Origin of the sequence: Peribacillus sp. NPDC097295, from assembly GCF_044761665.1 — a bacterium.
GTDB lineage: Bacteria > Bacillota > Bacilli > Bacillales > DSM-1321 > Peribacillus.
This window is the reverse complement of the sequence record NZ_JBIWCW010000020.1, coordinates 1-57,671: the sequence shown is the minus strand read 5'-3', so window position 1 is coordinate 57,671 and position 57,671 is coordinate 1. Positions and strand designations below refer to the sequence as shown.

The 57,671-nt window shown below is 38.6% G+C and carries 57 protein-coding genes and 1 riboswitch (1 of these 58 running past the window's edge); of the genes, 11 read left to right on the top strand and 46 right to left on the bottom strand.

The window, feature by feature from the left end; genetic code table 11:
- Both ACIQXN_RS19555 and bcaP read right to left on the bottom strand, forming a co-directional pair.
- On the bottom strand, positions 1 to 531 hold the 5' portion of the coding sequence (locus ACIQXN_RS19555; protein ID WP_402970586.1) for a protoglobin domain-containing protein. It extends 765 nt beyond the left edge of the window; only the first 531 of its 1,296 coding nucleotides appear in the window; it begins with the start codon at positions 529 to 531; the stop codon falls past the left edge of the window.
- Positions 532 to 716: 185 nt separating this feature from the next.
- The gene (gene bcaP / locus ACIQXN_RS19550; RefSeq protein ID WP_402970583.1) at positions 717 to 2,120 is read right to left on the bottom strand and encodes a branched-chain amino acid transporter BcaP; all 1,404 of its coding nucleotides are present in this window, start codon (positions 2,118 to 2,120) and stop codon (positions 717 to 719) included.
- A 468-nt stretch (positions 2,121 to 2,588) separates the two neighbouring features.
- Between bcaP and ACIQXN_RS19545 the strand changes: the two genes are divergently transcribed.
- The gene (locus tag ACIQXN_RS19545; protein ID WP_402970580.1) at positions 2,589 to 3,680 is read left to right on the top strand and encodes a DUF3900 domain-containing protein; all 1,092 of its coding nucleotides are present in this window, start codon (positions 2,589 to 2,591) and stop codon (positions 3,678 to 3,680) included.
- A gap of 239 nt (positions 3,681 to 3,919) precedes the next feature.
- Here ACIQXN_RS19545 and ACIQXN_RS19540 read toward each other — a convergent pair whose 3' ends face one another.
- Positions 3,920 to 5,020 carry a type I restriction endonuclease gene (locus tag ACIQXN_RS19540; RefSeq protein ID WP_402970577.1) on the bottom strand — a complete coding sequence of 367 codons (1,101 nt, stop codon included), beginning with the start codon at positions 5,018 to 5,020 and terminating at the stop codon, positions 3,920 to 3,922.
- A 519-nt stretch (positions 5,021 to 5,539) separates the two neighbouring features.
- Positions 5,540 to 6,196, bottom strand: coding sequence for an SH3 domain-containing protein (locus ACIQXN_RS19535; RefSeq protein WP_402970574.1), 657 nt, complete (start codon positions 6,194 to 6,196; stop codon positions 5,540 to 5,542).
- Between the two features lie 470 nt (positions 6,197 to 6,666).
- Between ACIQXN_RS19535 and ACIQXN_RS19530 the strand changes: the two genes are divergently transcribed.
- Positions 6,667 to 6,909, top strand: coding sequence for a hypothetical protein (locus tag ACIQXN_RS19530; RefSeq protein ID WP_402970572.1), 243 nt, complete (start codon positions 6,667 to 6,669; stop codon positions 6,907 to 6,909).
- Positions 6,910 to 7,372: 463 nt separating this feature from the next.
- On the opposite strand, the gene ACIQXN_RS19525 is transcribed toward ACIQXN_RS19530, so the two are convergent.
- Complete coding sequence (locus tag ACIQXN_RS19525; RefSeq protein ID WP_402970569.1) at positions 7,373 to 7,621, bottom strand: hypothetical protein; 249 nt, start codon at positions 7,619 to 7,621, stop codon at positions 7,373 to 7,375.
- A gap of 233 nt (positions 7,622 to 7,854) precedes the next feature.
- Here ACIQXN_RS19525 and ACIQXN_RS19520 point away from each other — a divergent pair, with 233 nt between their 5' ends.
- Positions 7,855 to 8,268 (top strand): hypothetical protein, encoded by a 414-nt coding sequence (locus ACIQXN_RS19520; RefSeq protein WP_402970566.1) that lies wholly within the window; start codon positions 7,855 to 7,857, stop codon positions 8,266 to 8,268.
- Positions 8,269 to 8,803: 535 nt separating this feature from the next.
- Here the strand turns inward: ACIQXN_RS19520 and ACIQXN_RS19515 are convergent.
- From ACIQXN_RS19515 to ACIQXN_RS19425, 19 genes are all read right to left on the bottom strand, one after another.
- Positions 8,804 to 8,932, bottom strand: coding sequence for a hypothetical protein (locus ACIQXN_RS19515; RefSeq protein ID WP_402970563.1), 129 nt, complete (start codon positions 8,930 to 8,932; stop codon positions 8,804 to 8,806).
- Positions 8,933 to 9,221: 289 nt separating this feature from the next.
- Complete coding sequence (locus tag ACIQXN_RS19510; RefSeq protein WP_402970561.1) at positions 9,222 to 10,067, bottom strand: methyl-accepting chemotaxis protein; 846 nt, start codon at positions 10,065 to 10,067, stop codon at positions 9,222 to 9,224.
- A 314-nt stretch (positions 10,068 to 10,381) separates the two neighbouring features.
- Entirely contained in the window at positions 10,382 to 11,212 is an 831-nt protein-coding gene (nadE, locus tag ACIQXN_RS19505; RefSeq protein ID WP_402970558.1) for an ammonia-dependent NAD(+) synthetase, read from the bottom strand.
- Positions 11,213 to 11,241: 29 nt separating this feature from the next.
- Positions 11,242 to 12,711: a nicotinate phosphoribosyltransferase gene (locus ACIQXN_RS19500; protein WP_402970555.1), complete on the bottom strand. Its 1,470-nt coding sequence runs from the start codon at positions 12,709 to 12,711 to the stop codon at positions 11,242 to 11,244.
- Positions 12,712 to 12,765: 54 nt separating this feature from the next.
- Entirely contained in the window at positions 12,766 to 13,317 is a 552-nt protein-coding gene (locus tag ACIQXN_RS19495; RefSeq protein ID WP_402970552.1) for a cysteine hydrolase family protein, read from the bottom strand.
- 13 nt (positions 13,318 to 13,330) lie between these two features.
- Positions 13,331 to 14,095, bottom strand: a complete 765-nt coding sequence (locus ACIQXN_RS19490) for an NUDIX domain-containing protein (RefSeq protein ID WP_402970548.1) — start codon at positions 14,093 to 14,095, stop codon at positions 13,331 to 13,333.
- Between the two features lie 214 nt (positions 14,096 to 14,309).
- Positions 14,310 to 16,055, bottom strand: coding sequence for a methyl-accepting chemotaxis protein (locus ACIQXN_RS19485; RefSeq protein ID WP_402970545.1), 1,746 nt, complete (start codon positions 16,053 to 16,055; stop codon positions 14,310 to 14,312).
- A gap of 201 nt (positions 16,056 to 16,256) precedes the next feature.
- A complete protein-coding gene (locus ACIQXN_RS19480; RefSeq protein ID WP_402970542.1) occupies positions 16,257 to 17,786 on the bottom strand; it encodes an acyl-CoA carboxylase subunit beta in 1,530 nt (509 codons plus the stop codon).
- Positions 17,787 to 17,809: 23 nt separating this feature from the next.
- Entirely contained in the window at positions 17,810 to 18,592 is a 783-nt protein-coding gene (locus ACIQXN_RS19475) for an enoyl-CoA hydratase (protein ID WP_402970539.1), read from the bottom strand.
- Positions 18,593 to 18,611: 19 nt separating this feature from the next.
- A complete protein-coding gene (locus tag ACIQXN_RS19470; RefSeq protein ID WP_402970536.1) occupies positions 18,612 to 19,511 on the bottom strand; it encodes a hydroxymethylglutaryl-CoA lyase in 900 nt (299 codons plus the stop codon).
- A gap of 17 nt (positions 19,512 to 19,528) precedes the next feature.
- Complete coding sequence (locus ACIQXN_RS19465; protein ID WP_402970531.1) at positions 19,529 to 19,741, bottom strand: acetyl-CoA carboxylase biotin carboxyl carrier protein subunit; 213 nt, start codon at positions 19,739 to 19,741, stop codon at positions 19,529 to 19,531.
- Positions 19,742 to 19,792: 51 nt separating this feature from the next.
- Complete coding sequence (locus ACIQXN_RS19460; protein WP_402970526.1) at positions 19,793 to 21,142, bottom strand: acetyl-CoA carboxylase biotin carboxylase subunit; 1,350 nt, start codon at positions 21,140 to 21,142, stop codon at positions 19,793 to 19,795.
- A 13-nt stretch (positions 21,143 to 21,155) separates the two neighbouring features.
- Entirely contained in the window at positions 21,156 to 22,793 is a 1,638-nt protein-coding gene (locus tag ACIQXN_RS19455; protein ID WP_402970607.1) for an AMP-binding protein, read from the bottom strand.
- A gap of 110 nt (positions 22,794 to 22,903) precedes the next feature.
- Complete coding sequence (locus ACIQXN_RS19450) at positions 22,904 to 24,046, bottom strand: acyl-CoA dehydrogenase (protein ID WP_402970523.1); 1,143 nt, start codon at positions 24,044 to 24,046, stop codon at positions 22,904 to 22,906.
- Positions 24,047 to 24,105: 59 nt separating this feature from the next.
- Positions 24,106 to 24,759, bottom strand: coding sequence for a TetR/AcrR family transcriptional regulator (locus ACIQXN_RS19445; RefSeq protein ID WP_402970604.1), 654 nt, complete (start codon positions 24,757 to 24,759; stop codon positions 24,106 to 24,108).
- 177 nt (positions 24,760 to 24,936) lie between these two features.
- Entirely contained in the window at positions 24,937 to 25,395 is a 459-nt protein-coding gene (locus tag ACIQXN_RS19440) for a staygreen family protein (RefSeq protein ID WP_402970520.1), read from the bottom strand.
- A 70-nt stretch (positions 25,396 to 25,465) separates the two neighbouring features.
- Entirely contained in the window at positions 25,466 to 26,218 is a 753-nt protein-coding gene (locus ACIQXN_RS19435; RefSeq protein WP_402970517.1) for a hypothetical protein, read from the bottom strand.
- A gap of 26 nt (positions 26,219 to 26,244) precedes the next feature.
- The gene (locus ACIQXN_RS19430; protein WP_402970515.1) at positions 26,245 to 27,291 is read right to left on the bottom strand and encodes a cytochrome d ubiquinol oxidase subunit II; all 1,047 of its coding nucleotides are present in this window, start codon (positions 27,289 to 27,291) and stop codon (positions 26,245 to 26,247) included.
- Positions 27,292 to 27,308: 17 nt separating this feature from the next.
- Positions 27,309 to 28,670 (bottom strand): cytochrome ubiquinol oxidase subunit I, encoded by a 1,362-nt coding sequence (locus tag ACIQXN_RS19425; protein ID WP_402970511.1) that lies wholly within the window; start codon positions 28,668 to 28,670, stop codon positions 27,309 to 27,311.
- Between the two features lie 436 nt (positions 28,671 to 29,106).
- Here ACIQXN_RS19425 and ACIQXN_RS19420 point away from each other — a divergent pair, with 436 nt between their 5' ends.
- On the top strand, positions 29,107 to 29,682 hold the full coding sequence (locus ACIQXN_RS19420; protein WP_402970508.1) for a DUF6434 domain-containing protein: 576 nt from the start codon (positions 29,107 to 29,109) through the stop codon (positions 29,680 to 29,682).
- 186 nt (positions 29,683 to 29,868) lie between these two features.
- On the opposite strand, the gene ACIQXN_RS19415 is transcribed toward ACIQXN_RS19420, so the two are convergent.
- The 9 genes from ACIQXN_RS19415 to ACIQXN_RS19375 form a co-directional block, all read right to left on the bottom strand.
- On the bottom strand, positions 29,869 to 30,369 hold the full coding sequence (locus ACIQXN_RS19415; RefSeq protein WP_402970505.1) for a hypothetical protein: 501 nt from the start codon (positions 30,367 to 30,369) through the stop codon (positions 29,869 to 29,871).
- A gap of 73 nt (positions 30,370 to 30,442) precedes the next feature.
- Positions 30,443 to 31,096, bottom strand: a complete 654-nt coding sequence (gene sigH / locus ACIQXN_RS19410; protein WP_402970502.1) for an RNA polymerase sporulation sigma factor SigH — start codon at positions 31,094 to 31,096, stop codon at positions 30,443 to 30,445.
- 413 nt (positions 31,097 to 31,509) lie between these two features.
- A complete protein-coding gene (locus ACIQXN_RS19405) occupies positions 31,510 to 32,946 on the bottom strand; it encodes an alanine/glycine:cation symporter family protein (RefSeq protein ID WP_402970499.1) in 1,437 nt (478 codons plus the stop codon).
- A gap of 259 nt (positions 32,947 to 33,205) precedes the next feature.
- On the bottom strand, positions 33,206 to 34,537 hold the full coding sequence (locus ACIQXN_RS19400) for a Na+/H+ antiporter NhaC family protein (protein WP_402970496.1): 1,332 nt from the start codon (positions 34,535 to 34,537) through the stop codon (positions 33,206 to 33,208).
- A gap of 198 nt (positions 34,538 to 34,735) precedes the next feature.
- A riboswitch (SAM riboswitch) is annotated at positions 34,736 to 34,839 on the bottom strand.
- Positions 34,840 to 34,965: 126 nt separating this feature from the next.
- Positions 34,966 to 35,085, bottom strand: coding sequence for a hypothetical protein (locus tag ACIQXN_RS19395; RefSeq protein WP_402970493.1), 120 nt, complete (start codon positions 35,083 to 35,085; stop codon positions 34,966 to 34,968).
- Positions 35,082 to 35,237 (bottom strand): hypothetical protein, encoded by a 156-nt coding sequence (locus tag ACIQXN_RS19390; protein WP_402970490.1) that lies wholly within the window; start codon positions 35,235 to 35,237, stop codon positions 35,082 to 35,084. Before ACIQXN_RS19390 ends, ACIQXN_RS19395 begins: the two co-directional genes overlap by 4 nt.
- Before the next feature lie 676 nt (positions 35,238 to 35,913).
- Positions 35,914 to 38,358 carry a DNA topoisomerase IV subunit A gene (gene parC, locus ACIQXN_RS19385; protein ID WP_402970488.1) on the bottom strand — a complete coding sequence of 815 codons (2,445 nt, stop codon included), beginning with the start codon at positions 38,356 to 38,358 and terminating at the stop codon, positions 35,914 to 35,916.
- Complete coding sequence (gene parE / locus ACIQXN_RS19380; protein ID WP_402970485.1) at positions 38,348 to 40,333, bottom strand: DNA topoisomerase IV subunit B; 1,986 nt, start codon at positions 40,331 to 40,333, stop codon at positions 38,348 to 38,350. The genes parC and parE overlap by 11 nt, the downstream gene beginning before the upstream one ends.
- Before the next feature lie 402 nt (positions 40,334 to 40,735).
- Positions 40,736 to 41,146 (bottom strand): CoA-binding protein, encoded by a 411-nt coding sequence (locus tag ACIQXN_RS19375; protein WP_402970482.1) that lies wholly within the window; start codon positions 41,144 to 41,146, stop codon positions 40,736 to 40,738.
- A 443-nt stretch (positions 41,147 to 41,589) separates the two neighbouring features.
- On the opposite strand from ACIQXN_RS19375, the gene plsY reads away from it, so the two are divergent.
- Both plsY and ACIQXN_RS19365 read left to right on the top strand, forming a co-directional pair.
- Positions 41,590 to 42,177 (top strand): glycerol-3-phosphate 1-O-acyltransferase PlsY, encoded by a 588-nt coding sequence (gene plsY, locus ACIQXN_RS19370; RefSeq protein WP_402970480.1) that lies wholly within the window; start codon positions 41,590 to 41,592, stop codon positions 42,175 to 42,177.
- A gap of 167 nt (positions 42,178 to 42,344) precedes the next feature.
- Positions 42,345 to 42,488 carry a YycC family protein gene (locus ACIQXN_RS19365; protein WP_402970478.1) on the top strand — a complete coding sequence of 48 codons (144 nt, stop codon included), beginning with the start codon at positions 42,345 to 42,347 and terminating at the stop codon, positions 42,486 to 42,488.
- Positions 42,489 to 42,556: 68 nt separating this feature from the next.
- Here the strand turns inward: ACIQXN_RS19365 and ACIQXN_RS19360 are convergent, their stop codons facing one another.
- Positions 42,557 to 43,042 (bottom strand): NUDIX hydrolase, encoded by a 486-nt coding sequence (locus tag ACIQXN_RS19360; protein ID WP_402970475.1) that lies wholly within the window; start codon positions 43,040 to 43,042, stop codon positions 42,557 to 42,559.
- 84 nt (positions 43,043 to 43,126) lie between these two features.
- Between ACIQXN_RS19360 and ACIQXN_RS19355 the strand changes: the two genes are divergently transcribed.
- Entirely contained in the window at positions 43,127 to 43,423 is a 297-nt protein-coding gene (locus ACIQXN_RS19355; protein ID WP_402970473.1) for a HesB/YadR/YfhF family protein, read from the top strand.
- Between the two features lie 37 nt (positions 43,424 to 43,460).
- On the opposite strand, the gene ACIQXN_RS19350 is transcribed toward ACIQXN_RS19355, so the two are convergent.
- The 6 genes from ACIQXN_RS19350 to acnA form a co-directional block, all read right to left on the bottom strand.
- Positions 43,461 to 43,751, bottom strand: a complete 291-nt coding sequence (locus ACIQXN_RS19350) for a hypothetical protein (protein ID WP_402970470.1) — start codon at positions 43,749 to 43,751, stop codon at positions 43,461 to 43,463.
- Between the two features lie 30 nt (positions 43,752 to 43,781).
- Positions 43,782 to 44,198 carry an acyl-CoA thioesterase gene (locus tag ACIQXN_RS19345; protein WP_402970465.1) on the bottom strand — a complete coding sequence of 139 codons (417 nt, stop codon included), beginning with the start codon at positions 44,196 to 44,198 and terminating at the stop codon, positions 43,782 to 43,784.
- Positions 44,199 to 44,393: 195 nt separating this feature from the next.
- On the bottom strand, positions 44,394 to 44,537 hold the full coding sequence (locus ACIQXN_RS19340; RefSeq protein WP_402970462.1) for an acid-soluble spore protein N: 144 nt from the start codon (positions 44,535 to 44,537) through the stop codon (positions 44,394 to 44,396).
- 148 nt (positions 44,538 to 44,685) lie between these two features.
- Positions 44,686 to 44,820 (bottom strand): FbpB family small basic protein, encoded by a 135-nt coding sequence (locus tag ACIQXN_RS19335; protein WP_402970458.1) that lies wholly within the window; start codon positions 44,818 to 44,820, stop codon positions 44,686 to 44,688.
- 242 nt (positions 44,821 to 45,062) lie between these two features.
- Positions 45,063 to 45,596, bottom strand: coding sequence for a TlpA disulfide reductase family protein (locus ACIQXN_RS19330; protein WP_402970455.1), 534 nt, complete (start codon positions 45,594 to 45,596; stop codon positions 45,063 to 45,065).
- A gap of 216 nt (positions 45,597 to 45,812) precedes the next feature.
- Positions 45,813 to 48,524 (bottom strand): aconitate hydratase AcnA, encoded by a 2,712-nt coding sequence (acnA, locus tag ACIQXN_RS19325; protein WP_402970452.1) that lies wholly within the window; start codon positions 48,522 to 48,524, stop codon positions 45,813 to 45,815.
- A gap of 385 nt (positions 48,525 to 48,909) precedes the next feature.
- Here acnA and sspO point away from each other — a divergent pair, with 385 nt between their 5' ends.
- Entirely contained in the window at positions 48,910 to 49,062 is a 153-nt protein-coding gene (sspO, locus tag ACIQXN_RS19320) for a small acid-soluble spore protein O (protein ID WP_402970449.1), read from the top strand.
- A gap of 114 nt (positions 49,063 to 49,176) precedes the next feature.
- On the opposite strand, the gene ACIQXN_RS19315 is transcribed toward sspO, so the two are convergent.
- Positions 49,177 to 49,440 (bottom strand): DUF2524 family protein, encoded by a 264-nt coding sequence (locus tag ACIQXN_RS19315; RefSeq protein WP_402970446.1) that lies wholly within the window; start codon positions 49,438 to 49,440, stop codon positions 49,177 to 49,179.
- 115 nt (positions 49,441 to 49,555) lie between these two features.
- Here ACIQXN_RS19315 and ACIQXN_RS19310 point away from each other — a divergent pair, with 115 nt between their 5' ends.
- The gene (locus tag ACIQXN_RS19310) at positions 49,556 to 49,699 is read left to right on the top strand and encodes a small acid-soluble spore protein P (protein WP_402970443.1); all 144 of its coding nucleotides are present in this window, start codon (positions 49,556 to 49,558) and stop codon (positions 49,697 to 49,699) included.
- Positions 49,700 to 49,770: 71 nt separating this feature from the next.
- Here ACIQXN_RS19310 and ACIQXN_RS19305 read toward each other — a convergent pair whose 3' ends face one another.
- The 4 genes from ACIQXN_RS19305 to ACIQXN_RS19290 form a co-directional block, all read right to left on the bottom strand.
- Entirely contained in the window at positions 49,771 to 50,511 is a 741-nt protein-coding gene (locus tag ACIQXN_RS19305; RefSeq protein WP_402970441.1) for a hypothetical protein, read from the bottom strand.
- Between the two features lie 274 nt (positions 50,512 to 50,785).
- Entirely contained in the window at positions 50,786 to 52,507 is a 1,722-nt protein-coding gene (locus tag ACIQXN_RS19300) for an ABC transporter ATP-binding protein (RefSeq protein WP_402970438.1), read from the bottom strand.
- Positions 52,508 to 52,516: 9 nt separating this feature from the next.
- Positions 52,517 to 53,308, bottom strand: coding sequence for an ABC transporter ATP-binding protein (locus ACIQXN_RS19295; RefSeq protein WP_402970435.1), 792 nt, complete (start codon positions 53,306 to 53,308; stop codon positions 52,517 to 52,519).
- Between the two features lie 112 nt (positions 53,309 to 53,420).
- Positions 53,421 to 54,422 (bottom strand): ABC transporter substrate-binding protein, encoded by a 1,002-nt coding sequence (locus tag ACIQXN_RS19290; RefSeq protein WP_402970432.1) that lies wholly within the window; start codon positions 54,420 to 54,422, stop codon positions 53,421 to 53,423.
- Between the two features lie 134 nt (positions 54,423 to 54,556).
- Between ACIQXN_RS19290 and ACIQXN_RS19285 the strand changes: the two genes are divergently transcribed.
- The gene (locus ACIQXN_RS19285) at positions 54,557 to 55,597 is read left to right on the top strand and encodes a FecCD family ABC transporter permease (RefSeq protein ID WP_402970429.1); all 1,041 of its coding nucleotides are present in this window, start codon (positions 54,557 to 54,559) and stop codon (positions 55,595 to 55,597) included.
- Complete coding sequence (locus ACIQXN_RS19280) at positions 55,597 to 56,610, top strand: FecCD family ABC transporter permease (RefSeq protein ID WP_402970427.1); 1,014 nt, start codon at positions 55,597 to 55,599, stop codon at positions 56,608 to 56,610. The genes ACIQXN_RS19285 and ACIQXN_RS19280 overlap by 1 nt, the downstream gene beginning before the upstream one ends.
- A gap of 386 nt (positions 56,611 to 56,996) precedes the next feature.
- On the opposite strand, the gene ACIQXN_RS19275 is transcribed toward ACIQXN_RS19280, so the two are convergent.
- Positions 56,997 to 57,671 (bottom strand): exosporium glycoprotein BclB-related protein (locus tag ACIQXN_RS19275; RefSeq protein WP_402970423.1); only part of this gene is annotated, 675 nt, incomplete at its 5' end.

Sequence of the window (57,671 nt, the reverse complement as noted above, 5' to 3'; positions counted from 1 at the left end):
GGCTTCTAATACGATTTGCTGTTCCAAATTCAATATTTTAGTGACTGCTAGAATCGTCTCACGATATAGTTTTATATCCTGGATATTCGTCATTACATTGAGAATGATTGATTGAAGTAAATCCTGAAATGCACTTAAATACCACTTTGGCTGCAAGCCGATTCTTACATGTACATGCGCAATGATATTTCGTTGTTTAATATATTCATCGTCAATAGAACCACTAAACATTTCAAACATATGCCGATGCAACGTCGTTTTTAAGCGATCTACTGAACTGTGTTTATTGATAATCTTCATCAACGAAGGTTCTTTTTCTAAGTTTCTATAAAAATTGTCTACAATCTCGATAATATGTTCTTTCACATCATCCTGTAATGAACGGATAATACAAAGATCCTTTGTTGTTAAATGAATCATCTCTATTTGAGTTAACACACCTGGATATTTTTTGATTTGAATACCGACTTGAGCCATATATTTCATATAATCATTTTCTTTGGTAAGGTTATTTTTCCATAATTTTTTCATTAAAAATTGCCCCCGAATATCTGCTTACAATCAATCATTTAATATCGATCAATATGATATGTTAATTTTAATCTTTTTTGATTAAAATTTCCTCATTTTTATATAATAATTCACAAGACTTTTGAACTATTTATAGAATTTCTCAAAAAAATAAACACTCCAGAGAGTGTTTATTTTGACTATCTCTATTCTTTTTGATGTAGATGGGAATGTTTTCGCGAATAAGCAAAGTACACGATAATTCCGATAGCCATCCAAATCAAGAAACGAATCCATGTATGGCTCCCTAGTTGGAACATCAGGAATACACAGAAGACGATTGCCAATCCTGGAACGACAGGTACCATCGGACAATAAAAAGCACGTTTCATATCCGGTTTGGTTTTTCGTAAAACGATCACTGCAAGAGAAATCATGGTAAATGCCGTTAACGTACCTATATTGACCAACTCGGCTAAATCACCTAGTGGAACAAAAGTACCTAGTAACGCGGCAACGAAACCAAACATCCAAGTTACTGCATATGGAGTTTTATATTTATTGTGCAGTTTCGATAAGGACTTCGGCATTAAGCCATCTCTTGACATCGCAAACATGATACGGGATTGACCAAAAAGCATGACCAAGATGACGGTCGTCATTCCTACGAAAGCTCCAACGTCAATGATCCCTGCAATCCAGTGTTGCCCTGCCACTTGTAAAACCAAGGAAACCGGGTGATCCAAAGCAGTTCCGAAGTGTGAATACGGTACCACACCTGTCATGATTAAACTCACCACCATATATAGGACGACACAGATAATTAATGAACCAATGATTCCACGTGGTAAGTTCCTCCCGGGATTCCGCGTTTCTTCCGCAGCCGAAGCTACCGCGTCGAATCCTATAAAAGCAAAGAACATCAGGGCTGCAGTGGAAAACACGCCACTTATTCCAAAAGGCATAAATGGCTGCCAGTTTTCTGGCTTAACATAAAAGACAGATGCAATAATGAATAACACTACAACAGCCACTTTAATGGTAACCATGATATTATTCACTCGTTTGGTTTCTTTCGTACCTCGGGAAATCAACAACGTGATTGCCATGACGACTAAATATGCCGGCAGATTCATATAAGTCAATACGCCTTCAACAGAGCCAGGTGCTGCAGTAAGCACTACTGGTAAGTCAATCCCGATTCCATTTAAGAACGATTGAAAATAACCGGACCAACCGGCAGATACGGCGCTCACCGCCAAGAGGTATTCAAGGATTAAGTCCCATCCAATAATCCAAGCTGTAAATTCGCCAAGTGTGGCGTACGCATATGTGTAAGTCGAACCGGAAACCGGCACAGATGAGGCAAACTCAGCATATGATAGTGCGGCGAATAAACAGGCTAGGCCTGCTATGACAAATGATAGTGAAAGTGCAGGACCGGCATTGACCGCGCCTGTGCCTGTCAGTACAAAAATACCTGTACCAATAATGGCGCCGATACCGAGCATCGTTAAATCCCAAGCACCTAGTTCCCTCTTCAAACCTTGATTATCGGAACCTGCGTTTTGTAATAGGTCTTCGATAGACTTCTTTCTAAAAATACTCATCTTTTCTCCTCCATAAATTTTTGAAAAAATATTCAGAAAACTAAAAATAGCTTTATTTAATATGGAGAATTTTCGACAAATCTCAACAAATCCTGAATTGTCTGACTTTCAAATTATACGCATTAACCCCCTACCAGTCAATGTATTTATTATAGTAGAAATGTATTTTTCAAATAATTTAGATACCCCACTTTTTAAATTCCGAACAACTCCTTGTTCTTCACTGTCTATTTCTTATTCTATAATGTGGTTTCCACATAGAAGGAAATCCCTGACGGTAGTCATTATTATTTCAAAGTAATTATATATCGATGCTAATATTAGTAATTCGTATTCCGTTTCTCTCTAATGAAATGGTTTTAAGTTAGCAGTCAGCAATGCATTCCTATAAAAATATATAAAGAGATTGACGGATGAGATGGACATCTCTATACTTATTAAGTCTAAAATTAGCAGGAAAAATGCTTAATGGAGAAGGTGACTTTCTTGGATTATGCGATAACTTATCTGTCTTTTTATTTAATACAAGTCGAAGGAAAAGGCGATCAGGCGGATAAACGTTTTAAACACTTTCAAACACTCGATACCGAGGAATATGAAGAAAGTCCTTTAAAGGATTTTCTAGATGGTGAATTGATGAAAATCTCCAAACGAAAAGTGGACCGTCACCCTAAAACAGAACAAATACCGACGAAAATCGGATCTTTTATAGTAGAAGAAGGTCATGCTCTCGACTCAAATCCGAATTATAATGCATTTAATCGAGTCCGGTATGCTAGGTCAAAAGAAGAATTTCAAAAAGAAAATGAACTTTTTGCCCAATCTTATATCGATACAAGTGCCGTTCGAGGTGGAGTTTTCCTTATCGCCTCAGCTAAACTGACTCAATACCTTGATGAACCTTTCATCTTTCTATTAAAATGTGATTTTGAGCCAAAAGTCGCTTCCATATCTGATGAACGAACGTTAATTCGTCACGTGGAAATGGCCATTACCACCAAAAATATGAAATCGATCCAGTACCCCTTCATGCCCGAAGAAGGAATTGTCGAAGATGGAGAACTGAAAATCCATCAGGCTTCACATGCCCGCTACTTCGAGGATTTCCTTAAGTTCGTTGAATATGGCGAATCGATGCCAGAAATCATGAAAAACCAGGTCATCCACATGGTTCATGAGCATGTATCTGCACAATTCGAAGAAAACAGCGACGAACTGCACAAATTCGAACAAGACCTCGAAATCTGGGAATCAAGTGAAAAACGAGAAATCCAGGAACGCTTAGAAACCCACCAGGTCGTCGAAGCAACTGCCCAAATCGTCGAACATACACCAGAAGCCGAACTGCGCATGAAGCTTGGCAGTACCTCCGTTAAAGGACTTCTAGCCGATTTCGGGGAAAGCATTCATTTAGGCAAGATTAATGGAAAGTATGTATTAATGATAGAAGCCGACACGATTCAGTTCGATAAAGGCGTTTCACCGATTGAATTCCATAGGCCGGATGATTTGATGGAGATTGTGGAGCGGATAAATAAGAAGAGTGTTGGAGAGTATTAAGGATATATCCTAAAATTACAATTGAGTGACCAATAATGACTCTCTTAAGTGAGAAAAAAATATTTTCCCCTTACAAATTTCCTTATTGAAAAAAAAGCCAGTGACAATGGAACTCACTGGCTTGGTTAAGAAATATATTATATATTTTAAACATTTGTTTTTTCTCCCTTGTTTTTAACAAATTGATGATATATTCATCATTATAAGGGCGAACAAATTGGTTATTTCATCCACTTTTATTAATAAAATTGTTCAATAACTCTTAAAATTTCATCTTTATATAAAAGAATATCGTTTACACTTTCTATTTTATGTGTAGTTTTTAATTCATCGTTTAATTGGATATATTTATTGCTTGAATTAAAGCCTAATCTACAAATCCATTTACGTATATTATCATCTAACAAAACATTAAAATAACTTTTGTTATCACGATAGTAAATTCTATTTGCATCTATGCTTTCTTTAAGCATTAATTTAATTAAAACATACCCTTCTATTTCTTCTTCGGTTGTTACGATTATTGGTCCATCTACTACTTTTTCAAGTTCATCTATTAACTCTTCTTCTTTTGTCGGAGCTACTTCATCATTTATTTTTTCAGCTAAATTTGTTTCATTACCATCAGTTGAATTTAAAGCCTTTTGAAGCTTATCATTTACCTTTTCATTAACAAATTGATTTAGAGATTTTTTTACTATATCTCGAAAGTTTTCAATTACTTTCTTCGTCTTTATACCTTGATAAACATCACTTAAAACAAATTTAATAAACTCTTCATTTGGTTCATCCCATTGTTGAGTTAAGAAAAGTTTAATTTCATTAGTGTATTTTAATTCAGATGCAGTAGTCAATACATTTTCTATATTGAAAAAATTCTTTCTGAATTTCGCCAATTCCAGAAATTGATTTTCCCTTAATTCTTGTAAATTAAATATAAAAAATGGCTTTTCATCCATTTTATTAGGTTCTTCTAAATCTGTGAAGAACTTGTATTCAATTCCATTTGTCAAAATTGCAAACTTAGCTTTAGTAGTTCCAAAATACCTAAATAATTGTGAATCATGTTTATGAAGTTTCTCATGAACACATTTAGCTTCAATTAAAATTACAGGGTTTCCATTTTCCATTATTGCATAATCAATTTTTTCACCTTTTTTAATTCCAACGTCCGCTACGAACTCCGGCACTAATTCCTCAGGATTAAATATATCATATCCTAATGCTTGTATTAATGGCATAATTAACGAGGTTTTTGTTGCTTCCTCTGTTTGAATGTTATCTTTTATTCTATCTACCCTACTTGATAGCGTTTTGATTTGTTGTATAAAGGTTTCCATATTAATACCCCCAATTCATAAAAAATATTCTATTAAAATTATAACAAACAAAATTATACTAAACTGTAACTTTATTTATATTTTTCCTAATTCTAACAAAAAAAATAATAATAAAGAAACAGTTTTAAAAAATTATGCTTTTCACTGATTGAATGAAGAAGAAAGAAGAACTAAGAATATTAAAAGTATTGATGGAACGATAATTATAAGTACTTTTGTGGTACAAAGTTATAAGTGCTAGATAAATTTCACAATATGCTTATTTACCTCATCCTTCATTTACCGGTAAAGCTAACAATTTGAGAATCAATTTATGATTTCGTAACAAGGTATTATTTGAGTTACGATTAATTCGGTTAAGGCTTGCTTATATACACTAAGTTGTAACTCTATCAAATCCGAGAATATAAAAAACAATTACTTCCTATCGAAGTAATTGCCGATTTTGCATATTTCACTAAAATGAAATGAAGTGATACTAGTCCGTAAAATCCTATAGTAAGATGACTGGTTCAACTATTATTTTTCATATTCTCCGCTATGATTTTCTCCATCACCATAATACATTTCAAGTCCCGTAGAAGTGCAACTACCCGCTTTTGATTTTTCAGTCACACGAATGGTATTTCCTACCGATTTAAAAGTAGCTTTACAGCCCTTATTGTTAAAGGATGCACTAGTACTAGATGTTAATTTTGCAGAACCATAGTAGTTGCTAAATTTCCAAGGCATTTCGTAACCGGCTAAATCACCGTTCGTTGGATCGTAACGATAGCCTGTTCTTGAAAGGAAGTATATATCGTTAGATGTTTTTTTATAAACATACAATTTCGTACTTATACCAGTGCCTGAATAACTACTGTTGTAATAGCTACCGATCCAGCGTTGGTTTGGTTTTACTTCTTTAGCATAATCCATTGATACATAAGCTTTTTTACCTTTATATACTACTTCATAAAAACCCGTACCATAATTTTCGTAACGCATAGCTAATGTTTGACCTTTCTTGAGTTTGCCTAAAATTTTTGATTTTGTTGATGGTTTTTCGCGTACATTTACATTGCTTCCTGTTGATTTAACTTTTAGCGTAAACGTTACTGTATCTTTTGCGTATGATGGTGTTGCTAAACTCAGTAATAATAACAAACCTAGCACGGCCATAATAAGTTTCTTCACGTATTATCCCCCTGATAAACATAATATTTGGTTGCAGGTATATCTTACTATACTACTATCAATTAATGGTAATAATCTTTAAAAAAATGTTAAATTTCATCGAGGTTTCTTATTTAATTTACATTCATCATTCTCATCTAAAAACAAAGTATGATTGCTAAAAGTGAACTAAAGGCTAAAGCTGTATTTGTATGGAAAATAACATGGGCTATGCAGCTGAAGGCGACACATTATGCTTTCTACTCTTTCCACCAGTTCTTGGTGGTTCCTCCTTTCTAATTTTATATTCGACTCTTATTGAGTTCAAAAACTTAGTTTGTCAATTCAACCTGAAGCTTACAAAGGAAAATAAAAGATAACTCATTATCCTCCAAGAATTTTATGTAATACTTTACCATTAATATCTTATATTTGCCATCCAACCATTACCTACATATAATAGAAGTAATACAGTGTAAGGGGGAATATAAATGAGTGAAAGAGATCCAATAAATGTAACGCTGGCTTCTCATTTAAGCATGCGACTCACTCGTTTAGCGGAAGAAAGGAATATCCAATTGGAAAGATTGCTGGATAAATCTGTTGAATTATTGCTTGAATATATGGAGGATCATGAGGTTCTTAATGATCATGTTAAATTAAATAATGTAGAAGCAATCAATAAAAACAGAGAAATCATCCTCCAAAGCAGGCAATTATTAAATAATAAATAATATACACATACGAAAAGCACAAACCATGTTAGGGTATGTGCTTTTTCTTCTTTCATCCATTTAGATTAATTCCTATGTAAAAAATCCATAAATACTTTCATTAACAAGTAAAAAGGCAGCTCAGAGAACTGCCCTAAAAATAATTCACATGAAGTTATAAATAATATTAATAACATCTTTTTTTATTTTTTTTACAGCCACAAGGTCTTTCTGGAACCCATACTGTATAAGGATCATTTTCCTCATAGCATTTTTTTACGCAACAGCATTTTGAACTCATAACTATCCCCTCCTTACTATACTATATGCGTGTACACATAGAAGGTGTGGACAGGTTGCGAAATTGATTTTGACAGTTGTAAACTTAGGTTCCTACAGGAAATGACCTACCTTTTGGTAATACACTTTTAAAAAGCATGATTATTAAACATCGCAAACGCTATAAAAAATAAGGTGCCTCAAATCAGTCAAATTCACCTTTCATATAACGATTAATCAAATTGCCCCGTACAAATTCTCGACTGGCTGGAGTTAGATGGGACCTTACTGGATGTATCAAATCACCAAATGGTTTATCTTGAACAAACTTGATCTCCCCTTCAAATTCTAGATTTGCCTCTGCATCATACCCTACCACTTTCACGAAACAAGTATGATGTCCAGTTTTAATAAAATCGATTACGTTTAAAACATGTTGATTTTCAGGATGCATTCTTTCTTCCCCAAATTTTTTTATTTTTTTTGCAATTAATAAGTAACCGGATAAATTATAATTAAACAATCATTCCAGGCCTTTCTGTAAGTAATGTTACACACTTACAATCTAATAACACAAGATTGGGAGCCCTCTTTAAAATTGATGGAAGGATCCGAATTGAGCGAAATGTATTTTTCTTCTCTATGAAATTACATCCTGCTATAATTTAGAAATCGGAGGTGTACTGTATGAAAGAAATTATCTTGGTCTTGACCGAAATCATCAATAACATTCACGATTTCATCCTGATATTTGTAGGTGACACCCTCAATTCAAATGCAACCGATAAGGATTTACATTTTTGGATAATGGGCATTATCGGCATAATCATATTTATCTTTGTGCTATTTTTATTTAATGTCATTTCACGGTTACGCTTTGGAATTACCATATTGTCTTTCATATATACGTTTACTGTCATGGTTGTTCTTGTATTTGCAATTGAAATACAACAAGCTTTAACCAGTAGAGGGAACATGGAGTTTCAGGACGCCGCCATCGGTCTATGGGGTTTCATCGTCTTTTTCTTGGTTTTTGTAGTATTATCCCTAATGTACATATATATAAAAAAATTCATAAAGCAAACAAACAAAAGATCATAGAGGAAAACCGACATAAAGATACTGCACCTCCAATTGATGTATCTAACAAATCGAGGTGCAGTATTCCCAACTTCAACAGAAAAAAATCCTTGTCCACATTAATTCCCTTCTTATACCGAAAATTTCCTTTCATCTAAAAACTACTTTTATCCTTTATCCTTCCTTTATTTGATTAACGTATAAATCATCACTAACCACCAGAACAACGAGATTAGTAGATATTTAGCGATATTGTTCAAGAGTTTGAAATGTAATTTCATTATATACATACCCCTCAAGCATTAATTATTATCTATCTACTACTCGTATGTAAGATGCTAGCAAATAGCTTGTACAAATTTCATAATTGTACTCAATATTATCAGAGTTATCACAAGCGTATTTGGGGGAATATATAAGATAAAGTGACCAAAACCTTGAAAGAAGAAATTATATGTTCTTATATGACGATTTACAGCAAACAAACTGAAATGAGGCTACAATAATATTTAAGATAGCACCAATTAACCTTTAATAAGCTAATCGAATCTTGTAATTATTTTCTTGATATTTTACGTAATAAATATAAACCATATATAATTGCAGGTATAGCTATTAAACGAAGAACTAAGTCTACTATTCCAAAAACTGCATACAAAGGTGAAATATTTACATCCATACTCATTTGATAATCTCCTTGGTCTAATCTCGATATTATATTTTACCATAGTGGATTCTGGAATTGCCGTTAAAGTTAATAAACGTGCACCATCAATTACTATATTTACAGGAGTTCCACAGTACGTGACATTTCAAATAAGACCTAGAGGTTTTTACCAGTGACACCCCATATTAAACGAAATTAAAAGGCATGAGTCCTGTTGATTACCAGGTTCATGCCCTCGAGGTTGCCTAATGAAATAAAGTGTGTACTTTTTGGGTCACTTCATCAGTGCAGCGTTATTTTTATTTAATCATTTACCTTTTACCATATTTTCAGCCATTTCAGCCAAGTGGTTTGCATGAGAACTAATATCCATCATGGTTGATGAAATCTCATCCGTTACTGCTGATTGGTTCTCTGTTTCTTCATTTATGGACGTAATGGAGGTGCTAAGCGTTTTAATCAGCTCCTCTATATTATTGACGGATTTCTTGATTTCCTCTGTATGGCTTCTGGAATTCCCAGCCAGTTTCCTGATCTCATTTGCAACGACCGAAAACCCTCGCCCAAATTCTCCAGCCCTGGCCGCTTCAATAGAAGCATTTAAACCAAGAATATTGGTAAGGTCAGAAACTTCCCTTACCATCTTAGACACTTTTTCAATTTCACTGACGCTTTGCAAGACGGAATTAGATTGATTGTGTATGTGTTGCATGCTTTCGGATAACACAATGGTCGTGGCTGCCAGCTCTTCGATTGTCGCTGTCACTTGTTCGACAGCTTTCGATAATTTAGAAGCGATCTCAAACAATGCATTATATTGCTCCATACTCGCACCAAGGCCAACCCCACCAATCACCTGTCTCTTCTCATCAAAAAGAGGGATGGCGCTGGCAATGATCGGGATACCGAAAACCCCTTCTGGCACGAAGACTCTTACAGTTCTTCCACTTTTAATCGCTTCCGTTATAGCATCGTTTTCTTGAAGCGGAAAGCCCGGCTCGATGCCAAGGGAAAAAGTCTTACCCGGTACACTTAATAAGAACTTTTCTGTATCACATATACCAATTGTTATATCTTCTGGCATTAACTCGTTAAGTAGTGGCGCGATGGATGCAAAAGCTTCCAACTTCGGATGTGTTGAAGAAAGACTCATTTTTATAGTTGCAACACCTTTCAGTTTTAAGTTGAGTCTATAAAGAATTATATTAACTTATTTAAAAGTTTTTACTCATTATAAAAGAACCCTTGTTTTTTATCGGATAAAAATCATATGTATTGATAAGAAATATATAAGTTATAATATTCTAATATTAATGGCAAATTTTCAACACTTCTTTATTAAATAACCCAAATTCCATATACAGGCAATATACTGAACCAAAAAAAATCGTACAACCCTATTGAAAGAGTTGAACGATTTTTTTTGTGCTTCATTGAATTAGTGGCTATTAAGCCTACAATTCCCTATCATTTCCACCAGGTATCATAAACATTAATGGCTTCATTTCTTTTGTGCTCTGTTTTTGTATACCAACCTTCAATGATATCTGCCGCTTCCGCCCTTATCTCTTTGCCTTCAAGGTAGTCGTCAATTTCATCGTAACTAACCCCTAGAGCCACTTCATCAGGAACCAATGGTTTGTCATCTTCCAAATCTGCAGTTGGAATTTTCGTGTACAGTCGTTCAGGAGCACCCACAAATTTAAGGATTTCTCTTCCTTGTCTTTTATTCAAACGGTAAAGTGGTATGATATCCGCAGCACCATCTCCATGCTTTGTGAAGAATCCAGTGATTGCTTCTGCTGCATGATCTGTTCCAAGAACTACGCCTTTATATAGACCCGCCAGGTCATATTGTACCTTCATTCTCTCCCGTGCCTTGGTATTACCCTTTAGGAAATGTGTCATTTTTTTCCCTGTCGCTTCCTCTACTGCACTTACAGTTGCGTCTACGGCTGCCTTTATATTGACCGTTACAGTCTTACTTGGTTTAATGAATTTCAAAGCTAGCTGCCTATCTTCTTCATCCGCCTGGATACCATATGGTAAGCTGACAGCTATGAAATTATATTCATCCGTTTTCAACTCTTGATTCAATTCATTGACAGCCACTTGAGCGGTATAGCCAACTAGAGTTGAATCCTGACCACCTGAAATTCCAAGAACGAAACTTTTCAGGAATGTATACTTCTTCAAGTAATCCTTTAGAAGATCGACGCTTTTTCTGAATTCCATTTCTGGATCAATCGTTGGTTGAACAAGTAATTTTTGTACGATTTCTTTTTGTAATGGACGCATTGGCATAACCCTCTTTCCAAATAGATTCGTTATTTCGTAAGCTTGCTTTCTACATTGGCTTTTACTTCATCTATATTTCTCATTTTATTATCCCAACAATCCTGACTTAGGTCGACGGGATATTCTTCCGGATTTAGAGCCCTCAAGTATTCTGGCCACAACACCTGAATGTTTGATAACGTATACGCCTTAATCTCATCAATGGATGGCAATTCATACGTTAAGGTACCATTCACAAAAATATCTTCATGCAGGTCCACTGCATCGAAGTCTGTGACAAATTTACTTAGGAAGGTGTGTACAGGATGGAACATTTTTAATTTTTCCTGTTCCTGTGGCTTTTCATATTCCATCGCTAAGTAATCCCCTTCTGCATGGTGGTTGACCTTATTTATGATCCGGTAGATCCTCTTTAAACCAGGTGTAGTCACCTTTTCAGGATTGGAAGAAATTTTGATGGTATCTCTCATATTCCCGTTTTCGTCCTCTATTGAAACCATTTTGTATACTGCACCCAATGCAGGCTGGTCAAAAGCGGTAATCAATTTGGTCCCTATGCCCCAAATATCAATTCGTGCCCCTTGTTGTTTCAGGTTGATAATGGTGTATTCATCCAAATCATTCGATGCTACAATTTTCGCGTCAGGAAAACCGGCTGCATCTAGCATGCGTCGAGCTTCTTTCGAAAGGTAAGCCAGATCACCGCTATCAAGACGGACACCTATGAAATTGATTCTGTCACCCAATTCTTTAGCGACACGGATGGCATTCGGGATGCCTGAACGCAATGTATCATAGGTATCGACCAAGAATACACAGTCTCTATGAGAACTTGCGTATTTATGGAATGCTGTGTATTCGTCCTTATAAGCCTGAATCATCGAATGTGCATGTGTTCCCGAGACCGGAATCCCGAATAGCTTTCCTGCACGGACATTGCTAGTGGAATCGAACCCAGCAATATAGGCTGCACGCGCTCCCCAAATGGCAGCATCCATTTCCTGTGCCCGACGTGATCCGAATTCAAGGGCCGAATCATTGCCAATAACCTGTTTAATCCGTGAAGCTTTCGTAGCAACGAGTGTGTGATAGTTCACAATATTAAGCAGCGCCGTTTCAATGAGTTGAGCCTCACCAAGGGGTGCTTCCACACGTAAAATCGGTTCGTTGGCAAATACTAGTTCGCCCTCTTTCATGCAACGTATCGTTCCTGTAAAACGAATGTTCTGCAAATAACTCAAAAAATCATCTTCGTAATGCAATTCATTTCTCAGATATTCGATATCACTTTCTGAAAAGTTAAAGTTTTGCAGATAATGAACGATCTTTTCAAGACCTGCAAATATTGCATAGCCGCTACTGAAAGGAAGTTTCCTGAAAAAGATTTCAAAGACAGCCTTCCTGTTATGGGCATTATCCTCCCAATATGTTTGAGCCATATTGATTTGATAAAGATCAGTGTGTAGCGCATAGCTATCGTCATTATATTTGTTTCCCATGATAGTTCCTCCCAAAAGAGAAGTGTAGCTCCCTTTTATTCTGTGGCGTAAATATTATAGAATGGTAGCACCTAAGACCCCTTGGAAATGTGTAAGTGCCCAATCGTGGCCCGTTTTATTAAATGAAGCAATTGCTTTTTCATAGACGAAAATATTATAACCTAAATTATAAGCATCCACTGCGGTGTGAAGAATACATATATCACTGCATACTCCGACTAGATATACATCGGTGATATCCCTCTCTCTAAGCTTGATGTGAAGATCCGTACCTGCAAAGGCGGAATATCGTGTCTTATCCATATAATGTACATTTGGCAGATTTTTATGGGTTTCATATTCATCTTTAAGCTTGCCATATAAATCTCTTCCCACTGTACCTCGAATATTATGTGGTGAAAATAAATTAGCTTCTGGATGCAAGTGGTCACCATCATCATGAAGATCAATCGCAAAAACTGTATAATCACCCTGTTTTATGAATTTTTTTGTAATATCGACCAGTGCGACTTCTATCTCCTGACCAGGTTTTCCACATGTTAATGCACCATCATCAGCTACAAAGTCATTCGTATAATCGATATTAATCAACGCTTTTTTACCCATATCACATTCCTCCTCAATAATAAATCGAGTCCATGACTACCTCTGCATTAAATCGGTAAAGCTGTGAGGGACGAAAAGAATTACGCTTCGTTTTCTTTTGTAATCCTTTTTCATCCAAAACCTTTTCCAAGAATGGCAGCTTGGGGGCTTTTGTAAAAAATAATGAATCTGCGCTGATTTTTGCGTCTTCCCGTACCGTAAGGAGGACACGCTGGAGCTCCGAAAGCGTAAATTCGCCTGGCAAGAAATTTTTAGCGATGGTCGTTTGCATCATTTCTTTTTTCAATAGTTCTACCGCTTCATGAATGATTGCATCGTGATCAAAAGCAAGATCCAGTAGAAGTACTTCCTGTATCGTGAATAATTCGACCTCTGCCGCGTCGTCGTTGGCTTTTCTTTGGTGAAGGAATTCCTCCTGAACAATCGCATAAAAGGCATTTGAAATGATCCACCCTCTTGGATCTCGCCCTGGTTGATCATACGTACCGAAATGTTTCACTTGTAGTCCCGATACTCCTGTTTCTTCTTTTAATTCCCTTTGGGCGGCTTCATAGGCCGTTTCATCTGCATTTACGAACCCACCAGGCAATGCCCATTTATCGCCTTCAACATTTGGGCTTCCTTCCCTATCCGTTGCCGCTCGTTTAATCAATAATAGTTTTAAGAACATCTCCGGTGGAGCTTTCTTCTCGGTTTTTTTAGACGTAATCGTAAAGATCGCAATATCTGCTGTGTATCCATCTGGAGTGATATATTTCTTTTTTCCTTGCTGAACCATGGCAGCTCTCACTTTCTTCATTAAATTTAAATGATTGAGTAATTAGTAAATCCTTAATTACTAAGTATAGTACTCTTAACTGCTGTTTTTTGCAACACTTAACGTTTAATTATTTCCATTTTTCAGGATAATTATTTATTAAGTGTAGCTTAAACAGGGATGTTATAAATGACAAAAGGAGCTGTTCCCTTATTGGGACAGCGTTTCATCGCATTTAAACTGTGTATCTTTTACTCATATCCTCTAATTCTCCAGAAGCAATGGCTAAATTGGAAACTAACTGATTCATTTCCCCGGTCATCGCGTTAATCTGTTGAGCAGATGCAGTTACTTCTTCTATACCAGCAGCATTTTGCTCAGATATGGCTGCAACTTCTTCAATGGATTCTTTCATTTTTTCTTCATTATCCGTCAATAAAATTAGTTGGTTTGCCATTGAATGAACCAATCCATTCATAGTGGATAATTCCTGATAAATATCATTGAAGGTTTCACCTGTCTTATGTAGCTTCCCTCTCCCTTCATCCACTTTCTCTAACCCTGATGTAAGGATTTTCACCATGTTTTTGGAGTTGTTATTAACGGTTCCAACTATTGTAGAAATACCGTTTACAGAATCGGAAACTTGTTCAGCAAGTTTCTTTACTTCATCTGCCACCACGGCAAACCCTTTACCCTGTTCTCCTGCTCGAGCTGCTTCAATTGCTGCATTTAAAGCGAGTAAATTCGTTTGATCGGCAATATTACTAATGAGTGTGACAAGTGTGGTCACTTCATTATTTTGTGTTTCCAAAGTTTTCACTTGATTCACTGATTCTAAGACAATATTATGGATTTCCTGCATTTTTTCTATTGATGAGCTCATTAATTGCATACCGGTCTGTGAATCGTTTATCGCTACTTCTGTCGACTTTGTAATCTCTTGGCCTTGTTTATTCGTTGCGGCAATAATCTCGGAGAACTCCCTCATATCCACCGAGAGTGTAGAAGCTAAGTTGGCTTGTGACTCTGCACCACTCGACATTTCATCCATCGTGACAGACACTTGAGTGGTCCCTTCATTTACTTCGCTAGAAGAATTATTCAATTTACTACTTTGATCGTGTAGTGATGACGAGAGACCATGTATTTTTTTTATCATTTCAGACAAAGTTTCTGTCATTTTTTCAAAGGAGGTATAAAGTAATCCAATTTCATCCGTAGAAAGAACTCTATATTCCCGTGTTAAAGTAGAGGCTTCTTCCAGGTCGCCCTTCGAAATAGAATTGGCTATATCTGATATTCGCTTAAGAGGATTAAGCTTCTTACCAAGATAATAATAGACGAACCCAAGAATGAGTAAGGTGAAAATTATCGAAACTGCAATAACCATCGGTAAAAAACTGTATAATACTCCATTTTTAATCGATTGGATCGTTTTGGCCTCTGTGTCAATGCCAAGAATGCCTATGACTTTTCCCTCACTATCTTTAATGGGGGCAAAAGAAGACATATAGTCTCCGTACTTCTCATCTTTAATGATATCTGTGCTCACCGTTTTCCCGGATAATACCGGTAGTAAATCTGTATCGGATATAGATGTCGTTACTTCACCGATGGTGGAAGACTCTTCGGGAGGCAGCCCATCAATCAGTAATTGGACCTGATTATTTTTAATAGCATATGTATATACATAAAGAGCACCCGACTTGATTCGATAATCATTTAATTGTTTTTGAATTTGATAGTATGGGTCATTCTTCTGGGGATCTTCAACAAACTCATGATAAAGGACTGGGTCAAGGTTTGAAGTTATCCTTAACGCATCCTGAACACCCATTTCCTTGAAGGTCTGTTCAATAGATTTAGAAGAATCATAGTATAATGTAGCAAGGTTAAATACCAACAAACATGCTATTAAAGCAAATAACAACCTAATTAGCGATGTTTTGATTGATTTACCCTTTGAAAATTTGAACAAGATGGTTCACCTCAAAATATGATTTAAGAACAGTATGTAAGTAAGTCTTATACCTATTTATCGGCTTTTTAATGATCTTATTTAGAGTATAGTCAGCTAAGATAGAATACGCCTGGCGGTATGCGGAAATAAGAATAAATACCCCCACTCAAGGCTTCTTGAGTGGGGGTATTTATTATAGAGTTTAGCTTCCTTAAAGTATCAGACCGGATAAACCCCATGTTTACGTTCAGTGAATGTTAACTGCTTACTGCTATATGCTTCATATCGCTTACTCAATTCATCACGTAAATCATTTGGCTGGATGATTGCGTCGACAATCATCTCCGAAGCTAAACGATAGATGTCGATATCCTCATTATATTCATCTCGTTTTTGTTGAATAAAAGCAGGACGTTCTTCCGCTTCCAGTGCATTAATCTTATTCGCATAGACTGCGTTTACCGCAGCTTCCGCGCCCATAACGGCAATTAGCGCGGTAGGTAATGCCAGGACACAATCCGGTTCAAAAGCAGGACCGGCCATTGCATACAATCCGGCACCATAAGCTTTACGCACAACAACGGAAATCTTCGGAACTGTGGCTTCGCTCATGGCAGAGATCATTTTTGCTCCATGTCGAATGATGCCTGCCTGTTCAACCTTTGTTCCAATCATGAAACCTGGAATATCCGTAAGAAACAATAGCGGGATATGGAAAGCATCGCATAAGTTAATGAACTTGGCTGCTTTATCAGCCGAATCATGGAATAATACTCCTCCTTTGACTCGTGGCTGGTTGGCGATGATACCCACTGATTGACCATTTAATCGAGCGAGACCGGTAATCAATTCAGGTGCGAATAACTTCTTGATTTCACAAAATGAATCTCGATCTATGATCCTGTCAATTAAATCATACATGTTAAATGCTGCATTTTGATTTTTTGGAATCAAATCTTCAATCGTTTTTTCAAAATCAGCTGGTTGTTCTGATTGGAATGCTTTTGGCTTTTGTTGATAATTCCCTGGAAAATAACTTAAGTACCGACGGGCAAAGGCAATGGATTCTTGTTCTGAATGGACTAGAACATCGCCACATCCTGAAACGGAACAATGCATTTTTGCTCCTCCCATTTCCTCTTCGGTTACTTTTTCGCCGATGACCATTTCGGCCATTCTTGGTGAACCTAAATACATCGAAGCATTTCCTTCAACCATGACGACAATATCGCAAAAGGCTGGAATATACGCTCCACCAGCAGCGGAAGGGCCGAATAGGAGGCAGATCTGTGGAACTTTACCGGATAGTTTTACTTGATTATAAAAAATCCTACCAGCCCCACGGCGTCCTGGAAACATTTCGACTTGATCCGTAATGCGGGCACCCGCTGAATCGACTAAATAAAGAAGTGGAACTTGTAACTTATCGGCTGTTTCTTGAATGCGGATGATTTTTTCAACCGTCCTGGCACCCCATGAACCGGCCTTCACAGTCGAGTCATTGGCCATAACACAGACCGTCTGGCCATTGATTTTCCCAATTCCCGTGACGACTCCATCTGCAGGTAGTCCATCACTTGTACAATTTGCAAAAAAGGCATCCTCAATATCGATTCCTTCATCAAATAGCAACTCTAACCGTGCTCGTACGAAAAGCTTTCCATTTTCCGCATTTTTTTGATGATACTTTTCCAAACCACCCTTACTTATCTTTTCGACCTGTTCGGTGAGTTTATCTGTTGTTACCATTCATGTTCCTCCTTCAATTGAAGTCAATTACCATTGAACACCGGTTTGCGTTTTTCTTTAAATGCCGACAGACCCTCCAGTCGGTCCCGGGTTTGTAAAGTCGTTTGATAGCATTCCTGTTCGATTTGCAGCCCAGTTTTTAAGTCTGTATCCATCCCCTGATTGATTGATTTTTTTGCAGCACGTAAGGCCAAAGGTGCGTTAGCTGCTATTTCCCCAGCCAGTTTCTTCGCCTCTGCAAGCAATAGCTCAGGATTGGTCACTTGGCTGATGATTTGCATGTGTTTAGCTGTTTGCGCGTCAATTCTCCTTGCCGTGTAAATCAATTCTTTGGCAGTCGCTATGCCAACGATCCTAGGGAGGCGCTGACTCCCACCACCACCAGGAATGATACCAAGTGAAGTTTCCGTTAACCCCATCTTTGCCGTGTTCGAGGCAATACGAATATCACAGGCTAGAGCTAACTCGAGACCTCCACCAAAGGCAGAACCATTTATCGCAGCAATCACTGGAACAGGAAGATTTTCAACTGCTGATATCGTATCACCGATAAGCTTTAGCGTTTCCCTGACTTTAATTTCATTCATCCCAGCCCGTTCTTTTAGGTCGGCACCTGCACAAAATGCCTTATTGCCAGCTCCCGTTAAAATGACTGTTCGAAGATTAGACAGCTGCTTCACATCATTAAGCGCTTCATATAGGTTATGAAGTAATTCCCTGGATAAGGCATTGGCTGCGTCCGGCCTATTCAAGGTCATAATGACAATCCCATTTTCCTCATGACTGACCTTTACACTTGAATACATAGCTTCACCCCTCCTTCATTCATTGTGCGTTATAAATTGCCATCTGATGGCTAGGCAAAGGTTTTTCCAAACAGGATTGCATCATGGAAGCTGACTTAATCAATTTTTCGGCGTCTATTCCTGTAACGATTCCCATATTGTGAAGCATGTGAACCAGGTCATCTGTGGCCACATTTCCGCTCGCACCTGGTGCATAAGGGCAGCCCCCGAGTCCTCCTAGTGCCGAATCAAATGTGGTTATACCGTAGTCCAGTGATTTGAGGACATTGGCAAGAGCCATCCCTCTCGTATCATGAAAATGGAGAGCAAGTAGGCTCTTATCATATCGTTTCACTGCTTGCTCAAGGAACTCTTCCACTTGTCTAGGAGAAGCCACTCCAATCGTATCTCCTAATGATAGCTCATTAATTCCATACTCGAATAATTGGTCGCATACCCGGAAAATCTGTTCAATATCAATTGAACCTTCATATGGGCAGCCAAAAACCGTGGAAACATAACCTCTTACCGGTTTCCGGATACCAGTTGCTGTGTCAATAACTTCCTTAAGAACAGGGAATGTGTCCGAGATTGATTTATTTATGTTCTTCAGATTATGGGTTTCGCTTGCTGACATAAAAACTGAAATTTCATCCATACTCGCTTCCAGGGCTGACTCCAATCCCCTTCGGTTTGGAACGAGTGCCGCATATGTGATAGTAGGATTACGTTTGATTCCTTTGCCTACTTCCAACGCATCTCCCAATTGTGGGATCCATTTTGGATTCACGAAAGAAGTCGCTTCTATATAAGTAAGGCCGGTTTCAGAAAGCTGATCGATCCAATCTATTTTCCTTTGCGTCGGGATAATGGCCTTCTCATTTTGAAGTCCATCCCGAGGGCCTACTTCCTTAATGGTTACTTTTTCAGGCCAATTCATCCTATCACTCCGTCTCTTCACTCAATGATGGCCAAAACATCGCCTTCATTAACAAAATCTCCCTCGTTCACTTTAAGTTCCTTGAGTGTTCCAGCCTTTTCTGCGACAATGGGAATTTCCATTTTCATAGATTCTAAAATGATGATGTCCTGTCCATCAGCCACGCTTTGTCCTTCACCCGCTACGATTTTCCATACACTCCCTGCCATGCTTGCTTTTAATTCTTCCATTATAATTCCTCCTCATATCGTTATAACCACGAAGTAATTCCGATCCATCTATCAAACCTTGATTTTTTTAATATACTTATTGATGAAATCTGTTGTTGTATCCCCTTGATAGTACGCCTCATGTTCAATGATTTCCTTAAGTAGCGGTAGGTTCGTTTTAATTCCTTCAACTTTATAGTTTTCCAGTGCCTCTTTTAATCGATCTATTGCTATCTCACGGGTAGCTCCGCTCACTACCAACTTGGCAATCATCGGATCATAAAAGTGGGAAACGACCGATGTTGCCTGTACGGCGAGCTCATGGCGGATCCCTTCGCCTTCCGGGAGGGACAAACCCGTAATTTTACCGGGTGCTGGATAGAAGGTCTTCGGGTCCTCTGCATAAATCCTCACTTCTATGGCGTGCCCCTGCCTTTTTACATTTTCTTGTGTAAAAGAGAGCTTTTCACCGTTAGCGATTTTTATTTGCTGTTCAACAAGATCAAGACCAGTGATTTCCTCAGTGACTGGGTGTTCCACTTGAAGACGTGTATTCATTTCCAAGAAATAAAACTTCTTATTAACATCAACTAAAAATTCCAAGGTGCCTGCATTGTGATAACCGATGCTCTGCACGGCTTTTATTGCTGCTTCCCCCATTTTCCTTCGTGTTTCTTCATCAAGAAAAGAAGATGGCGCCTCTTCAACGACTTTTTGATGGCGTCTTTGGATCGAGCATTCCCGCTCCCATAAATAAACAGCATTTCCAAACTTGTCTGCCAATACTTGAATCTCGATGTGACGTGGTTTCTCAATTAATTTTTCGATGAACATGTCACCATTACCAAAAAATAATTGTGCCCTTTTTTGATTCCCTTCGAAAGCTTTTGAGAGCTCTTCCTCATTCGTAATCGCCTGCATACCGATACCCCCGCCGCCAGCTGACGCTTTCAACATAATTGGATACCCAATCTTTTCGGCTACTGCTGCTGCTTCCATACTATCCGTTAACGGACGGGAGAAACCTGGAACTAAGGGAATTCCTGCTTCCTCCATCTTTTTTCGGGCTTCCACTTTATTACCCATCTGTTGAATGACATCTGGCTTAGGACCGATGAAAATCAAGCCTGCTGCTTCACACGATTGTGCGAAATCAGCATTTTCACTAAGAAATCCATATCCCGGATGTATGGCATCAACCTTTGCCTCTTTCGCAATATCTAAGATTTTCGCGACATTCAAATAGCTTTCCTGAACACGGGATCCTCCTAATAAATAAGCTTCATCTGCATATGAGACAAATGGCGATTCGGAATCAGCCTCAGAATAGATGGCTACAGTACCTATCCCTAATTCTTTACAAGTGCGAATGATACGCGAAGCAATTTCTCCTCGGTTTGCAATAAGAATTTTATTTATCAATCCAATATCCTCCTTATTTCGTTTGTTCCGTCAATAAGTCAAGGGTTTGCTCCCGTAGCTTATATTTTTGGATTTTCCCGGATGCAGTCATTGGATAGGCATCCGTAAAATGAATGTAACGCGGTATTTTTTGATGAGAAATCTTTCCTTTGCAGAATGATCTCAGTTCATCTGCCGTCAGGATTTCTCCTTCTTTCAAAATAATCCATGCCGTTACCTCTTCTCCATATTTCTTATCGGGAATGCCCAAAACCTGAACATCTAATATCGCAGGGTGCTGATAAAGGAACTCTTCAATTTCACGCGGATAGATGTTTTCGCCCCCTCTAATGATCATATCCTTCAGGCGGCCGGTTATTTTGCAATACCCGTTATCATCCATAACCGCTAAATCTCCAGTATGAAGCCAGCCTTCTGAATCAACGGCCTCTTGCGTTGCTTCCGAGTTTTTATAATACCCCTTCATGACATGGTAACCTCTTGAGCAAAGTTCACCCTGTTTGCCCCGTTCCAGTTCCTCTCCGGTAGCAGGATTTATGATTTTCACTTCCACATTCGGCAATGCCCGACCAACCGAAGAAACACGAAGTTCAATGGGGTCATCAGTACGGGTCATCGTGATACCAGGTGAAGATTCCGTTTGCCCATACGTAATCGTGATTTCTGAAATCCCCATCTTGTTCACTACATTTTTCATGACTTCAATTGGACAAGTGGACCCAGCCATGATTCCAGTCCGGAGAGAACGCAAATCATATTCATCAAAGTCGTCAAGGTTCAACTCGGCAATGAACATCGTCGGTACCCCGTGAAGGGCCGTACATTTTTCCGCCTCTACCGTTTGAAGTACGGTACGTGGATTGAATTCAATAACAGGCACCATTGTAGCCCCGACAGTTACAGCAGCCATCGTACCCAGTGAACATCCAAAGCAGTGGAACATCGGGACCGGGATACAGAGCCGATCTTCGCTTGTCAGTTTCATGCAGGACGCTACATTCAATCCGTTATTGACCAAGTTTGAATGTGTGAGCATGACCCCTTTTGGAAATCCCGTTGTTCCTGATGTATATTGCATATTTATTACATCTTCAGGTATCAGTTCATTCATCCGACTATTTAGCAATTCCTCTGATATCCGTATGCTTCCGCCAAGGATATCGGCCCACGAAAAGGTACCGGGATATCGTGTTTCACCTAACATGATGATATTTTTTAATTTCGGTAGTTTCTTAGATTGTAATTTCCCTGGTTCGGCGGTCTTTAATTCAGGGATGATTTCATGAAGCGTTTCTATATAGGAGTGATCTCGATATTGTTCCATCAGAATGATTGTCGTCGCATCCGATTGCCGGAGAAGATACTCAAGTTCACTCGCACGGTAGTTCGTATTGACCGTGACGAGCACACCACCCATTTTGGCTGTTGAAAATTGGGAAATGACCCATTCCGGCTTATTCGTTGCCCAAATTGCGATATGCTCTCCTTTTTCAATACCAAGTGACATAAAGCCACGAGCTGCCAGACGACAAACCTTTTCGAATTCACTGTAGGTATACCGTAAACCCAGATCAGGATATACCACCGCTTCATTATTTCCAGATTTCCTAGCCGTCTCTTCAAGCAATTTGCCGACAGTGATTTCTTGCAAATCAGACATTGAACTCCTCCTATCATGTAAAAGTAAGCTGTATCCTTTTTGTTACAAGTGATACGATTTGCATATCTCTCCAGTAAGAATTACGTGAGTATGATTAAAGGTCAACAACCCAATTGTCTTGCTATTACCATTCTTTGAATCTCGGAAGTACCTTCCCCGATTTCTAGCAACTTAGCATCTCGTAAGTAACGCTCCACCTCGTATTCACGCATATACCCTGATCCTCCATGAATTTGAATAGCCTGATTGCTCGTACGGAAGGAGGTTTCACTAGCAAAGAGCTTGGCGAAGGCCGCTTCTTTCGCAAATGGTTGTTTATTATCTTTTAGCCATGCCGCTTTATAAACCATGTTTCTCGCTAATTCAATTTCCATGGCCATATCAGCAAGTTTGAACTGTATCGCTTGAAAATTAGAAATTGTTTTCCCGAATTGAACCCGTTCTTTTGAAAATGCCAACGCCCTATCGAAAGCCGCCTGTGCTATCCCGACCGCTAATGCCGCAATTGAAATCCTTCCCCCATCTAACGTGAACAAGAATTGCTTGAATCCTTTATCTGGATCACCCAATAAATTCTTCTTGGGTACCCGGACATTATCCAGAATGATTTCGCATGTATTAGAGGCACGCACTCCCATTTTTTCATAATTGCTGTTTATCGTTAGTCCCGGTGTATCCGTTGGGACGATGAAAGCAGAAATGATATTTTTTCCCCTGCTGTCTTTTCCCGATACGGCTGTAACTGTGATCGTTCTGGAGTAGCTGGCGTTTGTTATCCAGGTTTTCTCGCCATTAATCACATATTCATCACCTTCCACTACCGCTGTCGTTCTAGTACCGCCAGCATCCGACCCTGCATTCGGTTCAGTCAATCCGAATGCCGCCAGCGTCTCACCAGTGGTAATCGGTATAAGGTATTTATTCTTTTGTTCCTCGGTACCAAAGTAATAAATCGGGCTCGCACCAAGTGAAACGGCTGCAGCGTAACTTAATCCGGTTCCTCCACAAGCTTTCCCGATTTCCTCGACAGCAATCGCATAGGATATCGTGTCTCCACCTGAACCTCCATATTCCTCAGGGAATGGAATTCCTAGCAACCCTAGTTTCCCCATCTTTTTGAAAACATCCTCCGCAAACATCGACTTCGCATCCAATTCAACTGCAATTGGTTTAATTTCTTTTTCTGCAAACTCCCTTACCATTTCCTTGATCATTTGCTGTTCTTTCGTGAGTGAAAAATCCATTTATTCATTCCCCTTTCGCAATAAGACCGACTAGTTGGTCTGTTAGAGATGTAAGCGTTTTATTTATTATCCATCATAATTTGGTGCTTCAGCAAAAAAGGCTGAATCCTAGCATCACTCTTCATTTTTTCCGTTAATAAACCCTGTAAAATCAAATCGACATAAATGTGGCCGATTTCCTCGATTGTTTTTCCGCCGTCCCGCTTATACCATTTATAGGTCCAGTTCACCAAGCCTAAAATAGACATACCAGTTATTTCAACTGGCAATTCGCTGCGGAATTCTCCCTTTTCAATTCCTTCTTGAATCACTGAAAAAACGATTTCTTTATACTTGTGACGTTTATTTTTAATTGCTTCTACATAAGGCGGTTTAAGGTATATGCTTTCTTGATAGAAAACTGAAATATGTGGTTTGTAGAGATCAAATACTTTAACAAATGACAGTATGATCTTTTGCATTTTTTCTGAAGGGTGGATGCTTTCTGAGGTGGCTTCCTGTGCTTTCGTTAACACATAGGATATAAAATAATCATGTATGACAAACAATAGCTCATCTTTAGAGGAAAAATGGTGATAAAAACCACCCTTGCTTGTTCCGCTTTCTTTTACAATTTCGTTCACAGAGACTCCGTGATAACCATGTTGTTCAAAAAGGTTCAGTGATGTTTCTATGATTTTTTCTTTTAACTCCGTAAGGCCATCACTCCTTATGTATTCGCTTACATTCAATCCTGATTAAAAACGAAAATGTTTAAAACTGGATTATATTTAGATTTTACCAAATATTATAAGTTTGTCAATTTCAAATGATGAAGCGTACGAATATTTCGTAATTTTTCATGATATTTCCCCACTTAGCACGTTTAGGGCGCATAAGTGAGGGATCATTCAATTGAGCAAATAGTATCGAGGTGTATCATAGAAAATACGCTGGTTAAATTCGGGAAAAGCGGAATGAAACTGAACATAAATCGGGCAATCAACGAGCCATGGAAAAAAACAGTAAAATTCTTTATCTCCGTTAACAATGGCGGTAATTGCCAAATTCAGGTTTTGTTGAAAAATTATATACCGTGCTTTTGCCTGAGCATATTCATTTTCGACTCCATCTACATAAACGTTGGCCGTTAAAAGATATTGACCAAGTGATGCATCCCAGTTAGCCATCACTTCATCTCTCAATTTCACATTCAAGGCTGAGCAATCATATTCCGTCCCGATTGTAAGGTATAGGGCACCCGTTTCATCAGAGTGGGTAAGTGTATATTTCCTTCCGTCTATAGGAAGACATGGGGTGGTGGGTGGCATAAATTTTACCGTTAATTTATCCGGTTGAAATTCTGGCATCCATTCATACTCCTTTTGCAAATTACCGTTTACCCTATCCTATGATAGCCGCCCATCTCTGGTGAACATCCTACTTCTTCTTAATCGGTTTGATGTCCGTTTTAATCAGTTCCCATCCATGATTGAAGGACCAGAACGATTTAATTTCCAACAGGGGGTCTCGTTCATTGCTCCCCATTACATATTGGACACCTGAAAGTCCCTTCCCTTTTCCAAAAAAGGTCTTCGGTTTCAAAGAGGAGTATGAGTTGACCAAAAGTTCAGTAGACTCATTCAACTTGCCGTCCTGATATATTCCTAATTCTTCATACTCTTTCTTTCTGGAACTGACATCCACGATAATTGGCTTGTTCCCTTCAATCATGACTTCCGCTTTATACCCGTCTAGAAATTGAGCAGTCACGGGTACAGACGGCGGAACCTCCAAATCCCTCGCTTTTCCATCTTTGAAGGTATATGCATAACTGTTAACGGTACGTTCTATCCCTTCCGTCAAAACTGTGACCAATACATCCTGAACCCCATCTTTATTCAAATCGGCAAGCGCCAATTCCGGTTTGTAACCGGCTTCGAGTGGTACATTAATAGATTGGCGGTTACTTTCTACGAGCAACTCGATTTCCTTCAGGAACTTGCTTTCTTTATTATATGGCGTTCCTTGAACCTGAATGATATCTATTTTTTGATCTCCCGTGACATCCCTTTTGGATGAAATATAGGTCCCATCCTCTGGAAAGCTTTTATCATGCGCTTCGACCGCTTGATAGCTTAAAAAAATCGAAAGTACTAAAACCGTGTATTTTAGTAAAGCTAACTTATTCATGGCTATACCCTCTCTTTTTCCTTTAACTAATTCGACATTTGTCGCTTTTTGAGCTTTCGGCGTTGATCTTTCATGAAAATGGACCAAAAGTAATAAAAACCGGGAACTAATATCGCAAAGCCAACGATATATGTAGCAAATACAGCCCTGAATGAATTTGGGTCGGTAAAAGCTTCAACGATCTTGACATTGGGAAAGATAATATACGGCAAGTGTGCAACTCCATACACATAGCTACCTATCATATATTGGATGATGATAGCTATTACGGCGAGCCTTGGCATTCCTTTGACCTCCCGCTTGGAAAAATAGGGAAGGAAGAGGGCTACGCCGCTAACGATAAAAAAGATAAGCGAGACGAATAACAGTGTAGAGTTCTCCATCATCCCCTCATATAACCATGCTGCTTCCTTTTTTAGCGTTAACATCACGAGAAATGCCATTACCAACATTAGAGGACCTGTTATTATCGCGTCCCGACGATATATTTTGTAGGATTTTAGTTCGTCCGCCTGTTTTGAATAATCGGAAAGTAGTAACGATGAAAGAAATAACGTACTCAAAATTCCAAATCCCAAAAAGGCATATTCATTCGGGCTAGTGAAAAGTTTACCTAAATTCAGTTCTTCGTTCCCTCCCACATCTTCGAGGAATCCAAGATGGGTTATTGGTAAAACACTGATCAATAGACCAGGAATAATCAGCCCCGTTATCCCTGATATATAATTCAATATCTTCTCATACTTGTCTAAACTGTGAGAGAAGACGAGAAAAGCACTTCTGATACAAAGAAGCAGTAAGATTAAACTGGCTGGAACGATTAAAGCTACTCCAATCGAAAATACAGCTCCTGGAAATAGACTATAAATGGCTACGACAAGTCCCACTACGAATGTGTTCGTTACTTCCCAAGTCGGGGATAAATAACTATTCGCAATTTTCGTGGCATTCGTATGTTCTTTCTTGATATAAATCATCGCCCAAAATCCTGCTCCAAAATCCATGGACGCCATGATTGCATACAAGAAAATAAAGCCCCAAACAAGCGTGATCGCCTGAAGTGCATCATTCATTCACTTTTGCCCCTTTTCTAAGAATTAGAATCGAATATTTGCACGTCCTTCTGTTCAGCCTTGAAAATATCATCCGTTACAGAATTACGCTTGAAATAATAGATAAGTGTAAATACAACAGATACACATAAAATGATGTAAACAATAATGAACAACGTGAATAAATACCCTAGATTTTCATAAGTAGTTACGGAATCCGCCGTCGTTAGCATTCGATAAATCGTCCATGGCTGTCTGCCCGTACAAGCAAATATCCAACCACATTCAATCGAAAGTACCGCCAACGGACCGGACGCCACAAACAGCCATAAAAGCCACTTTGGATATCGATCTTTCTTCAGAACCTTATTCCAAACTAATGCGAATAAGGATAGTACTATTAATCCTGTCCCGATAATGACCATTGCATTGAACAAGGTGTGGACATAGAGCGGTGGCCAATATTCTTCGGGAAAATCATTCAAACCAGTAACCACGGTATCAACACTATTTCCGGACAAAATGCTCAACACCCAAGGAAATTCAATTCCGTATTTCACTTCCCGATCTTCTCGGTCGGTCCACCCGAATAATGTGAGTCCTGCATGATCTTTCGTTTCGAACAGACCTTCTGCCGCAGCTAATTTTTCCGGCTGTTCCCGGTATAAATGCTGTGTGGTCGAGTGACCGTTAAGCGCCGTCAAAATCGAAAGTATAAGCCCCAACACAATGCTTAATTTTAAAGCTTTTTGGTGAAAATTGTATTCCGTTGAACCATACTTATTTTTGAGCATTTTGTAGCCGGCAACCGCTGCTATGGCAAAGGCCCCTGTCGCATAAGCAGTCACTGCCGTATGACCTGCCGTCACCAAAAAACTAGGATTGAAAAAAGCCGCCCAAGGATCCACGTCTACAATTTCACCATTCTCAAACCGGAAACCAGCGGGTGTCCCCTCGAAAGCGTGAACGTTCGCAATTAAGACAGCCGATGCCAAAGCCCCGAAAGCAACCAAGGATAAACTTAAGATTCGGGCCCAAGGTTTTATTTTTTCAGCAGCATACACATAAATTGACATGAATAATGCTTCAACCATAAATGCATAAATCTCAATTTGGAATGGAAGGGCCATTACTCGCCCAATCACCTCCATAAATCCAGGCCATAAAAGTGAAAGCTGTACACCGGCAATCGTACCCGTTGGAATCCCAACACCTAACAAAACCCCTAACGTTTTAGTCCAGCGTTTAGCCATTACCACATATTGCAGATCTTTCGTCCTTTGGTACATTAATTCAGCAGCCAACATCATCATAGGCAATCCAACACCTAAGGTAGCAAATATAATATGTACACCCATATTAGTCCCGAACATTGCTCGTGCCATTTGTAAGTGATCCATACATTTTTCCTTTCTAACCTGATTTGTTCTTGTTAGCTTCTCCATTAAAAAGGAAAATATTTAATAATATCCCACAATTCATCCATTAAAATTTCATTTGTTTACTGACGGGATTTTGGGTTCTACTTGATATAAATATTCTACCGAGGTTATTTTTATAATAATTATTTTTAAGTTACCTTATATACAATTCATTATTCTGGCGAGGTTAATTTTAAAATATTCATGAGGATTTATTAAAGAAAAACAAGTATGGATACTCGAAGAATTCTTTTTTTGTTAACTTACGACATATTTTAATAAAATAAATGCAAAAATACCGCTCCCATTGAACGGTATTGGCAAAATATAAATTTTTTAATTGTCTATCATTTCATTGCATATCTAGAACAAATGTTCTATAATTCAGACATTAAGCAAATTCAGGAGGTAATCAATGAAGCCCATTCTCTCCAAACATACAGATGCCCATGTATTCAAAGATTTTTATTGGTTAAAAAAAGAACTTCAGCAGTTTTGTCGAGAAAATGGAATAAGCGCTGTTGGATCTAAAATCGAATTATCCACTAGAATTGAAAGCTTTCTTGAAACAGGAGAGATTAAAAAACCGCTTAGAATCTCCATAGAACATCCGAATACTCATACACAACAAAGAAAATTGAGTCTTGATACAATCATTATGAAACATCATCGTTGTAGTCAAGATGTTCGTGCTTTTTTCAAGACAGCAATTGGTCCAACATTCCACTTTTCCACCCATATTCAGACCTATTTTAAAAATAATGTAGGAAAAACATACCGTGATGTTGTAGATGCTTGGTATATAGAAGAAGAACGAAAGAAAGAGCCAGGATATAAGAAGAAAATCTCTCCACAATTTGAATATAATCAATTCGTTCGCGACTTCTTCTCAGACCCTAACAATAAAGGGAAAAGTAGAAAAGACGCGATAGAATTCTGGAATATTATAAAGCAACTTCCTGGAAATAATATTTATACCCCTGATAAATAATCCTTACTGTGAAGTGGCTTAACCGACAAAAATAGTTCTATTACTACCCCTTATTGTCGAAATCCATTGTAAATTATCCTTCTTGATTGACTACTGTCGGGTCACAGCGTATTAGGTGATACTCTCACTTTCAAACAAATCCAGTATGTCTCGGGTATCCACTTCTCTTAACTCCTCCATTGTTTTTTATTTCAAATTTTTTTTCCAATAGTCGTATATTGCCTCTTTCATTATTCCATTTAGATTTTTACCCTGCTTAGCTAGCCATTCAGTTTGATTTATTGGTAAATGCAACTTAAGATTTATTTTTTCATTTGGCATTTCCACTTTTCTTATTTCTTCCAGGCTAATGCCCTCTTCTATATTAGGGAAGGAAACATCGTTTTCATTTACTATCTGGAAACCACCATAGTCCTCTAAATCGTACATCTCACTATATAGGTTAAGCTGAGGCAATCCACCTCCCACCAGACCACGAAGATGCATAATCGTACTGATAACTTCCCCATCTTCCATTTCTATTTCTATAATTAAATTTTCTAGATGACCATATTTTTTCAGAACTATTTCGCTTACAATCATATCTAATTCCAATGTATACCTTGATCCTGCCTCGAAGATATATATAGCGCTATTAAACATAAAAACATTTTCACCATCTATTTTTACCGTCTTAACCTTACGCATAAACACTCCACTTTCACGTATGATTCTATATGCATTCGGATGATAACAAGGATCCTAAAGGAAATCTTGATTACTATTCCACCATCAGCCGTGATTCCAGATACTTGTCCAACTTCTTTTTAACCCGTTGAAGTGCATTATCTATTGTTTTTACCTGAACATTCAACTCTCGTGATATTTCTAAATAGGTTTGCCCTCCCATGTATAAATCCACAACCGTGCTTTCCAGGTCACTAAGGAGTTCTGTTAATTTCAGCTCAATTTCACTGAATTCTTCCATTCCTATTAAGATGGAAACTGGATCCATCTGCTTTTGTTCAGGAACGACATCTATGAGAGCTTGTTCGGAATCTCCTTGATATATAGGTTTAAACAACGAAACATAGGTATTTAAGGGAGAATGTTTTTGACGAGTGGCTGCTTTGACTGCGGTTATAATTTGTCTAGTAATGCAAAGTTCTGCAAATGACTTAAAGGAGGCTGAATTTTTACAATCCCTATAATCTCGGATAGCCTTATACAACCCAATCATACCTTCTTGGAAAACGTCTTCCTTATCGCCACCTGTAAGAAAGTACTTCATGGCTTTCGTTTTGACAAGGCCTTTATATTTCGTAATTAAATGATTTAATGCGTCATCATCACCATTTTGAAATTTCCCTATCAAAATTGCATCTTCCATTTGTGTAGAGTTTTCCACCTTTTCCTTATCGAGGATCATACTCATTTTTATTCCCCCACTCACTTAGTTGAACACCAAAAACCTACATGGTTGCATTTTCTTTTCAAAAAATTAGTAGAATCATATAATATTATAGTATCTCAATTACAGAATTAAAGATATCCTTTAATGCCGACATTTTCCAACAATATTATATATTACCATTTTTCAAAAAGGAACATTTACCTTCAAAAAACTAATTAACTCTATCAACATCCTATTAAATATAACAAAACACAGCAGAATTATTTTTTCATAAAGCTCGAAATTTAAAGAAAATTGACCACCTAATTTTGGTTAGTCACATCTAGGTCTTCTAAAACACGAAAATCCAGTATATTTCTATTTCAGATATCACACTGCTCACAAAAAAAAACCTCGACATAAATCGAGGTCTTCATCATTAATAGTCTACCTTTTTATTTCATATCCTTCTTACTTGAACCTTCAATAGGATCATTTGGGTCGCCCCAGCATTCTACATTTTTTAATCCCTTAATGTTATTAACATGGAAAACGGGATCTTTGCCATCCTTCTTTTGTTTTTGATAATCGGCAAGTGCAGCAAATGCTACTTTCCCGAGTAAGGCTATCGCAATCAAGTTAATGATGGCCATGGATCCCATCAATAAATCTGCTAGGTTCCATACAAATTGGAGTGAAGCCATCGATCCGAATATGACCATTCCAACGACCGCAATACGATATATATTAATCCAAACTCTATTTTGATTTATAAAACTGATATTAGATTCTCCATAATAGTAATTTCCAACAATGGAGCTAAAAGCAAATAGCAATACGATTATGGCAAGGAAAATACCTGCCCAAGAACCTATATTCTCACTAAGAGCATTTTGTGTAAGGACAATACCATCTTTTCCTTTTGATGTATACAGCCCTGAAAACAGAATGATAAAGGCCGTCGAGCTACAGATGATAAGTGTATCAACAAAAACGCCAAGAGACTGGATAAGACCCTGTTTCACCGGGTGGGTGACATCTGCTGTTGCACCTGCATTAGGTGCACTCCCCATCCCTGCTTCATTTGAGAATAAACCGCGTTTGATTCCGTTCATCATGGCTGCACCGAGTGCACCACTGGCAATTTCCCTTAATCCATCAAATGCACTTTCAAAGATTAATACCAACACACTAGGTAACTCGGTGATATTCATAATGATGACAACTAAAGCTACTAACACATAAGCTCCAGCCATGATTGGTACGATGACTTCAGAGACTTTAGCAACCATCTTAATTCCGCCAAAAATAATGACTGCTGTAATTATAGCTAAAATAAGTGCCGTAACCCATTTTTCAACCCCGAATGATGTATTGAACGCACTAGTAATCGTATTGGCTTGTACGGAATTGAAAGCTAGGCCAAATGTTAAGGAAATCAGAACTGCGAATGTGATACCCATCCATCTTGCGTTTAATGCTTTTTCCATATAATAAGCTGGACCGCCACGAAATGCATCGCCGTCCTTGACTTTGTAAATTTGTGCGAGAGTACTTTCTATGAAAGCTGAGGCAGACCCGATCAAGGCGATTAACCACATCCAGAAGACAGCTCCTGGACCACCAGTGGTGATTGCTATAGCCACACCTGCTAGGTTTCCCGTTCCTACCCGAGAAGCCGTACTGATACAAAAGGCTTGAAAAGATGATACACCTTTCTTATCTGCTGTTGCCCCTTCCCCTAATAGTCTAATCATTTCCTTTGCCATTCTGAACTGAACGAACTTCGTCCGAACAGAAAAATAAATCCCCATGCCAACTAATAAAATAATAAGTATAGATGACCATAACAAATCATTTGTTTCAGTGATAAACTTTTCTAATATTTCCATTATAAAACGAACCCACCTCTAATTATTTCATTACAATACCTTTAGAGTTCCCTCTTTTACAGAGCAGTAAACACTTGAGAACAAATGTGACTCTAAATATAATATTCAATTATACTATTTTTATATTAACTAAGTAGGAAATTAGTTTTTTCAGAATATTACTATATTCGGTAAAATCAAAATTTTCATTGGTGCTTTTCATTTGTAGTCTTACATCCAAAAAAGCCCTAGAGACGATTCTCTAGGGAAACAATCAAGATTATATTTCCTCTTTTTGATCATTTATACTTTTGATTCCCATTTTTTCAGGCGAAAATCGGGGAAAACCTATCAATATGGCTATGATGCCGCACACTCCAATTAAAACTGGGTAATATGAATAAGTTAGGATACTGATCGGCGAGATATGTGCAACACCTGCTGCTAAAAGCAACTGTGCCCCATATGGCAATAACCCTTGAATACAACAAGCAAAAACATCAAGTAAGCTTGCAGATTTCCGAGGATCGATATCATATTTTTCGGCAATATTTTTTGCGAGTGGACCAGCAATGATGATGGAAATCGTATTATTCGCTGTAGAAAGATTCGTTAAAGCAACCAATCCTGCTATGCTGAACTCTGCACTTTTTTTTGATTTGCTGTTTCTCGTCACAAGATGCAACAGGTAATCAATCCCACCGTTATTTTTGATGACCGAAACCATGCCTGCAATCAGGATGGCTAAGAAGGAGATTTCATACATCCCAGCCATTCCATCGCCGATTTTTTGTATAACTTCCATGATATTATAACTGCCATCCGCCAAACCGATTATTCCAGCAAAGACAATACCCATAGAGAGAACTAGGAACACATTGACTCCTGCCAATGCAGCTACTAGAACACAAAGATAAGGTAGTATCTTTATCCAACTATATGTTTCTTCGGAAATAGTCGCTTGTTTACCCATTGTCATAATCCCAAGGATGATACACGTAATTAGTGCAGCAGGTAGAACAATGAAAAAGTTCACTTTAAATTTATCTTTCATTTTCGTACCCTGCGTACGGACGGCTGCTATTGTCGTATCTGAAATGAAAGATAGATTATCACCGAACATTGAACCACCAATGACAGCAGCCATCGAAAGGGCAATCGATATATCCGTTTGTCCACTAATTCCTACTCCTATTGGTGCTAAAGCTACAATGGTACCCATACTTGTCCCCATGGATAAAGAGATGAAGCAAGCAATAATGAATATGCCCACCATTAGCAGATTTTGAGGAACAACCGAAAGAGCTAGATTCACCGTAGACTCTACAGCTCCCATCCCATTGGCCACTTCCGAAAAAGCACCCGCCAAAAGGAATATAACAACCATTAACATGATATTTGAATCCCCAGCGCCTTTACAAAAAATTTCTACCTTGTGATTGAACGTTTCTTTCCGATTCATTGCCAGTGCCGTAGCTGAGGCAAATGCAATGGCTACAATCACTGGAAAAGTGTAAAAATCTTTTGTAATAACACCCGAACCTATAAATAAAATCAAAAAAACTATAAATGGCGCTAAAGCCCATGGATTCCCTTTGTTGTCTAAACTCATGAAGTACACCTCTTTAATTTTTTTACTATTGAAAAGTTTTTATCAGTAATCTCTAAACGTACCTGCGTCCCCTTTTCTTTATTATAGGCTTGATGATGAACAAGTAACTATTTTAAAAACTTCGGATTCATATCCAAGAAAAGCAAAAGACCTCTTTTGTTATATTACAAGAAGAGGTCTTTTAATCTATAAACACTCTTCTTATCTTTCAGGTCAATGCCTGCTGGATTTGGCACAGCACTCTAGTTAAGTCTGTTGCCGAGACATCTTCGGGCCAGTCCCTCAGTCTCTCTTGATAAGAAGTAAGAAATATTCATTTTTTCAAAGCAAGTATAAGAGTACAGCATTTTTGGAGTTTTCGCAAGGTAAAGGATTAAAGAAATTTACGAAATTTAAATGTACCTTCTCCCGTAGATTGGTCATAATTGCTATGTAATCGAGTCATTCAGAATTCCAAGTTTAATCAATTGATTGACTGATTTTCCGATATAATACTCTTTTGAAATCCCGATTATTCTCTCAATTGCTGGATTCGTGTAAATAGTCACTCCATCCGAATCGGTGATATAAATTTCATCATAAAAATTTCAATGATGGCATCTATTGCACGCTTCATTTTTTCAATTTCACCAAAGTCGTCCATCGCATCTTGCAGATAAGAGGTTTGACAACCAACATGAATACGTTCGCCATTTTCCATTTTCATTACCACAATCAATACATATCGACTTTCACTAAGGTGTGCTGTTACCATTTCTTTAATATCAGTTCCATTAACATTGTTGATATCTTTTCTACGTGGATAAATGGTCTGATTGTGCCTTTATCTGCTCCGCCCTTGTGAAGTTCCCCGTGTATTCGCCCATTCTTCCTTCAAAAGTTCCGTTTGAAATTGTTTGCTTCTTCGCAAGATAACGAACGCCTAGTATTTATCCTCCTTAATCTGTTCGGTCCTTCCTCATCTTCTCGAGTAGACAAGTACTATGACCTCTGCTGACTTCTGATAATTCAGCTGACCATCGCTGGACAGGTTGTCAAGTTGGGCGGTCATCAGATTTCTCCCGGGTAAGAATGCAATCTTTCTCTTCATCTATTTGCTTCATTTACTTTGTACCACCTTAGGCAGTATGGACTTTGTTTTGTTGTGCAAACTCATCCAATGATACCTAGCCTTATATGAAGTTCGTGTTCCTCAGACCGGAGGTTTGCCGCTTGCTTCCTTCAGTTTCCGCGTCACCGTGTACACCCTTGCATTAAGCTAACCATTACTACTGCCTTCAATGGTTCGGGACTCACACCCTATAGATTGCACTCCTGCCAGTAGCACTAAGAAAAGGGATGCTGACTGTTTTCAGCATCCCTTTCTGTAAGTGGATTTACGAATCTTTAACAGATTCATTTTCTAGTGAAATCTTCCACAATTCTTTTGCTTTTCCGCTTTCCGTTTCATCAAATATAAACGATCCATTCGTATAACGATCATGATTTTTCAATGTTGCAGCATGAACGGTTTCAATTTTCCCCTTTTCAGAAAGAATGAACAAACTATCGGTTTTATTGATCGTATCAAAACCTATGACACGATGCGGATTTGATTTGAGTTCCCTTAATACTACAACTCCACGTTTTGCCCGGCTTGTTTTTTCGAACTCCGTCAATTTCATTTTCTTAATGGCTCCACGCTGAGTGACTATAAAAATGGATTCCTTACTATCCTTGGCTAATACCTTACCGCCTATGACAAAGTCATCTTCTTTTAAATTGATTCCCTTCACACCTGCGGCACGGATGCCAACAATACTCACTTCTTCTTCATCAAACCATAAACCGTAGCCATTATGGGTTACTAAGAACAGGTCGGCCCTCCCATCAGTGTGGTGGACATCCACCAATTCATCGTCACCTTTTAAATTAATGCCTACCAGAGTTTTCGAATGACGCTGTGCTTTATAGCAAGAGAGTTCAGTCTTTTTCACCATACCGTTTTTCGTTATGAACACTAAAAACTCGGGCTGATTGAAATCTTTGATTGGAATGGTTTTAATTATTTGCTCATCCCTATCTATTGGGATGATATTCGCAATATGTTGACCGGTTTCTTTCCAACGAATATCCGGAAGCTGATGGACTGGACAATATAGGAAATTGCCCTTGGAAGTAAATAACAGTAGCACATCTGTCGTATTCATTTCCAACTTCTGTAGCATGCGATCTGAATCTTTCATGCCAAAATCAAGCCCTCCGGAAGCGGTATATGAACGAATCGATGTACGCTTGACATAACCTTCTTTCGTTACAGTGACCATCACGTCCTCACTCGCTATCAAGACTTCAAGATTGATTTTAATTTCTTCAATCTCATTCTCAATTTTTGAACGTCGGCCGTCATCAAACCCTTTTTTAATAAATCGTAATTCCTTTTTAATTACTTGCAATAGAACCTTTTCGCTACCTAGTATTTTAGTCAATTCCTCAATCTTACTATTTAACTCTGCTGCTTCAGCTTTAAGAGCTGTAATATCCGTGTTTGTCAAACGGTAGAGCTGCAAAGAAACGATTGCTTCAGCCTGAGCTTCAGTAAACCCAAACTTAGAAATTAGATTATCTTTAGCATCTCTTTTGTCTTTAGAAGCCCGGATAACAGCGATGACCTCATCTAAGATGGACAAGGCCTTTATTAAGCCGTCTACTATATGAGCCCTATCATGCGCTTTTTGAAGTTCATAACGGGAACGGTTTATTATGACTTCTTTACGATGGTCAATATAAGCATCAAGCATTTTAGGCAGGCTCATCAATGTCGGCCGCTTTTTATAAATCGCAACCATATTAAAATTATAAGACACTTGAAGATCAGAATTTTTATATAAATAATGCAAGACGCCATTGGCATCTGCTTCTTTTTTCAATTCAATAACGATACGAAGTCCTGTACGGTCGGTTTCATCACGAACCTCCGCAATTCCTTCAATTTTACGATCAAGGCGGAACTCATCTATTTTCTTTACAAGATTCGCCTTATTGACTTCATAAGGGATTTCCGTGACGACAATTTGTTGCTTCCCACCACGAATCGTCTCCACTTCAGCCAACCCTCGTACGATGATTTTACCTTTGCCTGTTTCATAGGCTTTACGAATGCCTTCGATTCCTTGAATGATACCCCCTGTTGGGAAATCGGGACCTTTAATAACTGTCATTAATTCCGCGACTGTCGCTTTAGGATTATCAATCCTCATAATGGCAGCATCAATGACCTCACCTAGTTGATGAGGAGGAATTTCCGTTGCATAACCTGCAGATATACCTGTCGACCCATTTACGAGCAAGTTAGGAAACATTGCCGGTAATACGATTGGTTCTTCAGATGTATCGTCAAAATTCGAGACAAAATCTACAGTCCGCTTATCTATATCCCGGAGCATCTCGGAGGCAATCGCCGAAAGTCTTGCTTCCGTATAACGCATTGCAGCCGGTGGATCGCCATCGATACTACCGTTGTTTCCATGCATCTGGACCATGACCTTCCGTAGCTTCCAGTCCTGGCTCATCCGGACCATTGCCTCATAAACTGAGGAATCGCCATGGGGGTGATAGTTACCAATAACATTTCCAACTGTTTTGGCTGATTTCCTAAATCCTTTTTCTTGGGTATTTCCTTCTACATGCATCGCATATAAAATCCTGCGTTGAACCGGTTTCAGTCCATCTCTTGCATCTGGTAGTGCGCGGTCCTGGATTATATACTTACTATAACGCCCGAAGCGGTCTCCAATAACCTCTTCTAGCGGCAAATCACGAAATGTCTCTTCAAATACCATCGTTATTGACCTCCTCTTCAATCGACATATTTTCATTATCTAAAATATTCGATTCCTCTTCGAGACCAAAAGCGACATTAGCTTCAATCCATTTACGCCGTGGCTCCACTTTATCACCCATTAACGTTGTCACACGTCTTTCAGCTCTGGCACCATCATCGATTTTAACGCGAATCAATGTCCTTGTTTCCGGGTTCATGGTCGTATCCCATAACTGATCAGCATTCATCTCACCTAAGCCCTTATAGCGCTGGATCATATAGCCTCTGCCTATTTTATCGATTGCACCCTGTAGTTCGTCATCACTCCAGGCATACTCTATAACTTCTTTCTTCCCCGTTCCTTTACTAACTTTATATAAAGGTGGTAAGGCGATAAATACCTTTCCAGCCTCTATTAATGGCTTCATATAGCGGTAGAAGAATGTTAGCAGTAAAACTTGGATATGGGCACCATCCGTATCGGCATCAGTCATGATAATGACTTTATCATAATTGGTATCCGGCGTATTAAATTCCGCTCCGACCCCTGCACCAATGGCGTGAATAATCGTATTTATTTCTTCATTTTTGAAAATATCGGCAAGTTTAGCTTTTTCAGTATTGATGACTTTACCCCTCAGTGGCAACACCGCTTGAAAACGGCGATCTCGACCTTGTTTCGCCGATCCTCCTGCAGAGTCCCCTTCTACAAGGTATAACTCATTCCTCTCAGGGTTTTTGGATTGAGCTGGCGTCAATTTACCAGAAAGATTGCCATCTGATTTTTTTCGTTTTTTTCCGCTCCTCGCATCTTCTCGTGCTTTACGTGCCGCTTCGCGTGCCTGGAAAGCTTTAATCGATTTTTTCACCAAGAGTGTAGTCGTCGTCGGGTCTTCTTCAAAAAAGTAGGCTAAATGCTCTGAAACGATGGAATCGACAGCAGACCGGGCCTCACTTGTACCAAGCTTGCTTTTAGTCTGTCCTTCAAATTGCAGGAGCTCTTCAGGAATGCGGACGGAAATAATCGAAGATAGTCCTTCTCTTATATCTGACCCTTCGAGATTCTTATCTTTTTCCTTTAACAGGCCCATCTTTCTAGCGTAATCATTAAATGAACGCGTCATGGCCGTCTTAGCACCTATTTCGTGGGTACCGCCATCTTTTGTCCGAACATTATTGACAAAACTAAGGATATTTTCTGAGTATCCATCATTAAATTGGAAAGCCAGGTCGACCTCTATCCCATTCTGTTCTCCCTCTAAACTGACAACATTATGGAGCGTTTCTTTTTCCTCATTTAAATATTCCACAAATGCTTCTATTCCCGTTTCATAATGGAAAATTTCTTGCTCATTTTTCCGTTCGTCTATCAATTCTATTTTCATGCCCTTTAAAAGAAAAGCTGATTCACGAAGTCTTTCACAGAGGGTATCATAATTAAAAGTGGTAACCGAAAATATTTTCGGATCCGGCTTGAAATGAATTCTCGTTCCGGATTGATTGGTCTTGCCAATCTTCTCTAAAGTGGTTTCAGGCTTACCTCCGTTGAAAAAACGTTGTTCATAGATGAAACCTTCCCGTTTAATGGTGACAACGAGCCATTCCGATAAGGCATTTACTACGGATGCACCAACTCCATGCAGTCCTCCGCTCGTTTTATACCCACCTTGTCCGAATTTACCGCCGGCGTGAAGAATCGTTAAAATGACTTCGGGAGTCGGTTTGCCCATTTTATGCATACCTGTAGGCATCCCACGACCTTTGTCCGTTACACTTACACTATTATCTTTATGTATTTTCACACATATGTGGTCTCCATAACCAGCCAAAGCCTCATCTACGGAGTTGTCTACAATCTCGTACACTAAATGATGAAGTCCACGTGAATCCGTACTGCCGATATACATACCGGGACGTTTTCTGACCGCTTCGAGTCCTTCCAGTACCTGAATTGCATCATCATTGTACTCGATTGTTTTTACTTTCTTTGCCACAGAAATTCCCCTTTCCTTACTAAACACAATTTCCGGGCCAAATCATACTGCAATGAAATGACTCTTTACCTTAAATCAAATAATATATTGTTCGATACCTTTGCATAAAGTATAAAGGTTTCGAACCGAAAGAACAAGTGTTCTATTTTTTCGTCCCTTTATTAAACGTTAACACCTTTTATCGGAATTGGTCATGTTCGTTTTATTGTAAAACCATCTTATCTTCCGTTCTAATTGTAGCCGTATTTTTTCATTTGGCAAATAGCGTTTTACTATTTCTCTTAAATTTTATATGTACATTGGTTTATATGCTATCTTTTATTTTGAAATCAAGCTATGTATAATCATGAAAACTGAATTTCCCAACACGTAAAAAAAGAGCGGAAAATCCGCTCTTCACATTTACTTTGTAAGAGCGTGTTCTACTTTTATGCAACGATTCATGATAACAGTATAACCTTTTTCTTTTAGAAAATTATATGCTTCTACGTTTTCTACCCCAAGTTGTGCCCAAAAAATATCCGCATCAATTTCTGCAAAATCCTTGGCGATCTCGGGAAGGAATTCAGACCGGCGGAAAACATTGACGATATCGACATGTCCATCAATATCTTTTAGAGAAGCAACTGCCTTAACCCCTAGAACTTCGGTTACGGCTGGATTGACCGGAATGATGTCATACCCATTATCCTGCATAGCTTTTGTAACCATATAAGAAGTACGGTCAGGATTATTTGATAGGCCTACAACAGCAATCCGTTTTGCTTTTTTCAACATATGACCCATTTCTTCTCTACTTGGATTTTCAATCATTTTTATCCGTCCCCTTTATAATAAAAAGTAATAGTAATGAATAGTTATGTCTTATTAAGAATATTTTACAAAGAAAAGCTGTTTAATACCATTATTAAGAAAACCCATTATACAAAAATTCGCCCACTTCGAACAGGTAGATTTTACCTTATTTACTTCGAACAATATATCATATCCAAAATAGGCGCCCACTGCTTTAGATATATTTACGAAAAATCCCTGTTCTAAACCTTTCAATCCACAAAAAAAGGGTTTACTAACCAAATTCACTTTTTATGTTCTTTTTTTAGAGGATTTTTTTAGACAGCCATGCCATTTTATCATGAAAATGTTACAATAAGATAAACTTATCAGGTATTTAAGGCTGTTTTAGCACTTCTTTCGCTGTCAGTCTGTTAATGCACGATGATTTTGAATATTCTTCTTAAAGAAAGGGTTATAGAATGCTAACATTCATCATTATTCTGTCTGCCTACTTAATCGGCTCGATACCATCGGGTTTAATAATCGGAAAGACCTTTTACAAAATCGACATTCGGGAGCATGGCAGTAAAAATTTAGGGGGGACCAATACCTTCAGGACGCTTGGTGTCAAGGCTGGACTGACCGTAACGATCATGGATATACTTAAAGGGACTTTAGCTACACTCCTCCCATTCTTCCTAGGTTTGGAAATGCCTGAATTACTAGCTGGAATTTTTGCAGTAATCGGTCATATGTTCCCCATCTTTGCGAATTTCCGGGGTGGAAAAGCAGTTGCAACATCAGCTGGTGTCATACTTGCCTATGAGCCTTTATTTTTCCTTTTTGCCGTTATCATATTTTTTATATCCTTATATATCACCAAATATGTATCACTATCATCAATGATTGCTGGTCTCCTAGCACTTATATACAGCTTAGTTTTTCATTTCGGCGACTGGCCTCTCATCATCGTGATCAGTATATTGACCGTATTCATTTTTTACCGTCATAGAGCCAATATTAAACGAATTATCGATAAGACAGAACCTAAGGTGAAATGGCTATAAAATGGGCTGGAAGATAAAAAAGCCCTTTAGTAGGGCTTTTTTATCTCTCATTTAATTCATGGGTGCCGGATTAAGCGGGTTTATATAGTTTGATAAGCATTACATCTGGAACTGGATAAATTGTGACAGAGAATACACTAATATAATAGAAGACTAGGAGAAGTGCCATGAAGCCTTTACAAATTTCATCAGAAACCGCTTTAAAATTATCCAAGACACTCAACATACCTTTAGAACAGATTATGCATATGCCTACTCCCATTTTGTTAAAAAAGCTTGCTGAGGCCGAAGAAAAAGAAAACACAAAATAGCTGCAGAGAATCTGCAGCTATTTATATATATATTTATACCAGTGATGCTTCTTTAAAAAAATTAAAGTTCAGTTAGTATGTAGTAAGGTCGACTTATCGGTCAAATGTTTTTTTTCGACTGAAAGAAGTCGTTCGTTTTCATAGGTCAAAGCAAACTCATAAAAGGAATCCTCAAATAGAACTTCATTTAAATAGTGTTTTATGTTCGACACAGCTTCATCTGTCTCCATAACCCATTCGTATGGCTTCCAGGCAAGCTCCCCTTCATCACAAGCTATAAGTTCTCCTCCAGTATCTTCGGCCCGATAAACGTACATTCCACCCGTTTCATTCCATGTCACGATACCTCGGAAACTCATATCTTTAACATTCAAACCAGTTTCTTCGATAATTTCTCGTGCCATCGAGCCATCAATGGTCTCACCCTCTTCAATTTTCCCACCAACACCATTCCATTTATTCCTGTTTGGGTCGTTTTTACGGTGAAGCATCAGTATTTCGGTCCTGGCTGATCTTACTCTAGTAATGAAACAAATCGTATAAGGTATTTTCATTTCATAATCCTTTCCCCACATATTCGCATCTATTCTCTAATTAACTTATAATGAACTTAATAAGTTGGAGGGAGGAGATTATTTATGGAACTAAAGGTTTCCGACCAGGCTTCCGAGTGGTATATCGATGAGCTCGAATTACCTGAAGGGGCATATCTTCGTTTTTATGCGCGATATGGGGGTACAAGTACCGTCCAAAATGGCTTTTCATTGGGCATTATGCAGGAAGAACCCGAGGCTATTGCAGCTGCGCATACTATAGGTACAATCACATACTATGTAGAAGAAAAGGATGCATGGTATTTTGATGATCATGATTTAGTAATAACCCTCAATGAAAAATCTGGCGAACCGGAATTTCATTATAAAAGAGAGGCTTGACCATGCAGCAGGATTTCCTGCTGCTGTCAGTTTTTTTCTAGATCAATCTTTCGTTAATTCCCTCAGCTTCAAGAATCGCTCTTTGCTTATCCCCTAAAAGATCAAAATGTGAATAACCATCCTTACGGTGATGAATCCATTCTTTTTTCAACCCATATTTCCCGCCCCACTCTGCTAAATGCTCCAAGTCCTTACAGCCCACTTTTGTCACTGTCTTACAACCTGGAAACCGGTCATCGAGCCAATAATGAGTTAAAAAAGCAATTTTCCCCTGATCGATTTGTTGCTTCCACTCCAACACGTCAGCCCGCTTAATTCCAAATGCCATACTATCACCTCGAATTATGTAACCTGTGTCCTACTTTTTATTTTTTTCATAAGCTTCATGCCATGCAGGAAATAACCTTCTGATGGACACTGGTTTAAAGTTTTCCTTTTTCACACACACATGCAATGATTGCCCGGTTGCTGCAACTTGATTATTCCCGTTGATGATTTCATATCCATAAACGACACGAAGCCCATCATATTCTTCAATCCAGGTTTTAATTTTCACCTTTTCACCATAGCGGACAGGTATTTTATAAGATGCCTGAATGTCCATCACCGGCGAAAGAATGTTCTCCGCCTCCATGTCTGCATAACGGAAGCCTAAATCATTGATTAATTTCGTTCTTCCAAGTTCCATCCATACAAAGTAATTAGCATGGTAGACAACGCCCATTTGATCCGTTTCTGCATAACGAACCTCAATTTCATTTTCAGCTATCCACATCTTGTTTCCCCACTTTCTTGTCTATCACAATGCACTTAATCTTATCATAATTTCAGTATACCTTTAAAGAATAGCACCTCACTTCGGTAAGATAAGTTCTTAACCATCTATCCTTCTATAAAAAAAGGTAGAGAAAGAATATACCCCTTCTCCACCTGGAATTCATGATAGGACTTCAGATTAAATTAAATATTCTTACTCACCTTTAGTTTGTATCACTTGGGCATGCTTCCCTGAAGTATCCTGCATTTGCTTTCCATTATTTCCCCCACCTGTTCTCGGTTGTGTACCCAGATGGCTTGGTCTAAAGTGTTTAGAGTCTTTTTTTGGATTACTCATTTTAAATCGCCTCCTACTCTTTAGCATGGTATTAAAACTGAAATTCATGATTTCCAGTTTTTTCGTTTCTAGGAGACCCATTAAAAGTGAAAAGGAGTCAGCAATGAAAAGATTCATACGCTGGCTCTTTTACTTAGAATTCTGATAATTATTCAGCCTTTTGCATATGTTTTTTTTCAAGTCTTTCCTCTAATCTTTCCATAAGCTTAGTATCCAATAACAATTCCTTCTTATTTTCGTTCATCAGTTCTTCAAAAGAACGTTTTCTTCTCTTCACATTCATCACCTACTCAATATATAGTTTATATTCCATCATTTCCAAATTAACGTAAAATTATGACTATACTCTTAAACCTGCTTACAATCTAATTCATTACCCTCATCCATCCCTCTATGCTTTAACCCATTATGCCCTTAAGTAATCTCTTTCCCTTAATTATTTTTATTTTCAGTAAAATTAGGACTTTTTGACAGTATGAAATTTCAGGCAAATGAATTAAAAAAAACGGAATCGTGAAGATTCCGTCATTTCATCGTATTGATACTTTGAACCATATCATTAAGTTGCATAGCTTTAACCACTTTATTACGGATAATGCCGTCACTATCAATGAAATATGTAGTTGGTATGGCCATAACTTTATATAGTTCATTTACCGGTCGTTTTGCGCTCTGACTATCCAATGGAATATCAAATGTTATTCCATTTTCATTTATGAATGCTTGTACGTCATTTTCTGGATCAATGTTCACTGCCAATATCACGACATCTTCACCAGCCTGATTTGAATATTTCTCCATATCCGGCATTTCTTTTTTACAAGGAGGACACCATGTTGCCCAGAAATTCAGCATCACTTTTTTTCCTTTGTAATCAGATAAACTCACCTGTTTCCCTTCCAATGTTTCTAGGGTGAAGTCAGGCGCTTTAGCACCCACTTTCAAACCTCCTATTGAATCCTTATCATCATGTCCTTCAGGCTTATTATCCATTGCTTGAACGATTGCCACCGTAATCAGCGACAGTAAAACGACCGAAGCAATAATTTTCTTCAGCATAGCCCCGTCCCCCTAATCCCATTACAATATTAATATTCTTTCCCATCAAGAGATAGAACATATCCATCTCTGTAAACCCCTTACATCTTATCAATAAAAGTACACCTAGAAAAGTGATAAAACAAATTCTCTTAATAAATACATGTATTTCATAATATTGACACAAAAAAAAGACGACAGACCTGACATGCAGGTTTGTCGTCTTTCAAAGTTAAATTAACCTTTTAGTTTATTACGTAATACCATTTGAAGGATACCACCATGACGGTAGTAGTCGATTTCGATTTCAGAATCGAAACGAACCAATACATCAAATTCTTTTACGTTGCCAGCTTCATCAGTAGCTGTAACAGTTACGATGTCGCGAGGTTTAACTGTTTCGTCGATTTTAACAGCAATCGCTTCTTTACCAGTCAAGCCAAGAGTCTCAGCATTTTCTCCTTCTTTGAATTGAAGAGGAAGAACACCCATCAAAGCAAGGTTAGAACGGTGAATACGCTCGAAGCTTTCTGCAATAACTGTTTTAATGCCTAGAAGGTTCGTACCTTTTGCAGCCCAGTCACGAGAACTTCCCATACCGTAATCTTTACCAGCAATGACTGCAAGACCCGTTCCATCAGCTTTGTATTTCATACAAGCATCATAGATAGCCATTACATCGCCTGTTGGCCAGTAAGTAGTGTAACCACCTTCTGTACCTGGAGCAACTTGGTTACGGATACGGATGTTGGCGAATGTTCCACGCATCATCGCTTCATGGTTACCACGACGAGAACCGTAAGAGTTAAAGTCACGTGGTTTTACACCATTTTCACGTAGGTAGATACCAGCTGGTGTATCTTTACCGATAGCACCTGCAGGAGAAATGTGGTCAGTCGTTACTGAATCGCCGAATTTACCAACTACACGCAATCCTGTAAGCGGGTTAACTGAACCTGGTTCTGGTGATAATCCTTCAAAGAATGGAGGATTTTGAATGTAAGTTGATTTAGAATCGAAAGCATAGATTGCTTCGTTGCTTGTTTCGATTTCATTCCAACGTTTGTTATCATTGAATACAGTTTCGTATTCTTTACGGAACAATTCCGGTGTAACTGTTGCTTTAACAGCAGCGTTAACTTCTTCTTGTGATGGCCAGATATCCGCAAGGTATACATCGTTACCGTCTTTATCTTTACCAAGCGAATCGTTGTTAAGATCGAAGTCCACTGTACCAGCAAGTGCATATGCTACAACCAATGTTGGAGAAGCAAGGTAGTTTGCTTTCACTAATGGGTGAATACGACCTTCAAAGTTACGGTTACCAGAAAGTACAGATGTTACAAGAAGATCTGCTTCAGCAACTGCCGCTTCGATTTCGTCTGCTAATGGACCTGAGTTACCGATACATGTAGTACATCCGTAACCAACGATGTTAAATCCTAATTGATCCAAGTATGGTTGAAGACCAGCATCACGAAGGTAACCAGTAACAACTTTAGAACCTGGTGCTAATGAAGTCTTAACATAATCAGGAACAGTCAAGCCTTTTTCTACTGCCTTTTTAGCAATAAGACCTGCTCCAAGCATTACATATGGGTTAGAAGTATTTGTACAGCTTGTGATTGCAGCAATAGCGATCGCACCTGTTTTCATAGTCGTTTCTTTGCCATCAGCAAATTTGACTGTTACTTCTTTATCCAATTCAGCTTCAGTCATGCCGAAACCTTGGTTACCCATAGGTGCATTGATTGCATCATGGAAAGATTGCTTCATTTGAGAAAGTGGAATCAAATCTTGTGGACGTTTAGGTCCTGAAAGGTTTGGCTCGATTGCTGAAAGGTCGATTTCCACAACATCATTGTATGCTGGGTCTTCGTTTTCAGGAGAATAGAACAATCCATTTTCTTTGCAATATGTTTCAACCACTTTAATTTGTTTTTCATCGCGGCCAGTTAAGCGCATGTAATCGATCGCTTCAGCATCAACCGGGAAGAATCCAACTGTAGCACCGTATTCAGGAGCCATGTTAGCAATTGTTGCACGGTCAGCAAGCGGAAGGTATCCTACTCCTGGGCCGTAGAACTCAACGAATTTACCAACTACGCCATGTGCACGAAGAACTTGAGTCACTTTCAATGCAAGGTCGGTAGCAGTCGTTCCGTTAGGAAGTTGGCCAGTAAGTTTTACTCCCACTACTTTTGGAACTGGGAAGTAAGATGGCTGTCCAAGCATACCTGCTTCAGCTTCGATACCACCAACGCCCCATCCAAGAACACCGATACCATTGATCATTGTTGTATGTGAATCTGTACCGAATACAGAGTCAGGGAATACTTCACAATCTCCGTTTGGAGTTTCAACAGCGTGTACTACGTTCGCAAGGAACTCAAGGTTTACTTGGTGAACGATACCAGTTGCTGGCGGAACAGCACGGTAGTTGTTGAATGATTTTTGTGCCCAGCTTAGGAACTGGTAACGCTCTGCATTACGTTCAAATTCTAGATCCATATTGGCATCAAGAGAATCAGCTGTACCTGCTCTATCAACTTGTACAGAGTGGTCAATTACAAGGTCAACTGGAATTTCCGGGTTGATCTTATCAGGATCTCCACCAAGTGCAGCGAATGCATTACGTAGAGAAGCTAAATCTACAACAACTGGTACACCAGTGAAATCTTGTAGGATAACGCGTGAAGGCTTGAATGGTACATCTATATCTTGTTGCTCGCTTGTTCCCCATTTAGCAAGGTTTGCAACATGTTCTTTTGTAATTACTCTTCCGTCTACTTGGCGAAGTACCGCTTCAAGTAATACTTTAATGGAATATGGAAGGCGTGATACTTTGCCGTCCCCTGCTTTTTCAATAGCGTCTAGGCTGTAGTAGTTGTAGCGTTGTCCTTCAATTTCAAAAGACTTACGCGCTTGATATACGTCGTTCTTCGTCATGAATATTACCCCCTATTAAACTGTCAGAACAATTCTGCACATAAAAGTAAAACCTGGTCATTAAGACCATGTTTACTATGGTTATAAGTGAAAAAGTTAGTTTTGTCGAATTTTTGTCTCTCTTCTCCCACCCTAACTCTTCCTTCTATCTAATAGTAATATAGATATGAGCATAAGTAAATAACAAGAAAGTTATTGTTTTTGATAAGTTTTCCTTATGTAAAATCGATTTATACTATTAGAAGTGCTCATTCCACGCCTACAGTAAGATTCAATCTTATCCATATTTCATAATATCTTACTGATAAATTATTCCAATAAAACATATTTGAAATACATACATAATCATCGTACCTTATGACATTCTATGAATGGAGGTGTCGAAATGGCAAAACAAAAAGCAAATCATGTAATACCAGGAATGAACGCATCAAAGGCACAAGGCAACGGAGCAGGTTACAATGATGAATTGGGTAATGAACCGCCCTTATCAGAGATACAAAGGCAAAATAATAAAAAACGGAAGAAAAATCAATGAAGATGATGTAGACCAAAAAGAAAAAGGCTTTTTGAAGGTATTGATAATTCTTCAAAAAGCCTTTTTTGGTGAAGAGACCTCAACGTCAAGCCCTATCAGATTTAATTATCAGGATCAATAGCTATCTGAATTGACTTCATTCACAATTACTTGAATATCCTGTTCAAATTGCTTTAACTGTTCACGCTGATGCTCAGTTGCGGTGGAAAAAGCAGATTGGATTTGCTGATAAGCTTCATTCACTTCCTGTTTCACATGCTTCAGTTCCATTCCATAATTAGGTGCCGTCTTTTCAATCGCAGAGAAGGCATCATTTACTTGTTTGAAGCTTTGCTGTGCCTCTTGAAAAGACCTGCGCTTGTCTTGTTTATCCTGCATTAAGTTTCAGCTCCTCTAAATGTTTTCAACCATTAGGATGTACGACGGGTTCAAATATATGCTCGTGAATAAATTTACTTGAACTGATTATCTTAACAAATAGGAGGGATGTCATATGAGTAAAAATAATGGAAAAGGCATGCAAGAAAATACACCTCAAGAGAAGAAATCCGGTCAGCCCGAACCGCTTAGTGGATCTCATAAAGTGAAAAACAGACAACACTCTCGACAAAAACATAACAGCAGTCACGATATGTAAATACACCCTTATTCAAAAAACGGTGCAGCTACTAACTGGGCCGCACCGTTTTTTGCACTTAACATTTCAGGTTACTTCACCTTAATTTTATACGCCCCACTCCCATATCGAACCAGAACATAATAATTACCTTTTGGTAAAGAAACCGAAAATGAACTTGTGCTAGGTTTTTTGACATCATAGTCCGTATATATTTTTTTATATTCCTTGCCCTTTGCATTAACAATCGAGATATCTCTTTGCTCTTTTGGTGTATTGTTATAGGTAATTGTCACTTTCCTTTTTTTCTTAACGGAAAATTTCATATAATCGTGATCCGTAAATTTTTGTAAAGCACCGTAATAATTTTTACCTACTTTAATTGAATTAGCAGTTTTTACTATATTGTTACTTTCCCTTTCATAATACTCACTAGCTTTGAAGGTAGCTTTTACCTTGTAAGGCTTTTCTTTATTCCCCGAAATAACAATATAATATGTACCTTTCTTTAAACCGATGTCATTGGTTTCGGTACCATCCTTGTTTTGTGTGTAATAATCATCAAGACGTTTCCCCTTGCTGTCTAGAACTTCAACAAACCAACTCCTACTTTTGTACGTTTTAACTGAAACTTTTAGATTTCCACTTTTCTTAAGTTTGACTTTGAAAGCTTGCTCGTAATTAGTAACAGTCAGCTTTCCCGTATAATATTTGTTAAAACTAATCGTCTTCGCTTTTTTCAAATCGGTTGCGGCTGAAGCTGGTTGTACGATCACAAGCGAAAGTACAAGGACCATTAACACACAAAGTAATCTCTTCGAATATTTCTTCATTGAAACCAACCTCTTTTCTCCTTCTGGAATTTTTTAGATCATATTACCAAAATAAAAATACCCTATTTTACCATTTATTTCACTAGTTATCAGGAACTATTTACGTGTCACTATTTGGCTTTTTAAAGAATACGATATACATTTTGACCCTTTTTTGGATGACACTATTGCACAAGTTTAGTTGGTTTTAAGACAAGTTCAACTAAAAACGCTTTATCAATCAAAAAAAGCGTTCCCCATTTTGCAGGGGAACACTTTTTTTGAATATGAACTATTATACTGTTTGGGCGAGAATTAATTTCTTATATGCCCCTTCATGATGAATCAACTTATCATGTGTTCCTTGTTCGATAATTTGACCATTTTGAACGACGATTATTCGATCAGCATGCTTAATCGTGGCTAACCTATGGGCAATGATAATCGTTGTTCGGTTTACAGAAAGCCGCTCCAGTGCTTCTTGAACAGCCTTTTCGGTCTCTGTATCCAATGCAGAGGTAGCCTCATCGAGTATTAAGATAGGAGGGTTTTTCAGGAAAATCCGGGCAATAGATACTCGTTGCTTTTGCCCACCTGACAGCTTCACTCCACGCTCTCCAATTAATGTATCCAACCCCTCAGGCAAATGCTCAATCACATTTATTAGTTGAGCATCTTCAATTGCCTTGTCCAATTGGCTAGCAGTAGCATTCGTATTACCGTACATAATATTGTCACGGATTGTTCCTTCAAACAAAAATACATCTTGCTGGACAATTCCGATATGTTTTCTTAAAGAACTTAATGTAAAGTCCCGAATATCTATGCCATCGATTTGAATGCTACCTGACTGAATATCATAAAAGCGTGGCAACAAACTGCTTATTGTCGTCTTACCACCACCCGATGGCCCTACCATGGCAATTGTATCCCCAGCAGGCACACTGAAAGTAACATTCTTTAAGATCGTTCTGTTTGAGTCATACCCAAATGTAACATCTTTAAAAGTCACATCGCCTTTTACATCATTGATTGTTACAGCATGATCTCTGTCTTGGATATCGGGAAGCATGTCAACCAATTCGAGATATCTCTTGAATCCCGCATAACCTTTAGGTAATGTTTCAATGATCGCACTAATCTGTTGAATCGGAGCGACGAAAATATTTGATAACATAATGAAGGCAACAAATTCGCCGTATGTCATTTTACCATGTATTACATACCAGGCTCCGCAACCCAATACGGTTAGAGCAACCAATTTCATGAGAAGGAAATTTATCGAAGTACTCCAAGACATGATTTTATAGGCTAATAATTTTGTATGACGGAACTCGGAGTTAGAGCGATTAAATAACTCAATTTCATGGGATTCCTTGGTGAAAGACTGCACAACCCGGATGCCACTTATATTATTTTCGATACGAGCATTATAATTTGCTATATTACCAAACATGGAATGAAAGGCTTTTGTCATCCGACGGCTGAAATATACAGATAGGACGATTAGAAAAGGAACGACAGCAAATACGATAACAGCCAGCTGCCAATTGATCTGGAACATGACGAAGAATGCTCCGAAAATAGTCATGAAGGCAATGAATAAATCTTCGGGCCCATGATGGGCGACTTCTCCAATATCCATCAAATCACTCGTCATCCTAGAAACTAAATGACCTGTTTTATTATTATCAAAGAAAGTGAAAGATTGTTTTTGAAGTTTTGAAAATAAATTTTTCCGAAGATCCGTTTCGATATTAATACCAAGTTTGTGTCCATAATACGTTACGACAAAATGTAACCCGGTACTCAATAAATAGATACCAAGGAGACCCACACAAGAAAGGATGATGATCCTCCAGTTATTGGTCGGTAACAAATCATCTATAACCTGGTTTACGGCCAACGGGAAAATCAATTCCAAAAGGGCGATGAATACGGCACTTGAAAAGTCAATAATAAACAGCCCTTTATAGGGTTTATAATAATTAAAAAAACGCTTGATGACCAAAAACATGTTATCTCCTCATTTATCCCGAATTAAATCATACGTCATGCATAAGGGTTTCCCTGTACGGGGGTCTTTTACAATCTCCGCATCGATATTGAATACTTCTCTTAATATTTCTTTTTTCATGACGTCTTCACTTTTCCCCTCTTTTATGAGGAGACCATCTTTTAAGGCAATCATATTATGGGAGAAGCGGGCTGCATGGTTAAGATCGTGCAGTACCATTATAATCGTCCGATCCTGCTTTTCATTCAAGTCTTTTAACAGCTCGAGCACCTCAAGTTGATGTGCCATATCTAAATAAGTTGTCGGTTCATCCAAAAAGATGATTTCCGTTTCCTGAGCTAGAGCCATCGCAATCCAGACACGTTGCCGCTGTCCACCGGAAAGTGAATCGACAGAGCGAAATTTGAATTCTGCCGTATTCGTGACTTCCAACGCCCAATCTATAATTTCATAATCTCTTAATGATAATTTACCAAACCCTTTTTGGTAGGGAAAACGTCCATAGGAAATGAGTTCATGAACGGTTAACCCCGCAGGCGCGTCTTGAGTTTGAGGAAGAATGGCCATTTTCCTTGCTAATTCTTTAGTATTTTCCTTTGCTATGGACTGACCATCCAGCAATACACTTCCTCTCATATGAGGGATGATTCTAGTGATTGCCTTAAGCAACGTGGATTTCCCACAACCATTAGGTCCAATTATCGTAGTGATTTCGTTGCTTTTGAACTGAAGATTCATATTATCCACGATAATGTGGTCTTGATAACCTACATACAGTTCTTTTGTTAATAAGTGGCCCATCTCATGACCTTCTTTCAGTAGAAATTTCACTCAAACACCAGAAGTAGGAGAAATTATATGATTTCTCAAAAAAATAAAGGCTATCTCCACAAAAGTGATAGCCTTTATTATACTATTTCACTAAACTTTTTAAAACATTATCAATGATTTGCCCGTTAGCGATGGCACCTGTATACAGCCAGCTTTCATTAGGTGAGAATTCATGAACATTCCCAGCCTTGACAGCAGGTACGCTTTTCCATAACTTGTCGCTTAAAGCTTTAGAACCGGTGGAATCATCGCTGTTGACTAAAAATAGATGCTCCGCATCCAACTCCACTAATTTCTCTAAAGAAATTTCACTCCAATTCCCGGTTGCTTTAGCTGAGATTTCTTTTACGACATTTGGCTCTTTTAACCCTAAATCACCGTACATGACAGCGCCACTTGAGAGGTTATCGCTAACAATGAAGAATTTCCCGCCTACTAACCAAACAGCTGCCACAGAAGGGTTACCTACTTTTTCTTCAAGCGTGACTTTAGCTTCTTTTGCTTTTTCATCATAATCTTTCAAAGCTTTTTGAGCCTCTTCTTCTTTACCGAACACTTCTCCGACACGTGTCAATTCATCGCGCCAGTCATTATTGACTTCCTTACCAATTACATATGTAGGAGCAATCTTATTATACTGTTCGTATTTACCACCTTCAACCATGGTAGCTGAATCCATAATGATTAGGTCCGGTTCCATTTTTTGCACGGATTCAAATGGAAGGTCATATGGGATTGTCGGAATGCCCTCTAACTCATTTTGTAGATATCCCTGAACTTCCGCTCCATCACTTACACTCCATTGGGCGACCGGTTTGATGCCTAGGGCAACCAGATTATCTTCAAGATATGTCGCGATGATACGTTTGGGATTAGCAGGAATGACAACTTCATTGCCCATTGCATCCTTCAAGGTTTTTGACTTAGTTTCTTGTTGGGTCTCTTTACTTGATGACTCTTCTGTTTTGCTTGTTGAACCCTCTTCTTTTTGGCCTTCATCGTCACCACAAGCAGCTAAAGAAAAAGCTAATAGCCCGGCTCCTAGTAATTGAATCATTTTTTTCTTACTAACGACATTATACATTTTAATCCCCCTAGAGATATGATAGACTATAATTTGTTTGTTAATATTGACTATAATTGATAATTGTTATCAACTAATTTAAATATAGAAAGGTATTAATGTCAATAATTATTTTTTAGAGAGTAGTTGTTACTATGGAGTCAAAAGCAAAAGAACCTACTGCACCACTTCATACCAATAAAAATCTCTTCGTGAGCATGGTTATATTTATAGTAGGTTTGGTTGGTCTGGTCATTTCCATTATCGTATCCGTCAATTTTGGAGCTGCAGATTTAAACTATCGAGACGTGATTAAAGCCTTATTTGAATTTGACGAGAATAACTCTTCTCATGTCATCATTCGGGAATTAAGATTTCCCCGGGCCATTGCTGCAGTATGTGTCGGAGCTGCCCTAGCCGTTTCCGGGGCCATTATGCAGGGTATGACAAGAAATCCTTTAGCTGATCCTTCCATTATGGGTGTAACAGCGGGTTCTTCCTTTTTAATAGCGGTTGCCCTCGCCTTTTTGCCTGGCATGACCTATATAGGTTTAATGATGTTTTCTTTTGCTGGCGCGGGGTTAGGTGCCGCTATCGTCTTTGGCATTACATCGCTTACTAGAGGTGGAAGTACACCCGTCAAATTGGCGTTGGCCGGTTCGGCTATTGCTTCCCTATTAAGTTCGCTTTCTACGGCGATCGGAATTAAGTTCAATGTCTCAAAAGATATTAGCTATTGGTTTGTAGGGAGCGTCTCTAGCGTTCAGCCACAACATATCTCATTTGCTCTCCCCTTTATTCTAGGAGGGCTTTTGTTGGCCCTACTCCTTTCGCGCTCTATATCTATCCTGAGCTTGGGTGAGGAAGTGGCACGTGGGCTTGGACAAAATATATTCCTCGTAAAGTTCACAGGTATGATCGTGGTGTTATTACTAACTGGGGCAGCAGTTTCTATTGCCGGAATGATTGGTTTCATCGGATTGGTCATCCCCCATATTGTACGGTTTTTAATAGGGAGTGATTACCGATTGATCATTCCCTGCTCAGCCGTATTAGGCGGAACTTTATTAGTAGTTTCAGATATCATAGGACGAACGGTGAACATACCGTTTGAAACACCTGTTGGAGCCATAACCGCTATCATTGGTGTCCCCTTCTTCCTATATTTAGCACGTAAAGAAGGGAGCGGAATGTGATGGGAAAAGAAAGAAATCATTTTAAGTCCTTGTTAATTATAAGCATCCTTTTAACCGTGTTAGTATTTTTCATCAGCATTAATGCCGGCTACATTAAAATCCCACTAGGCGAAGTGATCAAAACGCTATTGGGCAATGGGACCCCTCAAAACGAGTTAACCATCTTTGAATTCCGTTTACCAAGAATTGTAATGGCAATACTTGTTGGGATGGGAATAGCTGTTTCTGGGGCCATTTTACAAGGATTATCTCAAAACCCTTTAGCCGACCCTGGAATCATCGGAATCAATTCTGGAGCTGGCTTTGCGATTGTATTGTATATGTTCTTTTTCCAAGGCACGACTTTCCTAACAGGCTGGGCCTCGATATTCATAATGCCTTTTGCTGCTTTACTCGGTGCATTTCTTGCCGCCTTCTTAATCTATATATTATCTTGGAAAAACGGTAAAGTGACACCTGTTAGATTATTGTTAGTAGGTATTGGAATCAATGCAGCATTCATGGCTGGCTTGGTCATTTTCCAGATGAAAATGGAGCCAAATGATTTCATGAAGACCATAGTCTGGCTGGCTGGAACCATCTGGGGCACAAACTGGAATTTTGTATGGGCGTTATTACCGTGGTTATTCATTCTTATTCCGATAACATTCTATAAATCAAGGAAACTTGATGTAATGGGCTTGGGTGACCAGATTGCGATAGGTGTTGGTCTGCATATTGAAAAAGAACGCAGACTTTTATTGCTCATATCAGTTGCACTAGCAGGTGCGTGCGTATCCGTTGGCGGCGGCATAACATTTTTAGGTCTAATCGCTCCACACATCGCCAGAAAATTAGTTGGACCTAGACATGCAAGGCTATTGCCAATGACTGCAGTCTTAGGCGGTCTTCTTCTTTTATCTGCAGATACAATTGGCAGAGTCATCATGGCACCAATGGAACTACCTGTGGGTATCATCGTATCCATTTTGGGAGCACCTTATTTTATTTATTTACTAGTGAAGAACATGTAATTATCAGGACCTGTACAACATTAAAATAGTAAAAAAGAACTCCTAATTAGCAAGTTCGTCAGGCTGTCGAGGAAGGTCGACAGCCTTTTATTTTCCCTATAATGTTTATCGATCAGAGGCTGTCAGCCAATCATACGATGTCCTCCGTTTACCGGGATAGCCAGTTATGCAATTAGTTCAAGGAATTTAAGGATTGAAACAAAAGGGGGCTATCCGAAAAAGGGTAGTTAAGCCTAACTTGAATAAATAAAGAGAGGCAGAAATGTTGATTTAACAACATTTCTGCCTCTTCAATTTTGTGTTATTTTACTTAAAAAGGACTTACTAGACAGCCCCTCAAAAAATTGACTTTAAAAAGGTCAAAAGTCAAATATTTAATTTCTTCTTTAGTCAATTGAAATCCCCGCGCTTGCAAATCCAGCAACTGTAGAGATAAGAGTATTATTTATAGAGAAAACCATTAATATCTTATCCCCTGCAGCAACAGGTACTGCAACAGCTGACGTACCCGATGCAACTTCACCAATTGAAATGATGGGTCCGAGTGTTGGTGCTAAATCAACAAAAGCTCCTGTTGGAGTAAAGGTAGTACTGGCTGCTGGTGCGGTATATATTTGAGCCCTAATTGTAACTGCTGCACCTAAAGTTACAGTTGCTGTCGCGCTAAAGAATCCTGAGATTGAAGTAATGGTTCCAGCTCTTGGTGCTACAAATGAATAGTTCAAAATTCCACCAGTACCAAGGGTAATCGTGCCTCCACCTACAGTGACCCCTTCAAAAGAGCTTCCGAATCCGATAAGCGCACCAGTATTAGCCAAACCACCTAATACACTAGTAAGTGCAACTGGAGTACCCGAAGCGAATGGAATGATAGCCCCTGAACCTGTGACTCCGGTGGCTCCCGCTGTTCCGGTGGCTCCGGTGGCTCCCGCTGTTCCTGTGGCTCCCGTCGCTCCCGCTGTTCCGGTGGCTCCCGTCGCTCCCGCTGTTCCGGTGGCTCCCGTCGCTCCCGCTGTTCCGGTGGCTCCCGTCGCTCCCGCTGTTCCGGTGGCTCCCGTCGC

Bases quoted from the DNA above. Each gene is read 5' to 3' on its own strand.
- ACIQXN_RS19405 (WP_402970499.1), bottom strand. From the start codon at position 32,946: ATGGAAATATTAGAAAAGTTTATCACTGAAACAAATGATTTGTTATGG.
- ACIQXN_RS19400 (WP_402970496.1), bottom strand. From the start codon at position 34,537: ATGAGTTTAGACAACAAAGGGAATCCATGGGCTTTAGCGCCATTTATA.
- nadE (WP_402970558.1), bottom strand. From the start codon at position 11,212: ATGCGTCCATTACAAAAAGAAATCGTACAAAAATTACTTGTTCAACCA.
- bcaP (WP_402970583.1), bottom strand. From the start codon at position 2,120: ATGAGTATTTTTAGAAAGAAGTCTATCGAAGACCTATTACAAAACGCA.
- ACIQXN_RS19420 (WP_402970508.1), top strand. From the start codon at position 29,107: ATGAAGCCCATTCTCTCCAAACATACAGATGCCCATGTATTCAAAGAT.
- ACIQXN_RS19530 (WP_402970572.1), top strand. From the start codon at position 6,667: ATGAGTGAAAGAGATCCAATAAATGTAACGCTGGCTTCTCATTTAAGC.
- ACIQXN_RS19435 (WP_402970517.1), bottom strand. From the start codon at position 26,218: ATGAATAAGTTAGCTTTACTAAAATACACGGTTTTAGTACTTTCGATT.
- ACIQXN_RS19330 (WP_402970455.1), bottom strand. From the start codon at position 45,596: ATGCTGAAGAAAATTATTGCTTCGGTCGTTTTACTGTCGCTGATTACG.
- ACIQXN_RS19310 (WP_402970443.1), top strand. From the start codon at position 49,556: ATGAGTAAAAATAATGGAAAAGGCATGCAAGAAAATACACCTCAAGAG.
- ACIQXN_RS19490 (WP_402970548.1), bottom strand. From the start codon at position 14,095: ATGGTTCAGCAAGGAAAAAAGAAATATATCACTCCAGATGGATACACA.
- acnA (WP_402970452.1), bottom strand. From the start codon at position 48,524: ATGACGAAGAACGACGTATATCAAGCGCGTAAGTCTTTTGAAATTGAA.
- ACIQXN_RS19280 (WP_402970427.1), top strand. From the start codon at position 55,597: ATGGGAAAAGAAAGAAATCATTTTAAGTCCTTGTTAATTATAAGCATC.
- ACIQXN_RS19425 (WP_402970511.1), bottom strand. From the start codon at position 28,670: ATGGATCACTTACAAATGGCACGAGCAATGTTCGGGACTAATATGGGT.
- ACIQXN_RS19475 (WP_402970539.1), bottom strand. From the start codon at position 18,592: ATGTATTCAAGTGTAAAGGTCAGTCATGAGGAAAATGGGATTGTCATT.
- ACIQXN_RS19315 (WP_402970446.1), bottom strand. From the start codon at position 49,440: ATGCAGGATAAACAAGACAAGCGCAGGTCTTTTCAAGAGGCACAGCAA.
- ACIQXN_RS19430 (WP_402970515.1), bottom strand. From the start codon at position 27,291: ATGAATGATGCACTTCAGGCGATCACGCTTGTTTGGGGCTTTATTTTC.
- ACIQXN_RS19375 (WP_402970482.1), bottom strand. From the start codon at position 41,146: ATGATTGAAAATCCAAGTAGAGAAGAAATGGGTCATATGTTGAAAAAA.
- ACIQXN_RS19465 (WP_402970531.1), bottom strand. From the start codon at position 19,741: ATGGAAGAATTAAAAGCAAGCATGGCAGGGAGTGTATGGAAAATCGTA.
- ACIQXN_RS19295 (WP_402970435.1), bottom strand. From the start codon at position 53,308: ATGGGCCACTTATTAACAAAAGAACTGTATGTAGGTTATCAAGACCAC.
- ACIQXN_RS19495 (WP_402970552.1), bottom strand. From the start codon at position 13,317: ATGGGTAAAAAAGCGTTGATTAATATCGATTATACGAATGACTTTGTA.
- ACIQXN_RS19520 (WP_402970566.1), top strand. From the start codon at position 7,855: ATGAAAGAAATTATCTTGGTCTTGACCGAAATCATCAATAACATTCAC.
- ACIQXN_RS19540 (WP_402970577.1), bottom strand. From the start codon at position 5,020: ATGGAAACCTTTATACAACAAATCAAAACGCTATCAAGTAGGGTAGAT.
- ACIQXN_RS19450 (WP_402970523.1), bottom strand. From the start codon at position 24,046: ATGGATTTTTCACTCACGAAAGAACAGCAAATGATCAAGGAAATGGTA.
- ACIQXN_RS19345 (WP_402970465.1), bottom strand. From the start codon at position 44,198: ATGTGGATAGCTGAAAATGAAATTGAGGTTCGTTATGCAGAAACGGAT.
- ACIQXN_RS19340 (WP_402970462.1), bottom strand. From the start codon at position 44,537: ATGAGTAATCCAAAAAAAGACTCTAAACACTTTAGACCAAGCCATCTG.
- ACIQXN_RS19290 (WP_402970432.1), bottom strand. From the start codon at position 54,422: ATGTATAATGTCGTTAGTAAGAAAAAAATGATTCAATTACTAGGAGCC.
- ACIQXN_RS19500 (WP_402970555.1), bottom strand. From the start codon at position 12,711: ATGGGAAACAAATATAATGACGATAGCTATGCGCTACACACTGATCTT.
- sigH (WP_402970502.1), bottom strand. From the start codon at position 31,096: ATGAGTATGATCCTCGATAAGGAAAAGGTGGAAAACTCTACACAAATG.
- ACIQXN_RS19365 (WP_402970478.1), top strand. From the start codon at position 42,345: ATGAAGCCTTTACAAATTTCATCAGAAACCGCTTTAAAATTATCCAAG.
- ACIQXN_RS19350 (WP_402970470.1), bottom strand. From the start codon at position 43,751: ATGGCATTTGGAATTAAGCGGGCTGACGTGTTGGAGTGGAAGCAACAA.
- ACIQXN_RS19360 (WP_402970475.1), bottom strand. From the start codon at position 43,042: ATGAAAATACCTTATACGATTTGTTTCATTACTAGAGTAAGATCAGCC.
- ACIQXN_RS19515 (WP_402970563.1), bottom strand. From the start codon at position 8,932: ATGAGTATGGATGTAAATATTTCACCTTTGTATGCAGTTTTTGGAATA.
- ACIQXN_RS19415 (WP_402970505.1), bottom strand. From the start codon at position 30,369: ATGCGTAAGGTTAAGACGGTAAAAATAGATGGTGAAAATGTTTTTATG.
- ACIQXN_RS19440 (WP_402970520.1), bottom strand. From the start codon at position 25,395: ATGCCAGAATTTCAACCGGATAAATTAACGGTAAAATTTATGCCACCC.
- plsY (WP_402970480.1), top strand. From the start codon at position 41,590: ATGCTAACATTCATCATTATTCTGTCTGCCTACTTAATCGGCTCGATA.
- parC (WP_402970488.1), bottom strand. From the start codon at position 38,358: ATGGTATTTGAAGAGACATTTCGTGATTTGCCGCTAGAAGAGGTTATT.
- sspO (WP_402970449.1), top strand. From the start codon at position 48,910: ATGGCAAAACAAAAAGCAAATCATGTAATACCAGGAATGAACGCATCA.
- ACIQXN_RS19480 (WP_402970542.1), bottom strand. From the start codon at position 17,786: ATGGTAACAACAGATAAACTCACCGAACAGGTCGAAAAGATAAGTAAG.
- ACIQXN_RS19305 (WP_402970441.1), bottom strand. From the start codon at position 50,511: ATGAAGAAATATTCGAAGAGATTACTTTGTGTGTTAATGGTCCTTGTA.
- ACIQXN_RS19470 (WP_402970536.1), bottom strand. From the start codon at position 19,511: ATGAATTGGCCTGAAAAAGTAACCATTAAGGAAGTAGGCCCTCGGGAT.
- ACIQXN_RS19285 (WP_402970429.1), top strand. From the start codon at position 54,557: ATGGAGTCAAAAGCAAAAGAACCTACTGCACCACTTCATACCAATAAA.
- ACIQXN_RS19355 (WP_402970473.1), top strand. From the start codon at position 43,127: ATGGAACTAAAGGTTTCCGACCAGGCTTCCGAGTGGTATATCGATGAG.
- ACIQXN_RS19390 (WP_402970490.1), bottom strand. From the start codon at position 35,237: ATGGAAAATGGCGAACGTATTCATGTTGGTTGTCAAACCTCTTATCTG.
- ACIQXN_RS19335 (WP_402970458.1), bottom strand. From the start codon at position 44,820: ATGAATGTGAAGAGAAGAAAACGTTCTTTTGAAGAACTGATGAACGAA.
- ACIQXN_RS19510 (WP_402970561.1), bottom strand. From the start codon at position 10,067: ATGAGTCTTTCTTCAACACATCCGAAGTTGGAAGCTTTTGCATCCATC.
- ACIQXN_RS19300 (WP_402970438.1), bottom strand. From the start codon at position 52,507: ATGTTTTTGGTCATCAAGCGTTTTTTTAATTATTATAAACCCTATAAA.
- ACIQXN_RS19545 (WP_402970580.1), top strand. From the start codon at position 2,589: ATGGAGAAGGTGACTTTCTTGGATTATGCGATAACTTATCTGTCTTTT.
- ACIQXN_RS19525 (WP_402970569.1), bottom strand. From the start codon at position 7,621: ATGCATCCTGAAAATCAACATGTTTTAAACGTAATCGATTTTATTAAA.